Source organism: Caballeronia zhejiangensis (genome assembly GCF_022879815.1).
Classification (GTDB): Bacteria; Pseudomonadota; Gammaproteobacteria; order Burkholderiales; family Burkholderiaceae; genus Caballeronia; species Caballeronia zhejiangensis.
In genome coordinates this window covers 454321-511238 of record NZ_CP084287.1, presented here as the reverse complement: position 1 = coordinate 511238, position 56918 = coordinate 454321, and the positions used below count along the sequence as shown (strand labels likewise).

General features: G+C 63.3%; 52 protein-coding genes and 4 pseudogenes (1 of these 56 running past the window's edge). 28 read left to right on the top strand and 28 right to left on the bottom strand.

All coding sequences use genetic code 11. The features are described from left to right. Positions 1-81 carry the end of a hopanoid biosynthesis associated radical SAM protein HpnJ gene (gene hpnJ, locus LDZ23_RS32090; protein WP_244808439.1) on the top strand. 1341 nt of this gene lie to the left of the window's left edge, so only the last 81 of its 1422 coding nucleotides appear in the window; the start codon falls outside the window, past its left edge; it ends in the stop codon at positions 79-81. Positions 82-562: 481 nt separating this feature from the next. Here hpnJ and LDZ23_RS32085 read toward each other — a convergent pair whose 3' ends face one another. The 3 genes from LDZ23_RS32085 to LDZ23_RS32075 all read right to left on the bottom strand — a co-directional run bounded on the left by LDZ23_RS32085 (position 563) and on the right by LDZ23_RS32075 (position 2430). Beyond that, positions 563-787, bottom strand: coding sequence for a hypothetical protein (locus LDZ23_RS32085; RefSeq protein ID WP_244808438.1), 225 nt, complete (start codon positions 785-787; stop codon positions 563-565). Between the two features lie 643 nt (positions 788-1430). Beyond that, positions 1431-1595 carry a hypothetical protein gene (locus LDZ23_RS32080; protein ID WP_244808437.1) on the bottom strand — a complete coding sequence of 55 codons (165 nt, stop codon included), beginning with the start codon at positions 1593-1595 and terminating at the stop codon, positions 1431-1433. A 23-nt stretch (positions 1596-1618) separates the two neighbouring features. Beyond that, positions 1619-2430 (bottom strand): IS5 family transposase gene (locus LDZ23_RS32075; RefSeq protein WP_244808436.1). Its coding sequence is split into 2 segments (ribosomal slippage): positions 1619-2082 and positions 2082-2430, totalling 813 coding nucleotides; the frame shifts between segments, so codons are not numbered across the junction. Positions 2431-2554: 124 nt separating this feature from the next. Between LDZ23_RS32075 and LDZ23_RS32070 the strand changes: the two are divergent. Continuing rightward, positions 2555-3635, top strand: a pseudogene (locus LDZ23_RS32070) (IS110 family RNA-guided transposase). A gap of 569 nt (positions 3636-4204) precedes the next feature. Here the strand turns inward: LDZ23_RS32070 and LDZ23_RS32065 are convergent. Both LDZ23_RS32065 and LDZ23_RS32060 read right to left on the bottom strand, forming a co-directional pair. Next, positions 4205-5215 carry an IS110 family RNA-guided transposase gene (locus LDZ23_RS32065; protein WP_244808435.1) on the bottom strand — a complete coding sequence of 337 codons (1011 nt, stop codon included), beginning with the start codon at positions 5213-5215 and terminating at the stop codon, positions 4205-4207. 215 nt (positions 5216-5430) lie between these two features. Next, positions 5431-5610 (bottom strand): hypothetical protein, encoded by a 180-nt coding sequence (locus tag LDZ23_RS32060; protein ID WP_244808434.1) that lies wholly within the window; start codon positions 5608-5610, stop codon positions 5431-5433. Positions 5611-5733: 123 nt separating this feature from the next. Between LDZ23_RS32060 and LDZ23_RS32055 the strand changes: the two are divergent. The 7 genes and pseudogenes from LDZ23_RS32055 to LDZ23_RS32025 form a co-directional block, all read left to right on the top strand. Further along, positions 5734-6171: pseudogene (locus tag LDZ23_RS32055) on the top strand (MarR family winged helix-turn-helix transcriptional regulator); the annotation flags it as partial. A gap of 15 nt (positions 6172-6186) precedes the next feature. Beyond that, positions 6187-6819, top strand: coding sequence for a hypothetical protein (locus LDZ23_RS32050; RefSeq protein ID WP_244808433.1), 633 nt, complete (start codon positions 6187-6189; stop codon positions 6817-6819). Between the two features lie 47 nt (positions 6820-6866). Next, positions 6867-8402 (top strand): hypothetical protein, encoded by a 1536-nt coding sequence (locus LDZ23_RS32045; protein ID WP_244808432.1) that lies wholly within the window; start codon positions 6867-6869, stop codon positions 8400-8402. A 180-nt stretch (positions 8403-8582) separates the two neighbouring features. After that, the gene (locus tag LDZ23_RS32040; protein ID WP_244808431.1) at positions 8583-9473 is read left to right on the top strand and encodes a FecR domain-containing protein; all 891 of its coding nucleotides are present in this window, start codon (positions 8583-8585) and stop codon (positions 9471-9473) included. After that, the gene (locus LDZ23_RS32035; RefSeq protein WP_244808430.1) at positions 9470-10348 is read left to right on the top strand and encodes a Tll0287-like domain-containing protein; all 879 of its coding nucleotides are present in this window, start codon (positions 9470-9472) and stop codon (positions 10346-10348) included. The genes LDZ23_RS32040 and LDZ23_RS32035 overlap by 4 nt, the downstream gene beginning before the upstream one ends. 1 nt (position 10349) lies before the next feature. Then, on the top strand, positions 10350-11717 hold the full coding sequence (locus LDZ23_RS32030; RefSeq protein ID WP_244808429.1) for a serine/threonine-protein kinase: 1368 nt from the start codon (positions 10350-10352) through the stop codon (positions 11715-11717). Positions 11718-11757: 40 nt separating this feature from the next. After that, positions 11758-12570, top strand: coding sequence for a PP2C family protein-serine/threonine phosphatase (locus tag LDZ23_RS32025; RefSeq protein ID WP_244808428.1), 813 nt, complete (start codon positions 11758-11760; stop codon positions 12568-12570). Here LDZ23_RS32025 and tagF read toward each other — a convergent pair. From tagF to LDZ23_RS31945, 16 genes are all read right to left on the bottom strand, one after another. Continuing rightward, the gene (tagF, locus tag LDZ23_RS32020; protein WP_244808427.1) at positions 12567-13142 is read right to left on the bottom strand and encodes a type VI secretion system-associated protein TagF; all 576 of its coding nucleotides are present in this window, start codon (positions 13140-13142) and stop codon (positions 12567-12569) included. The genes LDZ23_RS32025 and tagF overlap by 4 nt on opposite strands. Beyond that, the gene (gene tssM, locus LDZ23_RS32015; RefSeq protein ID WP_244808426.1) at positions 13142-16552 is read right to left on the bottom strand and encodes a type VI secretion system membrane subunit TssM; all 3411 of its coding nucleotides are present in this window, start codon (positions 16550-16552) and stop codon (positions 13142-13144) included. Before tssM ends, tagF begins: the two co-directional genes overlap by 1 nt. A 34-nt stretch (positions 16553-16586) precedes the next feature. Next, positions 16587-17927: a type VI secretion system protein TssL, long form gene (gene tssL, locus LDZ23_RS32010; protein ID WP_244808425.1), complete on the bottom strand. Its 1341-nt coding sequence runs from the start codon at positions 17925-17927 to the stop codon at positions 16587-16589. Continuing rightward, positions 17924-19264, bottom strand: a complete 1341-nt coding sequence (gene tssK, locus LDZ23_RS32005; protein WP_244808424.1) for a type VI secretion system baseplate subunit TssK — start codon at positions 19262-19264, stop codon at positions 17924-17926. Before tssK ends, tssL begins: the two co-directional genes overlap by 4 nt. Before the next feature lie 18 nt (positions 19265-19282). Next, on the bottom strand, positions 19283-20608 hold the full coding sequence (gene tagH, locus LDZ23_RS32000; protein WP_244808423.1) for a type VI secretion system-associated FHA domain protein TagH: 1326 nt from the start codon (positions 20606-20608) through the stop codon (positions 19283-19285). Positions 20609-20628: 20 nt separating this feature from the next. Beyond that, a complete protein-coding gene (locus LDZ23_RS31995; protein ID WP_244808422.1) occupies positions 20629-22635 on the bottom strand; it encodes a type VI secretion system Vgr family protein in 2007 nt (668 codons plus the stop codon). 15 nt (positions 22636-22650) lie between these two features. Continuing rightward, positions 22651-23040, bottom strand: coding sequence for a DUF4280 domain-containing protein (locus LDZ23_RS31990; RefSeq protein ID WP_244808421.1), 390 nt, complete (start codon positions 23038-23040; stop codon positions 22651-22653). A 10-nt stretch (positions 23041-23050) separates the two neighbouring features. Next, the gene (tssH, locus tag LDZ23_RS31985) at positions 23051-25657 is read right to left on the bottom strand and encodes a type VI secretion system ATPase TssH (RefSeq protein WP_244808420.1); all 2607 of its coding nucleotides are present in this window, start codon (positions 25655-25657) and stop codon (positions 23051-23053) included. After that, positions 25650-26684 (bottom strand): type VI secretion system baseplate subunit TssG, encoded by a 1035-nt coding sequence (tssG, locus tag LDZ23_RS31980; protein WP_244808419.1) that lies wholly within the window; start codon positions 26682-26684, stop codon positions 25650-25652. Before tssG ends, tssH begins: the two co-directional genes overlap by 8 nt. Then, complete coding sequence (gene tssF / locus LDZ23_RS31975; RefSeq protein WP_244808418.1) at positions 26669-28564, bottom strand: type VI secretion system baseplate subunit TssF; 1896 nt, start codon at positions 28562-28564, stop codon at positions 26669-26671. Before tssF ends, tssG begins: the two co-directional genes overlap by 16 nt. Continuing rightward, positions 28561-29082, bottom strand: coding sequence for a type VI secretion system baseplate subunit TssE (gene tssE, locus LDZ23_RS31970; RefSeq protein WP_244808417.1), 522 nt, complete (start codon positions 29080-29082; stop codon positions 28561-28563). Before tssE ends, tssF begins: the two co-directional genes overlap by 4 nt. Before the next feature lie 32 nt (positions 29083-29114). Next, on the bottom strand, positions 29115-30617 hold the full coding sequence (gene tssC, locus LDZ23_RS31965; protein WP_244808416.1) for a type VI secretion system contractile sheath large subunit: 1503 nt from the start codon (positions 30615-30617) through the stop codon (positions 29115-29117). Positions 30618-30621: 4 nt separating this feature from the next. Further along, the gene (gene tssB / locus LDZ23_RS31960) at positions 30622-31149 is read right to left on the bottom strand and encodes a type VI secretion system contractile sheath small subunit (protein WP_244808415.1); all 528 of its coding nucleotides are present in this window, start codon (positions 31147-31149) and stop codon (positions 30622-30624) included. A gap of 33 nt (positions 31150-31182) precedes the next feature. Then, positions 31183-32238, bottom strand: a complete 1056-nt coding sequence (gene tssA / locus LDZ23_RS31955; protein WP_244808414.1) for a type VI secretion system protein TssA — start codon at positions 32236-32238, stop codon at positions 31183-31185. Positions 32239-32282: 44 nt separating this feature from the next. Next, positions 32283-32768: an Hcp family type VI secretion system effector gene (locus LDZ23_RS31950; RefSeq protein ID WP_061159551.1), complete on the bottom strand. Its 486-nt coding sequence runs from the start codon at positions 32766-32768 to the stop codon at positions 32283-32285. A gap of 152 nt (positions 32769-32920) precedes the next feature. Continuing rightward, positions 32921-33154, bottom strand: coding sequence for a hypothetical protein (locus tag LDZ23_RS31945; RefSeq protein ID WP_244808413.1), 234 nt, complete (start codon positions 33152-33154; stop codon positions 32921-32923). Between the two features lie 167 nt (positions 33155-33321). Between LDZ23_RS31945 and LDZ23_RS31940 the strand changes: the two genes are divergently transcribed. The 3 genes from LDZ23_RS31940 (at position 33322) to LDZ23_RS31930 (ending at position 35797) form a co-directional block, all read left to right on the top strand. Beyond that, positions 33322-33855, top strand: coding sequence for an RNA polymerase sigma factor (locus LDZ23_RS31940; protein WP_061159553.1), 534 nt, complete (start codon positions 33322-33324; stop codon positions 33853-33855). Continuing rightward, a complete protein-coding gene (locus LDZ23_RS31935) occupies positions 33852-34682 on the top strand; it encodes an anti-sigma factor family protein (protein ID WP_244808412.1) in 831 nt (276 codons plus the stop codon). Before LDZ23_RS31940 ends, LDZ23_RS31935 begins: the two co-directional genes overlap by 4 nt. A gap of 383 nt (positions 34683-35065) precedes the next feature. Continuing rightward, positions 35066-35797: an IS6 family transposase gene (locus LDZ23_RS31930; RefSeq protein ID WP_244808411.1), complete on the top strand. Its 732-nt coding sequence runs from the start codon at positions 35066-35068 to the stop codon at positions 35795-35797. Here LDZ23_RS31930 and LDZ23_RS31925 read toward each other — a convergent pair. Together LDZ23_RS31925 and LDZ23_RS31920 are read right to left on the bottom strand one after the other, a co-directional pair. Next, entirely contained in the window at positions 35784-36014 is a 231-nt protein-coding gene (locus LDZ23_RS31925) for a TPM domain-containing protein (protein WP_244808871.1), read from the bottom strand. The genes LDZ23_RS31930 and LDZ23_RS31925 overlap by 14 nt on opposite strands. Before the next feature lie 87 nt (positions 36015-36101). Continuing rightward, positions 36102-36755: pseudogene (locus LDZ23_RS31920) on the bottom strand (LemA family protein); the annotation flags it as partial. Between the two features lie 305 nt (positions 36756-37060). Here LDZ23_RS31920 and LDZ23_RS31915 point away from each other — a divergent pair. Genes LDZ23_RS31915 through LDZ23_RS31900 form a run of 4 tightly spaced genes read left to right on the top strand, consistent with a single transcriptional unit; the run spans position 37061 to position 40697 of the window. Next, complete coding sequence (locus tag LDZ23_RS31915) at positions 37061-37492, top strand: hypothetical protein (protein ID WP_244808410.1); 432 nt, start codon at positions 37061-37063, stop codon at positions 37490-37492. A gap of 19 nt (positions 37493-37511) precedes the next feature. Continuing rightward, on the top strand, positions 37512-37784 hold the full coding sequence (locus tag LDZ23_RS31910) for a DUF2933 domain-containing protein (protein ID WP_244808409.1): 273 nt from the start codon (positions 37512-37514) through the stop codon (positions 37782-37784). After that, positions 37768-38424, top strand: coding sequence for a methyltransferase family protein (locus tag LDZ23_RS31905; protein ID WP_244808408.1), 657 nt, complete (start codon positions 37768-37770; stop codon positions 38422-38424). The genes LDZ23_RS31910 and LDZ23_RS31905 overlap by 17 nt, the downstream gene beginning before the upstream one ends. Before the next feature lie 20 nt (positions 38425-38444). Next, on the top strand, positions 38445-40697 hold the full coding sequence (locus tag LDZ23_RS31900) for a copper-transporting P-type ATPase (RefSeq protein WP_342346284.1): 2253 nt from the start codon (positions 38445-38447) through the stop codon (positions 40695-40697). Positions 40698-40795: 98 nt separating this feature from the next. Here the strand turns inward: LDZ23_RS31900 and copM are convergent. The 3 genes and pseudogenes from copM to LDZ23_RS31885 form a co-directional block, all read right to left on the bottom strand. Then, positions 40796-41195 (bottom strand): annotated as a pseudogene (copM, locus tag LDZ23_RS31895) (CopM family metallochaperone). 22 nt (positions 41196-41217) lie between these two features. Then, positions 41218-42438, bottom strand: coding sequence for a permease (locus tag LDZ23_RS31890; protein ID WP_244808406.1), 1221 nt, complete (start codon positions 42436-42438; stop codon positions 41218-41220). Positions 42439-42744: 306 nt separating this feature from the next. After that, the gene (locus LDZ23_RS31885; RefSeq protein WP_244808405.1) at positions 42745-42990 is read right to left on the bottom strand and encodes a heavy-metal-associated domain-containing protein; all 246 of its coding nucleotides are present in this window, start codon (positions 42988-42990) and stop codon (positions 42745-42747) included. Between the two features lie 129 nt (positions 42991-43119). Between LDZ23_RS31885 and LDZ23_RS31880 the strand changes: the two genes are divergently transcribed. The 12 genes from LDZ23_RS31880 to LDZ23_RS31825 all read left to right on the top strand — a co-directional run bounded on the left by LDZ23_RS31880 (position 43120) and on the right by LDZ23_RS31825 (position 52912). Then, on the top strand, positions 43120-43533 hold the full coding sequence (locus tag LDZ23_RS31880) for a hypothetical protein (protein ID WP_244808404.1): 414 nt from the start codon (positions 43120-43122) through the stop codon (positions 43531-43533). A gap of 87 nt (positions 43534-43620) precedes the next feature. Beyond that, positions 43621-43914: a hypothetical protein gene (locus tag LDZ23_RS31875; protein ID WP_244808403.1), complete on the top strand. Its 294-nt coding sequence runs from the start codon at positions 43621-43623 to the stop codon at positions 43912-43914. Then, positions 43911-45428, top strand: a complete 1518-nt coding sequence (locus LDZ23_RS31870) for a TolC family protein (RefSeq protein ID WP_244808402.1) — start codon at positions 43911-43913, stop codon at positions 45426-45428. The genes LDZ23_RS31875 and LDZ23_RS31870 overlap by 4 nt, the downstream gene beginning before the upstream one ends. 2 nt (positions 45429-45430) lie before the next feature. Beyond that, entirely contained in the window at positions 45431-46726 is a 1296-nt protein-coding gene (locus LDZ23_RS31865; RefSeq protein ID WP_244808870.1) for a multicopper oxidase family protein, read from the top strand. A 64-nt stretch (positions 46727-46790) separates the two neighbouring features. After that, positions 46791-47138 (top strand): copper-binding protein, encoded by a 348-nt coding sequence (locus LDZ23_RS31860; RefSeq protein WP_244808401.1) that lies wholly within the window; start codon positions 46791-46793, stop codon positions 47136-47138. Positions 47139-47202: 64 nt separating this feature from the next. Then, on the top strand, positions 47203-47577 hold the full coding sequence (gene copC / locus LDZ23_RS31855; protein WP_244808400.1) for a copper homeostasis periplasmic binding protein CopC: 375 nt from the start codon (positions 47203-47205) through the stop codon (positions 47575-47577). Beyond that, complete coding sequence (locus LDZ23_RS31850) at positions 47577-48518, top strand: CopD family protein (protein ID WP_244808399.1); 942 nt, start codon at positions 47577-47579, stop codon at positions 48516-48518. Before copC ends, LDZ23_RS31850 begins: the two co-directional genes overlap by 1 nt. A gap of 696 nt (positions 48519-49214) precedes the next feature. Then, positions 49215-49634, top strand: a complete 420-nt coding sequence (locus LDZ23_RS31845) for a DUF1924 domain-containing protein (RefSeq protein ID WP_244808398.1) — start codon at positions 49215-49217, stop codon at positions 49632-49634. Positions 49635-49681: 47 nt separating this feature from the next. Continuing rightward, entirely contained in the window at positions 49682-50170 is a 489-nt protein-coding gene (locus LDZ23_RS31840) for a diheme cytochrome c (RefSeq protein ID WP_244808397.1), read from the top strand. Then, positions 50142-50861 carry a cytochrome b/b6 domain-containing protein gene (locus LDZ23_RS31835; RefSeq protein WP_244808396.1) on the top strand — a complete coding sequence of 240 codons (720 nt, stop codon included), beginning with the start codon at positions 50142-50144 and terminating at the stop codon, positions 50859-50861. Before LDZ23_RS31840 ends, LDZ23_RS31835 begins: the two co-directional genes overlap by 29 nt. A 30-nt stretch (positions 50862-50891) precedes the next feature. Continuing rightward, positions 50892-51566, top strand: a complete 675-nt coding sequence (locus LDZ23_RS31830) for a winged helix-turn-helix domain-containing protein (RefSeq protein ID WP_244808395.1) — start codon at positions 50892-50894, stop codon at positions 51564-51566. Beyond that, a complete protein-coding gene (locus LDZ23_RS31825) occupies positions 51563-52912 on the top strand; it encodes an ATP-binding protein (protein WP_244808394.1) in 1350 nt (449 codons plus the stop codon). Before LDZ23_RS31830 ends, LDZ23_RS31825 begins: the two co-directional genes overlap by 4 nt. A 293-nt stretch (positions 52913-53205) precedes the next feature. Here LDZ23_RS31825 and LDZ23_RS31820 read toward each other — a convergent pair whose 3' ends face one another. Continuing rightward, entirely contained in the window at positions 53206-55497 is a 2292-nt protein-coding gene (locus LDZ23_RS31820; RefSeq protein WP_244808393.1) for a heavy metal translocating P-type ATPase, read from the bottom strand. Positions 55498-56399: 902 nt separating this feature from the next. Continuing rightward, positions 56400-56672 (bottom strand): RNA chaperone Hfq, encoded by a 273-nt coding sequence (locus tag LDZ23_RS31815; protein WP_244808392.1) that lies wholly within the window; start codon positions 56670-56672, stop codon positions 56400-56402. Between the last annotated feature and the right edge of the window lie 246 nt (positions 56673-56918).

Genomic DNA, 56918 nt, shown 5'->3' with positions numbered 1-56918 from the left:
CTGGTGAGTTGGGAGATGACGAAACGACGCTTGCAGGAAGGCGTGGAGTTCTTCAGATTCCTGCGCGACCATAGGGCCTGAAGCGCCATTTGCACTGCAACGCGGGCCGACAGAGAAGACGACTATGAGCCAAGTGGTCGATGGAATGTTCAGCCGCTGCTGGACGGACCGACGCCGGCACTTCGAGCGTTGCGCTCGTCCACTTACGGCTTGTCGTTAATGCCAGTGGCGCCCTTGTGTTCGCGTCCGTTGCTCCGGCGCGCTTCGTTGATCGCGCGCAGTACGGCAAGGCCTGGCTGCGCGGGCGGCCAGACCGTCGCTACTGCAGCAGGACCCCGACGTCGGTCGGCTTACAGCTTGGGCGCAGTCAAAGGCGCTCTGCCCCCTGTCTAGGACTTAGGGGTCGCCAACAAAGTCCGCAGTTCCGATGTCCGGTCGGTCTACCCAAATTCATCCGTGGCGCTAATTCAAGCTCTCAAGCGTGTGCCCTGTTCACAAGGGACCCGCGACGGACGTCCCGCACCTTAAGAGGGACTGTTAGTTTCCGTATCCTTCGCGACGCTTATTTGCCGAGTTTGGATTCCGTTTGCTTCGCAGGCTGTAGATGTTCGCCCAAGCTCAACAGTTCGTCGCGACCGAGAGCCCTGACGTCACCGTCGCTGGCATCAATCGATTGATCGCTGAACTTCTTGATATCTGATCCATGAACGGATCGCTTCTCAGGCATGAGATTACCCTTCCGCTTCGCCAGTGCAAAAAGTGCAACGAACCTGTCGTCGATCTCCATATGTTTCTCTTACGCACGTTATCGCTGGCTCTGGCGCCGGCTGCTCCCTTGCCCGTCGATACTCGGAGTCCTGCCATGAATACGCCGATCCGCCGGCCCGCGCCCGGCAACCCTTTCCCCTCGTGACTCAATGGGTCACGGTCGTCTTCATGCTGTTGTCCGGGGTCTACCTGTTCGCCGCGGGCGTGTGGCTCGTGAGCCTCGGGGAATCGCCGTACTACGCAAATGCCGGCATTGCGATGCGGGTGATTGCGTGGCTAGTCTGGCGAGGCACCGCCCGTGCGCTCTTGTATACGCCGTGCTGCTTCTCAGTACGCTGGCCTGGGCGGTCGCCGAATCGGGCCTCGACTGTGACGCCGCTCGCCGTCGACGGAACGATTTTCTTTCGCACGCCGCGTCCCGCGACCGGGAAAGAACGGTAGCGACCTTGCGGGGGTCCTTGCCGCGAGTCGATAACGCAAAGATCCTTTCCTATGCGAAAGGCTCATCGCTTGCTTCGGTGATCTGAGCTCCGATGCTTTGGGCACCGCGGCCACGACATGATGCCGAAGTACCAGAGCGGATATCGTCTGGTCGGAAAAGATGCGCCGGAGCTCGGGTCGAGCTCCGGCGCGTTGCCCGTTACGGAGTCTCTTCGCGTCGCTTACTTCGTCGTGAAAACCGAGATGCCGCCGTTCGGAAATTGGCTCGAAGTGCTGGGCTGGAAGGGCACATAAACCTGGCCGAGAGTGCTGTCCACAGCGACGGAGTGCGCGCCCGCTCCAATCGCCACCTTGTAGAGCAACTGTCGCGTCGTGCCGTCGATCACGCCCATCTGCGGGCTAAGAGGCGTTAACAGAATGACTTTTGCAGGTGTCGCCAGCATATGATGCAGCAAGCGATTTTCATGAAGGCCTCGTGGATGAAAGCGAGCCGTTCGAAGCGGATGCGCAGTCTGCGGAAGTTGTGAAGCCACGAGATGGTCCGCTCCACAACCCAGCGTGTTTTGCCTAGTCCGCTACCGTGGGGCTGACCGCGCCGAGCGATTTCGGTTGCAATGCCGGCGGCATGCAGTGGACGTCGATATTTGTCGTGGTCGTAGCCTCTGTCGCCTTGAACGACCCGAGGCTTTGACAGTGGTCTGCCACGCTTGCCGCTGATAGGCGGGATGGCCTCGACCAGCGCTTGAAGTTGAGTGACGTCGTTACGGTTGGCGCCGGTCAGTATCACCGCGAGCGGGATGCCCTGCGCTTCGGTGATGAGGTGGCGCTTTGAACCGGGTCGCGCGCGGTCTGTGGGATTCGGTCCTGTTTTTGACCTGAGCCCACAGCGCGGATTGAAGAGGAATCGACGATGACGCGAGACCAGTCGATTCGGTCAGCTGCACGCAGCCGCCCAAGCAGCACCTCGTGCAGTTGCTCCCAGACGCCTGCCGCCTGCCAGTCCCGCAGGCGACGCCAGCAACTCATGCCGCTGCCGCAGCCCATCTCGCGAGGGAGTAGGTCCCAACGCAGGCCTGTCTGTAAGACGAAGAGAATGCCGGTGAGCACCGCACGATTGTCGAGCGGCTTGCGCCCCGGATAACGGGCCCGGCGTGGCTTCGGAGGGGGCAGCAACGGTTCGATGAGTGCCCAAAGGTCGTCGTCGAGTAGCGGCTTGGCCATGTCCTTTTCACCGTCGAAACAATGAAAAGGTTAATCTATGAATTAGTAAGGACCTCCGAGGCGGCGGGGCTATCGCGACGCTATGTCACGATAGTCTTCCCACCACCAGGCGAAGGAGAGCGACATGGACAGGATTGCCCGTATCGGTGTTGATCTAGCCAAGAACGTCATGCAATTGCACGGCGTCGATGCTGCAGAGCGCGTGGTGGTCAGGAAGGCGGTCTCCAGAGATAAGTTTCTGGAGTGGTTCGCGAATCGAGAACGTTGCGTCATAGCAATGGAAGCGTGCAGTTCGGCCCACTTCTGGGCACGCAGACTGCGTGAGATGGGCCACGATGTCTGCCTTATTCCACCTCAGTTCGCTGCCCCATATCGTAAAGGCGGCGCCCGTGTGAAGAACGACGCGCTTGACGCCGAGGCAATTCTGCGAGGCAGCGAGCCGCCCGCACATGCGTTATGTTCCGATCAAGACTGCTGCCCGGCAAGGCGTCCTGGTTCTTCACCGCGTGCGCCTAGGGTTAGTTGAAGAACGTACGGCTCTTGTCAATCGGCTGCGCGGTCTCCTGGCTGAATTCGGTGTCTTTCTGCCCCAAGGGATCAACAGGTTTAAAGCTGGCTTTGTCGAAGCTGTGGAGAACGGTTCAAATGAGCTTCCGGGGCTAACGCGCACGGCGCTGCTTCGCGGCTGGGCGAGATTCAGCGAGATCGAGGGTGAAATCAAATGGTATGACGCGCAGATCGCACAGCATGCCAGGGAAGATCACAACGCGAGACGCGTAGTGGAAATGTTTGGCGTCGGGCTGCTGACTGCGTCGGCAGCAACTGCGACCGTGGGCGACGCCCGCCAATTCCGAAACGGTCGGCAGTTTGCGGCGTGGCTCGGGCTCGTGCCGAAACAAAACAGCAGTGGCGGGAAGGACCGACTAGGGCGTGTGACCAAACAGGGCAACGAATATCTGCGCACCCTTTTGTTCCAGTGCGCGCGCGTGACAGTAACTGCTGCAAGGAGACGGAAGGACAGGTTGTCCAGGTGGATCGCCGCGCTATCGGAGCGTGTGGGGCATGGTAAGGCGTTGGTGGCCGTTGCGAACAAACATGCGCGGGTACTTTGGGCGATCCTGGCGAAGGGCGAGCGATTCAACCCGGACTATATCGACATGCGACGTGCCGAAAGCGACGCACTTCCGCGATCCGTAACTCATTAGGCGTAAGCTTTTTAGCAGCATCATCTGCAGACGCTCGAAAAGGATAAGCGACAGGTCAGACCGGCAGCGGGCGAACTCGCGGGGTGACAAGGCAATGTCTTTTGGCATGGGCCGCTCTATGAATGGAGTCCCGCTGCGCGGTTATTATCCGGGCCCGAGCCAGTAACGAGAGGCTCAACAAGGCCGTTTATAGGTATGCAGTCTGCCCAGCCGCTTCGAACCGATTGAGTTGTGTGAAGACGATGTTGCCGAGCGAGATTTGAAAGCAGCAACCCCTTGTTTTGAAGAGGAGGTCCTTATAGGTCACCCCCGTTTTTGCAACACTGAATTTAATGAATGGATGGCTTGCACAAATCTATCCGGCGTCGTTATGGGGACTACTCCCCGCGCCTCGATGAGAATCGCGCCTGGCGGTCCTGATAACAGGGGCAGCTTCATGAGCTCGTTAACCTTTCAGGATTTCCGTCAGGCCGGTTTGCCGTTCACGTCATCAATATTTCAGCAATCGCAAAACCAGATGGGTTGACTACCGTGAGTCAGTAAAACTGGTGACCGCTTACGCACCGTGCTCACGCACGCAGCTCGAATACAGCGTCGCGACTCGCGATCGCCCATGCGATTCGCGCGAACTTGTTGGCCAACGCGCAGGTCACCACGTTTGAGTGTCGCCGTGCAAGCATCGAGCGCACCCAATCGGCCACTGGGCCAGAATAACTGTGCAGATGCAACATGAAGGCGTGGGCACACTGGACGAGCAGGCGGCGAATGTTCCTGTCTCCGCGCTTGGAGATTCCGAGCAGGTTCGATCGGCCTCCCGTGCTGTACTGACGTGGCACCAACCCGACGGCGGCCGCAAAGTCCCGGCCGCATCGATATTGCTTGCCATCGCCGAGTTCGGAACTGAGCAGGCTAGCCGTAATTGGCCCGACTCCGGGAATCGTCAATAGTCGCTGACCGATGGAGTCATCTGCAAGCTGTCGGTTGAGTTCCTTTCCGATCTCGTCAATCTGCTCAACAAGGTATTTGAGATGTGCATGCAGGCGCTCAAGGATCGCAACGATACGTGGCGGCAAGGGATGCTCCGCGAGCAGGGCTGGCAAGCGCCTGACAACCGCATTGCCAACAGGGAGTGTCACGCCGAACTCGAGCAGGAACCCATGCATCTGGTTGGTGGTTCGCACCTTGTCCCTCACCAGTGCGTCGCGTACCCGATGCAACGCAGACAACGTCTGCTGCGATTCAGTCTTCGGCGTAACGAAGCGCATCGACGGTCGGGAGGCCGCTTCGCAGATTGCCTCTGCGTCGACGAAATCATTCTTGTTGCTCTTCACGAACGGACGTACGAACTGCGGTGAAATCAGCTTTACCTCGTGGCCGAGCGCTACGAGCTTGCGGGCCATGTAGTGAGCCCCTGCACATGCCTCCATGACGACGGTACATGGCTGGAAGGTGGCGAAGAATTCGAAGAGCTGCTTGCGGGATACCTTTCTGCGAAACACGGCTTTGCCTGCCTTGTCCTGACCATGAAGGTGAAATGCATGCTTGCCCAGATCAATTCCGACCAGCGTGACGTTTTGCATGGCTGTGATCTCCCAAGCAAATTCCCGGCAGCGTACACCCGCTGCGCGGGAGGGGGTGACCATCCCATTACAGGATTCATCGAGGGTTAACAGCCCCTTCGTTCATTTTGTTAAGGGTTCTAAATCCCGACGACGCCGCCGTGCCGCTCGATACATAGTGCCGCGCGGGGAGGAAATACCGGTTCGGTCGTTTTGCTTGTACGCGCGCGAGCGCGTCAGCTCAGGTAACCAGGCAGAGAATTTTTCCAGTCAGAGAAAATCCGGTTCAACCGCTGGCGAACGGCCTTCGATAGCGTCATGCGGCCATGCCGTGTCATCGAGCCAATCAGCGTTGGGATGAGCGCCTTCAAACGTTTGCCGCAGATCCGATCGCCCGCCTCCCGCAGGGTGATCATGTGTCTCTTAGGAAATGTTTGGCGCTGGAAACTCGCCTGTGCGTCAGCCACTTGGTCAAATGAAACGAGGCCGAATGCGGCCTGAATACAACTCGTTCGTTTGCGTCAGCAAAGCGCAGGCAGTTCCTGTTCGTGCAGGAGACAAGCGAGTTCAACATCACGCCGGTGCAATACAGTTTGCTCACGGCGCTGGAATCGCTCGGCGAGATGGATCAGAACTCGCTCGCCATCGAAGTGGGACTGGAGCGCTCCAGCGTCGCGGAAGTCATTCCGCGACTGAACGCGCGCGGGCTCGTTAGCCGCACGCAGGCAGAACATGACAAGCGGCTGCGGCTCGTCAAGCTGACGCCGGCGGGCAAACGCCTCGTCAGGAAGATGGCCGCCGCCGTTCAGCGCGCGCACGATCGCACGATCGAGCATCTGTCGCCGGTGGAGCGCGACGTCTTCATGCTCCAAATGATCCGTCTGGTGGAGGCGAACAACGCCGACAACCTCGTGCCCTTCCGGCTGCCCGACAGCCAGTTGCTCGCCGAGGACGAAAGCGAAGCGGACGCAACGTGAAGCGGAGTTATTCCGATGAAGACCGGATTGTTCTGGTTGCAGGTCGCGAGTGAACTCGGCTGCGTCGGCGCAGGGCTAACTTACGATCTGCGCATCGTTCTAACGGAGATTCGCCGCTCAACGGCGTGCCGCAATCTCGTGGATAACAATGAATTCGTCACCGTTTGCAAGATAACAGTCAGACGTCCGCGAATTGCAAAAGGGTGGTCGGCGAGTGTCGGAGCGAGATGCAGTAATCGAAGATATATCGCAAGCTCGGCAGACACGGCCGGGCCATGCCCCGATCGTCGGATCTCCAGACGGCCACCGATCTCACGGTCAATCCAGCACAAAAAACGTCCGGCCGGACACTTTAAGTCCCGCGTTTATTCCGTCCTCGCCCGCAAATATATTGCCGCCGCCACGCGGAACAAATCCTCCAGCCCCGCTGTTTTGCTATCGACGGCCGCGACATCCCGCAGCGGCCAGGATCGGCCCGGTTCGATCCGCAAACCGGCCACGGCAGGAGGCATCATGCACCGCGAAATCTTCGTGCTGGATCACAACTTCTTCAGTTTCGGCTGCATCTATCGGGTGGACGTGCGCAGTCGCAGCGGCCGCCTGATCGAAACCCGCTACGTAAAGCTGAACGATATCCCGTGGTGCTAGGCCGCCTCCCCGACAGTCAACGACCACTTGAAATAGGAGACCCATCCATGCGCTACGCTTACGCCCAGCTGCCCGACATCATTTCCCACGATGAATGGCTCAGAGGAACCTCGGCGCTGCTTCAGGTGCGCGGCGCGGCGCTGAAGGATCTGGATCAGCAGATCCTCATGTATCACCGCAACCGGACAGTTCATCAATTCCACGCGCTGGTGCAGGCGTTCGAGCGCTGGAGATTATCTGTCGGCCCCGACGACGCCTGGAAGACCGGCTCGCGCAATGGCTCGAAATGCTTCACGCTGCTCGATCAGCAACTGCACGGCAAGGGCGACACGGACGCCGCGGCAGGCGCGCAGGACTTCATGACGCCCGCGCTCATCAACGCGCGCCTCGGCGTGCTGTATCTCTTCGGCAACCTGGAACTGGAGGACGACACGTTTCAAGTGCTGCTGGAAGGCGCATTCGATATCACCAACGTCGGACTCGGATTCGCGCCGGATACCAATGTCGCGGCGGCGCGCGCATCGGAAATACTCGACAACAGCGTCGTGCAGAAGTCGGCATCGCTCGCGCTCGAACAGGTGCAGAAGAAGATCAGGAAGCACAAGGAACCGACGCTCGTGAAGTCGAATCAGCTCGCGACTTCCACGCTCACGTTACCCGCGTTGAGCAGCGCGGCGCAACGGCTGTACGAAGCCATTCGCGCGAAAGTCGAGGAAGGCGCGAGAAAGCTGTGGGACATGATTCGCGAGAAGGTCGCGGACATCCGCAACGATCCCGGTGGTTTCGCGCTCGACACGATGCCCGCGCTCTTGCGCAAACTCGTCGACTTTCTGTGCGGCAAGCTGCTTGCGACGCTCGCGCCATTCATCGGCGCGGGGCTGGATATCGCCAAGGGCATCGCCAATACCGTCGACAGCAGCATCACCAAGTATCGCGAGTGGGTGCAAGGCCGCGATGTGCAGGTGCTGGCCGGGCATCCCGGAACCATCGTGGAAGCCATCAGGCGCGCGATGAAGCTGAGCATCGGCTCGGGCGTGTACGACCTCGTCAAGGGCGGAGCGAGCCTCGGTCTGCAGTTCGCCAGCCAGGGCGCATCGACCATCGTCGATGCGGTCGTGTCCATCATGGAGACGCTCGCGAAGGTCATCTGGAAGATCGTGGAGATCAAGCGCATCAAGCGCTTCTGCGACCAGGCGAAGGGATACTGGGAAGCACGCATGCAACGCGACGCGCTGCATACCCGGCCGATCGCCTTCAACGCCTGGTTCAAGCGCTACGCGGTGCCGATTCCGGCGCTCTCGGTGCTCGCGCTCAACTCGGGCATCTGCGGCGACAAGATGCACTTCCTCGCGATGTTCAAGGACGACGAGAGCATCGTCACGCAGGCGGAATTCACGGCGGGCGGCAAATACGTGGATAGCCTCAAGGTCTGGGGATCGGACTATCTGAGCGATGCGGGCTTCGCCTTCGATTCCGACGATGCGATGATCAAAGGCCTGCTCACGCTCGCCACGAGCCACAAAGAAGAGCAGACGTGGGATCTGAAGGTGCGCAAGGCCGTGCTCGGCTTCCTGAACGGATAGCGCCTTCCTGCATCGACCAGCCGACGCCTTCGCTCATGCGAAGGCGTTTTTTTCGTGTTCCGTCAGCAACACCGCGCGGCGTCGATTTGTTCCATCGATAAACAGAAAATTTGCGTGGAATAGAACGCGCGGCAAGGCTGTTTTCGTCGCAATCACTTCACGCTTCGAGGCCTCGCCGCGATGAACGCCCGAACCCTGCTGCAAACCTTTCGCTTCGGCGTCGCGCTCGCTTGTCTGTGCTCGCTTCACGGCGCGCAAGCGGGCCAGGCCACGCTGTTGCCCGAAGGAACGGTCACGCTGATTCGCGCGACGTCTGTCTTCAACGTCGATGCGCCCATCGCGCTCGAGCCGGGCGATCTGCTCGCCACCGACGCGCACGGCAGCGCGCAGATCGAAGACAGCGACGGCACGATCGTCGCGCTCGGCGCGGACACGCGCCTCGCCATCGATATCGCGCCGCACGGCGATGCGCTCGCGCTGCTCTCGGGCTGGATCAAGATCGCGCGTCCGCGAATGAGCGCTGCCGAGCCTTTTCCGATCGACACGCCCACGCTCGACGTCAGCCTGCGCGACGGCGCCGCAGTGCTGCACGCGGCCCGCGAGATGACCGCGCTCTTTCTCGAAGCGGGCAGCGTGACGCTCGCCCTGCCCGAACATGCCGACGCCCATCAGCAACTCGACGGCGAGCATTACGCCGAACGCGAGACCGGCAAACCGCTCGTCGTGGGCACGCGCGCCGCGCCGTCGTTCATCGCCGCGATGCCGCTGCCGTTCCGCGATCCGCTCGCGATGGCTTCGACGCCCGCGAAGGCGAAGCTCGTCGCGCCCGCGCAGGGCCGCCCCGCGACGTACGCCGATATCGCCGACTGGCTCATCGCGCCGCTGCCCATCCGGCGCAGCTTCGTCGCACGCTTTAGGCCGCTCGCGCAGAGCGAGCCGTTCCGCGCGCAACTGCGGCTGAACCTGCGCAATCTTCCCGAATGGCGGCGCGTGCTGTGCCCGCCTCCCGCCATGCCGCACCGTCGCGCGGTCTCGCCTGTGCAGGACAAATCAACCGAGGTGGAGTCATGAGACTGTCGCTCGCCGTCAAGTTCAATCTGGTGTTTCTCGCGGTTTTCGTCGTCGGCTTCGTGTCGGCCGGGTTCGCCGCGCGCGAGTTGCTGCGTCGCGCGGCCATCGAAGAGACCGTGCAGAATGCGCGCGTTCTCATGGAAGCGGCGAGCGCGGCGCAGAACTACACCGCGACGCAAGTCACGCCGCTCCTCCAGACGCAGCTCAAATACAGCTTCGTGCCGCAATCGGTGCCGGTCTTCTCGGCGGTCGAAACGCTGATGACGCTGGAGAAGCGACTTGCCGGATACTCCTATCGCTCGACGATGCTGAACCCGACCAATCCGCGCGACCGGCCTTCGGACTGGGAAACGGATGTCATCCGTCATCTGCACGACAAGCCGGAACTGAAGGAAATCGTCGGACTGCGCGACACGCCGTCCGGGCAAAACCTGTATATCGCGCGCCCGAACCGCATCACCGACGCCGCCTGCATGGAGTGTCACAGCGTGCCGTCGCGCGCGCCGAAAACGCTCATCGACAAATACGGTCCCGACAACGGCTTCAACTGGGCGATGCACGATGTCATCGGCGCGGACTTCGTCTCGGTGCCGATGGCGCTGCCCGTCGCGCGCAGCGACGCGGTGCTGCGCACCTTCCTCGGCTCGCTGCTCGCCGTATTCGTGCTGCTGCTGATCGCACTGAATGTGATGGTGCATCTGCTCGTCACGCGGCGCATCCGCGCCCTTTCGCGCGCCGCCGACGAAGCCAGCCTCGGACAACTCGACGGCGCGGACTTCACCGAGCGCGGCCGCGACGAGATCGCTTCGCTCGCCGCGTCCTTCGCGCGCATGAAGACGAGCCTCGTGGAAGCGTTCAAGATGATCGAGGCATGAGGTGAAAGCCGCCGCGATGGAGCCGCCGCGCATTGCACAGCTCGGCAAGTACCGCATCGAGGCGGTGCTGGGCACGGGTGCGATGGGCGTCGTCTATCGCGCGTTCGATCCGCATATCGAGCGGCATGTCGCGCTGAAGACCGTCCGTCACGAGTTGTTCGAGACCGGCGAGCGCGCGAGTCTCATGACGCGCTTGCGCAGCGAGGCGCAGGCGGCCGGGCGGCTCACGCATCCGAACATCGTCGGCGTATACGACTATGGCGAAGCCGATGACACTGCCTATATCGCGATGGAACTGGTCGACGGACACGCGCTGAAGCCCCTGCTCGACGCGGGCCGTCCGCTCGAACTCGCGCGCGCGCTCGACTGGTTCGCGCAACTGCTCGCCGCACTCGGCTTCGCGCACGCGCACGGCGTCGTGCATCGCGACATCAAGCCCGCGAACCTGCTCGTCAGCGAACAAGGGCGGCTGAAGGTCGCGGACTTCGGCGTCGCGCATGTCGAATCGTCGACGCTGACGCTCGCCGGCGCGATGATCGGCACGCCTTGCTACATGTCGCCGGAGCAGTTCGCGGGCGATCCCGTCGATGGCCGCTCCGACCTGTTTTCCGCCGCGGTCGTGCTTTATCAAATGCTCACCGGATGCCGGCCGTTCGCGGGCGCTTCGCAGGCCGAAGTCATGCGGCAAGTGATGCACGAGACGCCGCGCCTGCCGTCCGCCTGCAATCCGGCGCTGCCCCGCGAAATCGACGACGTGCTGATGCGCGCGTTGTCCCGCCGTCCGGCCGCGCGCTATCAGAGTGCCGACGCGCTGCGGCAGGCGCTTGCCGATGCATCGGGCAGCAGTCCCGCAACCTCGGATGACCGCACGATTCTCGAAGCGCAAACGATGGCGCCGGAAACAGGCTCCATGCGCGGCGACTCGCTGCCGTCGCTCACGATGTGGCCCGCCGCCACGCTCGCGTCGGTCGAAGCGCGGCTCGCCGCGCAGATCGGACCGGTCGCGCGTCTGCTCGTGCGGCGCGCGGCGGCGCGCATTGCCGATGCGCCGGATTTGCCGGCGCTCGTCGCCCTGCTCGCGCCGCATGTTCCCTCCGACAAAGGCCGCGCGCAGTTCGTCGCCGCCTTCGCGGACGGGTCGAACGTGGGCACGACCCACGGAGCGGCATCGGCTTTGTCATCGCTCGATGCGGAAGACGTGCGCGCCGCCGCGCTCAAGCTCGCCGTTTATCTCGGCCCGATCGCGACGATCATCGCGAAACGCGAGTCCACGCGCGCGGCCAGCCTGCGCGCGCTGCACGAACGGCTCGCGGCGGCGATCGCCAACGAGCACGACCGCGCGCGATTCCAGCGCGACGCCGGGCTGTAACGCCGCTTCACTACGACACGCATCCGAAGGAGCACGACCGATGAATCCCGACACGCCGATCCGCCTTGCCGCGTGCACCGCGTTCGGCCTTACCGACGCCGGCCGCGTGCGTCGCGAGAACCAGGACCGCTTTCTGATCGATCCGACGCTGAACCTCGTCGCGGTCGCGGACGGCATGGGCGGCCATGCCTTCGGTGCGCGCGCCAGCGCGACCGCGCTCGACTGCATCGCGATGCGACTCGCCGCCGATTCGACGTCCCGCATTCACGCCGACGGCGCGCGCACCGACGATCCCGACGCCACCGTGCACGATGCTTCCGCCTGCGCGATGCGCGCCGCCGCCGACGCGCTCGATCGCGCCAACGCGACGCTTCACGCGAAGAACCTGCGCGAGCGGCTCGCGCATCGGGCGATGGGCACCACGTTGACGGGCATCTGGCAGCCGCGCGGCTCGGCGCGGCTGATTTCGCTTCACATCGGCGACAGCCGGCTGTATCGATATCGCGATGGCGCGCTCATGCAACTGTCGCGCGACCAGACGCTTTATCAGCAGGCGCTGGAGTCCGGCGCGATCGAGCATTTGCCGCCGCGCAACGTGCTGTTGCAGGCGCTCGGGCCGTTGCCGTCGATCGCGCCCGTCGTGCAAGCGCATGCGTGGCTGCCCGGCGACCGCTACTTGCTGTGCAGCGACGGATTGCACGGCGAAGTGCCGCACGGCGAGATCGAAGCGGTGCTCGGATCGATGACGCCGCAAGACATCGGCCACGCCTGCGGGCGACTCGTCGCGCTCGCGCTCGATGCAGGCGGCAAGGACAACATCACGGCGGTCATCGCCTGCTTCGACGGCGATTAAGCGGCACGGTCATCGAAAAGCGCCGCGACGAACGCGGCGTCGGGCAAACCGGCGCTCGTGCGCAGCGTTTGCGCGTGCCACCAGACGCTCGTTCCCCAAGTCCCCGCATGCGGCGGCATCGGAACGACGTTCGCGTCATCTTCGGGCGATAACGCCAGCAATCCGGCATCGAAATTCGCAAGACTCGCGTGCTTGTCGAGCGTCGCGAGCGCGAGCGCGCCGCACTGCGCGAACCACGCGCGCGCATGCGGACGCCGCATCGGCCATGCATGAGTTTCGACGGGCGCGGCGATCGTCAACGGAAAATACCGGCCCGCATTATCGACGCTCGGCATCAGCACGCCCGCCCAGCCGCTTTCACCGAGCACGCCGCCGCCCAGCACGAAACACCACAGCGGCGCGGTCAGATACGCATCGAGCCACGCAGGCCCGAGCGCCGCGCGGCCCGCGACGAGGCCCGCCTGCAACATCGCATCCCAGGGAACGACGAAGCTTTGCGGCAGACGCCGCGTCACGAAATCGCCGTTGCCGCGCAGCTTGCCGAAGCATCCGGCGACACCCGGCGACGTCATCACAGATGCTCCGGGCAGCGGAATTGTTCGAGCGGCGCGCGCCGGAAAGGATTGACGACGCTCGTCGCATCGAGTTCGACCACGGCCTTGCGCCCGGCGGATTCGAGCGTGAGCTTGTAGCCGTCCGGCTGCGCGGTGGCGTCGAGCCTGCCCGCGTCGATGAGATGCAGCAGCGCCCACGGACCGCTCGCGTCGAGCGGCGCGGCTTGCGCGGCGGAAGCCGGATCGAACTGCGCGCTGGCGCGGCCCGTGTTCTTGCCGCTCGGCCATTGCAGCAGCATCGACTGAAGGCCGTCCTGTTTGAGCGCGAGCTGCTGTCCGTCGATGTCGAGATTCAGTTGCGTCACCGCCGGATCGAACGACAGCGCCTTCACGCGAAAACGGATCGACATGTCGCGGCTGCCGTCGTGGAAGAACGCATCGCGAATCTGCGCGGCGCGCTGGAATTGCGCGAGCGCGTCGCGCGGCATGCCCGCGGGTGGCGTGCCGGCGCGCCATTGCCAGACGGGCCCGCTCGTATCGACCAGTGCGGCAAGGTTCTTTTGGAAGAAATCGTCGATGAGGCCGCCCGGCGCGAACAGCTTGCCGAAGTCATCGGCGGCGACGTCGCGGGTCGAGCCATGCACGAACGGATAGCGGCCATCGAGCGCGCGGCGGCACAGCGGACCGGCATTCGCGTTCCACTGCGCGTCGAGCCGGGCGCGCTCGCCGCCTTCGAGGAGCGCGGTGCCCGCCGTGGCGATCGATGCGGCGACCGGCGTAAGCGGCGCGGGACTCGTCTGAGTCGCGAGCCTCAGCTTGCCGAGCGCGTCGCCGGCGGGCGCGGGCTGGCCCATTCTGCGGGCGGCATCGGCGGCATCGAGATACACGGCGGCGTCCTTGAGCGGCGCAAACGCGCGATCGAGCGCCGTGGCATCGCCCGGCTTGCCCGCGAGCTGATGCAGCGGCTGGAAGCGTTCGTCGACGCGCGTCGCCGTGTTCGCGCCGAGCGTCGTCTCGCGCGCCGCCGCGACGATGAACTTCCTGAGCGGCGAATCGGGCGCGGAAAGCTCGTTCGCGATGCGCGCGCCATCGGCGAGCGCGGTGACGGGCGCAGCGGTCACATCGTCGAGCAGGCTGTCCCACGCGTGGATGTAGGCGTCGAAATAGCGCTCGTCGAGCGCGGCGCGCAATGAAGCGATGCCATCGGACGTCAGCGCCACATCGTCGCGGCCGAGCACCCACGCGTCCTTCGCGACATTGGCGAGCGCGGCGTCGCGCAAACGCGTGTATTGCGCGTAGCCCGCGCGCGTGTAGGCGCCCGCGACGCCGGTCGTGAGCGGCGCGCCGCTCGTGCGCCGCAGCAGCAGCGGCGCGTTGGGACCGGCCGCCGCGCTCACGGTGAACGCCGGAACGTTCGCCTGCGCCAACTCGCCGTCCACCCGCTTGCCGATGCGCTGCGACAGCGGCAACTCCGCGAGCCGCGCGCGCGCCGCCTTGATGAGCGCATCGTCGAGCGGCAGCGACGGATCGAACTGCGCCTTGTCGAAGAGCGCGGCGAGATGCGCATCGAGCGCGCTTCGCTGCGCCGGACTTGCGTTGGCGGCAAGCGCCGGAACCAGATGCGCGCGCAGCGCGGCGGCATCGAAATGGCGCGCGTCGCCGAGCATCAGATAGGCACGCAGCGCTTCATATCGATTTACCTCGGATGGCGAATCATTGACCGTGCCGCCATCGTGCAATTCCTGCGTCAGTTTGCCGACCGCGAGCGGCAGCAACGTCTGATCGAGCAGACGCCGATACGTCACGCGCGCTTCCTGACCGAGCTTGTCGCCTTGATACAGCCAGAGCCGCGTGAGCCACGGCACCGGCTTGCCGGCGTCCGCGTAACCGCCGGGCAGCGCGCGCGCCGCGTCGAGCAGAGGGAGCACCGCGAGCGGATCGGCCGTCGCGTTCGCCTCGCGCGCCAGTTGCGCCACATGCTGCGTCTCGCGCTCGAATTCCGCGACATAGGCGCGATTGCGCTGGTAGCTCACCGCCATGCATGCGAGCGCGAGCATCAGCATCACGCCGACCAGCGCGAGCGCGCCGCGCCGCAGCCACGCGCTGCAGCGCTCGAAGCGAGCGTTCGCGCCGACGAGCCCGGCCTCCGCGATCACCACGTCCTTCAGCATCCGGTTGATGAAATACGCGCGGCCCGACGCATCGCGGTTATACGCCGCGTCGCGACGCAAGCCGAGCGATTGCGCGATGCTGCTGATCGCGCGGTCGATCGGCCGTCCATGCTGCGTGCCGCTCGTGAAATACACGCCGCGCAGGAGCGGCGACGCCTCGAAGCGCGTGCCGCGAAACGCGCCGTCGAGAACACGTCCGAGCGCCGGTTGCAGCCCCGCGAACTGCTGCGCGAAGCCGTAGATGCGCGCGCGCCGGGCGACATCGGTCTCACGCTGCATGCGATGCAGCACGCGCGCCCGCAGCCGCGTGCCGAGCGCGTCGAAGTCGGCGGCGAATGCCGCGAGCGCCGCGCCCGCGCCCGGCGATTCGTCGAGCGCGAACGTGATGCCCCAGACCTGATTGCGCTCCGCTTCGCCGAGATCGTCGAAAAATTCGGTGAAGCCCGCGAGCAGATCGCACTTCGTCACGACGACGTACACCGGAAAGCGCACGCCGAGCCGCTCGCTCAGTTCCGTGAGACGGCTGCGGATCGTGCGGATGTGCGCATCGCGCGCGGCGTCGTCCTCGCGCACGAGATCCGCCGCCGACAGCGTGACGATGACGCCGTTCAGCGGCCGCCGCGGCCGATATTTGCGCAGCAGTTGCAGAAAGCCCGTCCACGCGGATTCGTCGGCTTGCGCGTCGCTGTCCTGCGTTGTGAAGCGGCCTGCCGTGTCGACGAGCACGGCGTCGTCGGTGAACCACCAGTCGCAGTGACGCGTGCCGCCAACGCCGCCGATCGCGTCCTCGCCCAGCTTGTCGCGCAGCGGAAAACGCAGGCCGGAATGCGCGAGCGCCGTGCTCTTGCCGGTGCCTGGCGCGCCGATGAACATGTACCACGGCAACTGATACACCCATTGGCGGCCGTTGACGCCCTTCATGCGCGCCTGCCGCAGGATCGCGAGCGCCTGTTCGAAGCGCTCGCGCAGCACCGTAAGCTCCGCGCTGCCGGCGGCGGCCGCCTGTCCCTGCCCCGCGACGCCGCTCATGAAGCGCAGATTGACGAGCCGCGCGGCGATCAGGCGCGCGCCCCAGACGAGTCCCCATATCGCGATGAGCGCGGCCATCGCGATCCAGCGGCTGCGCGGCGTTTCGAGCGGCGCGTGACCGTTGAACGCGAACAGCGGCCCTTCGAACCACACGACGACGAGCAGCGCGAGCACGCCCGCCAGCGTCAGCCATTTCGGCATCCTGAGCGTTTCTGCGATTTTTTTCATCGATATCTCCATGCTGATATGCTTTACGAACGACTCACGACGAGGCGCCCGGCGCGAGCAGCGTGATCTCGACGCGCCGGTTTTTCGCGCGGCCTGCGGTCGTATCGTTCGATGCGAGCGGCTCGGCATCGCCGCGTCCTTCGGCGGAAAAGCGCGCGGGCGTCCCGGTCAGCGACGCGAGCATCGCGCGCACCCTCTCCGCACGCGCCTGCGACAGATACCAGTTCGACGGAAAGCGCGCCGACACGAGCCGCTGATCGTCGGTGTGGCCCGTCACGACGACCTTGCCGGGCACGCTCTTGAGCGCATCCGCGATGCGTCCGATCAGCGCGTCGTAGGCCGGATCGAGCGTAGCGCTGGCGGAGGCGAACAGGTTGTCGCCGTTGATCGTGACGATCGAGCGGTCCGCCGCCTTGCGCACCGAAACCAGTCCCTGACGAATCTCCGGCGCGAGGAAGGTCGCAAGCGTCGCGGCGGCGGCGGGCATCGCGGCAGGCGCGATCACGCTCGCCGGCGCGGTGGGACGCTCGCTCACGCGGATGCGGTTGAGCGCGTCGAACACGGGATCGGACGTGCGGTTCAGGCTCATCGCGAGCGCGATGTGCGTCGCCACCACGACGACGCCCGCGAGCGCGGCGCACACCCACGGCGGCATGCGCTGCCCGAGCGGGCGGCGCGCGCGTTCGGCGGGCCGCCAGTGCACCGAGAGTTCGGTTTCGAACGCGCCGCGCTGATCGCGGATGATGCGTTCGAGCCGCTCGCGCACGGATTCGAGCTGACTGCGCCCGCCATCGATCAGGCGATAGCGTCCTTCAAAACCGAGCGACAGGATCACGTACAGCAGTTCCAGCACGTCGATGTTGCGCGCCGGGTCCTGCGCGAGACGTTGCAGGATCAGAAAGAAGCGCTCGCCGCCCGACGCTTCGTTGTGAAACGTCACGAGCAGGCTGCGGCTCGCCCACACGCCGCTGCCCCACGGCGTGCCCGAGATCGCCTCGTCGATGCACGTACACAGGCAATAGCGCGCCGCCGCGAGCGTTTCGGTGTCGGCGCCGCTCGCGCGGGCATCGTGCTCGAAGGCGCGCATCATGCGCACGAGTTCGCCGCGCAGCGCTTCCATGTCGGTCATCGCGGCCCGCTGACGCAGCGGCAACGCCAGTTCGATCAGCGGATTCGCCGCGCGCACGAGCGGATTCAAACCGCTCGCCGCGGCCGGCAGCACCGGCGCGCGCGGCGCGTCTTCGGTGCGCGCGCGCTCCGCGACACGTCCGCCCGGTTGCGGAATCAGGATGGTGTCGTCCGGGTCGAAGCCGGTTTGCGGAAAGGTCGATGCATTCACAATGCGTTCCTTCGTCGGATAAGGCCGGGGATTCATGGGCGGATCGCCCAGAACTCGAACTCGATGCCGGGAAAATCCCCCGCGACATGCAACGCCACGCCCGCCGACGTCGCGAACTGCCGCCACAGATCGCCGCCGCGTTCCAGCTCGAAATAGGTGAAGCCGGCATGGAATGGCAACTGGCGCGGCGCGACCGGCAGCGCACGCAGCGCGATGCCCGGCAATTGCAGATTGACGAGATCGCGGATGCGCTCGACCGGCCCGAGCTTGGCCTGCTGCGGAAAGCCGTTGAGCAGCGCGGCGGGCGCGAGATCGGCCTTGACCGCGAGCACGAAGCTCGCCGAGCGGAACAGTTCGCGGTCCGGCACGATCGCCACGCGCAGGCCGTACTTGCGCTCCTCGAGCGCGATCGGCACCGCATGCGGGTCCATCACGGCGGCGAGCGCGGCGCGCAGCGCGTTGACGAGCGGCGTGAACGTCTCGTCGAGCCGCTCATGGCGATACGCCGGGAACGCGCCCGGACGCTTGCCGGACTGGCTGAAGGTGGCGAGTTCGCCCGCCAGTTGCAGCGCGTGCTGATGCAGGTCGTGCGGATGCAGGCCCGTCGTCGATGCAATCCCCGCGAACAACGGCTCGGCCCGGTTGAGCACTTGCAGCAGCAGAAAATCGGCGATTTCGGCGGCGCCGGTCGCGGCGGGCTGGGCGAGGCGCGCGGCGAGCGCATCGGCGCGCTGATGCATGAGGCCCGTGAGTTCGTCGACGAATCCGCACAGCCGCCGCGACACGCGATAGTCGAGGCACGGCGGCGCGTAGGCGGCATCGAGCACGATGCTGTTGTCCGCGCGGCGCTCGACGATGCGCGCGATCCCGAGCGACGTATGCGCGTGCGCCACGTCATTCTCGAACGCGAGGCGCAATTGCAGCTTGCCGACCTGCACGAGCGCGGCGCCGGTCGCGCCCTCGTTGCTGTCGAGCACTTCCGTTTCCTCGATGCGATGGCGCGCGAAGCCGTGGTGAGCCGCGTGCGCCGCATACGACGCCTCCGGCGCGCCGTGACGCGCGACCGGCAGCGCGAGCACGACCGTCAGATCGCGCGCGTCTTCGGGCACGGCGAGCGGCAGCGGCAGTTCATCGTCGATGGGCAGGCGAAACGGACTGCCATCGGGCAGCACGCCCGCGCACGCGTTCAGCGCGATGCGGCCGAGCTTCAGTTGCTCGACATCGATCTCCAGTTCCGAGAAGCCATACGCGTAAGGCCGCAGCGCGGCGCAGCGCGCGTCGATCTGCGCGCGTACATAGCGGTCATGCTGCTGAAGATGCTGCGGCTGAAGCAGCATGCCTTCGGACCAGATCACCTTGTTGTTTCTGGACATCGTCGCCTCGCGCCGGTTTCAAAGAGGGATGGAAGGAGCGAGCGGCTTCGTATCGGCGAAACTGTTCGCCTGCCGCTCGTATGCGTCGTTGAACGCGTTGCCGCACAGCGCCTGGAGATCGTCGGCGCTCGCGCGCGTCAGTTCGGCGTGCAGCACGACGAGTCGCTCCCACCGGCGCGCCTTGCGGCGCGCGGGCAGCCAGTCGAGCCAGCCGCGCCGCGCGTCGGCCGCCGCGATCGTCTGCGGATCGAAGCGGCCGAGCAGATGCTGCATCGCCGCGCGCGTGCCCGCGAGAACCGCGAGTTCGTGACGGCGGATATCGTCGAAAGCGCCTTCGAGCGCGGTCTGCGCGGGCAGATAGCCGGCGCTCGCGCCGCGCAGCATTTGCGCGAGCGCGCCGTCGCCGTCCGGGAAAAACTTGAGCGGGTTGTTGTCGCGCTGGACCAGCATCGTCGTGTCGAGGCTGATTTCGCGTTTCAGCACCGAGCGCGACAGCAGCACGTCCACCACGCCGCGCACCGCCGTGCGCAGCATCGCGCCCGCGAGACGCGCGACCTCGGCGGCGTCGCGGCTGCCGAACGCGGCGGCATCGACGCGCATGCCGTTGAGCAGCGCCGCGTAGGCCGATTCGGCGATGGCGTCGCTCGCGGCGGCGGCCGTCGTGCAAGGCGCGAGCGCGACGTCGCCGAGCGGATCGTAGTCGTGCGGAATGCCGCCCGCGGGCGCATGCGACGCATCACGGACCGGCGGCACGTAGGCGACCTGCTCGGGCGGAACGTGATCGCTCTGCGATCCGGCGAACGCCGCGTGGCCGTCGAGCCGATGCGGCGCTTCATGGGCGCAGAAGGCCACGGCGAGCGGATCGAAGCGCGGACCGGGCAGCGGCGAATCCGCCAGCACCTCCGCGAAGGCGAGCGGATCGTGCGCGAATGCTGCCGTCGCGGTTTCGCCGCTCTCCGCATTCAGCGGATCGAAGCCGCGACGGTCGTGCACGCCGAGCGGCGCATCGAAGGCTTCGGCGGGCGCGCGCGCCATCGCCCGCACGCCGAGCCGGTAGCCGCCGATCTCCAGCACATCGCCATCGGCGAGCGGCGCGCTGTGGCCGCCCGCGAGCGGCCGGCCATTGACCCGGCTCGGATTGCTGCCGAGATCGGCGAGCCGCCAGCCGTCCTCCGTCCAGTCGATTTGCGCATGCACGCGCGACACGGTCTTCGCCGCATCCGGCAGCACCAGCACGTTGCCGGGGCCGCGTCCGACGGTGCCGCCCGCCGCGCCGAAGCGGCACGCGAGCGGCGCATCGGGCGCGCTGCCCTGATAGCTCTCCACCGTGAGCGTGAGATACATCGCGTCTCCTTCGTGTCCGTTCATCGGGAACCGTCATCGGCCTGGCGGGGCGCGGCGGGCGCGTCGGGCGATGCACTCGCCGCGCCCGCGCCGCCACCTCCGCCGCCGCAGTTGATCTGCACGACCACGCCGTCGATCGACACCGGCCCGGCCGCATCGATCGCGATACCGGACGGCCCGAGCACGATGGTGTTGCCGCCCGCCTTGAGCGTGAGCGTCACGCCTGCCTCGATGGTGACGTTGGCCCCGCCCTTCACATCGACGTTAACACCCGCCCCCACCGAAATATTCGCCCCGCTTTTGTGTTGTGTATCGCCGCCGACATCGACGGAAAACTTGCCGCCGATGCGCGTGCGCTGGTCGCCCTGCACGGCGTCGCTACGATTGCCGCCGCAGCGCGCGAAGTCGTCCTGCTCGACGATTACATGGCGCTCGTTGCCGACGCGCGTGAGCGCGTCATGCTTGACCCAGGTTTCCAGATCGCGCTCGGCGTGAAAGAACAGTTGCTCGGCATGCTTCGTATCGTCGAAACGCATTTCGTTGAAACCGTTGCCGCCTTTCGTCGAATTGCTCCTGAGCGTCGTGCGCGCCATCTTCGCGGGCAGTTCGTAGGGCGTCGTCTGCGCGGCGTTGTAGACGCTGCCGATCACGAGCGGCTGATCCGGATCGCCTTCGATGAAATGCACGAGCACCTCCTGTCCGATGCGCGGCAGGAAGAACACCCCGTAGCCCTTGCCGGCCCACGGCTGCGCGACGCGCACCCAGCAGCGTTGCAACGATTCGCGCGCCGCTTCCGGTTCGAGCTGCTCCCAATGGAACTGCACCTTGATGCGGCCGTATTTGTCGGTATGGATCTCCGCGCCTTTCGGCCCGACGACCACCGCCGTTTGCGGCCCGGCGACGCACGCACGCGGCGTGCTGCGCGCGGCGCGAAATCCGGCGTCGCGCGGCAACGCCTTGAAAGCGCAATCGAAAACCGGCGGACGGTTGCGCGCATCGAAAGTCGAAAGATAGTAATCCGAATTGACTTCATACTCAGCCGATACGACGAGATATTCGCCGTTGTGCTGCGCGAGCGGATGGTCGCTCAACTGCACGGTCCCGCCGGGCCAGATGGCGCGCGCGGTCGTGCGCGCGCTCACGAAGACATTGGCCGCCTGATGCGCCTCGACGTGCGCGCGCGCAAGACGCTCGGCGTCTTCGTGGCGCTTGTAGCCGGGCGCGTGCTCCTGCATCGCGTAGACGGCTTCATCGAAACGCTTCGCGCGATGCGCGCGCGCGACGAGACCCTGTTGCGCCGATTGCGACGGCTTCTCGAAGTCGTAGTCGTTGATCTCGACGATACCCGTCGCCACTTCGCCGCCCGCCGACCATGCGTACAGCCATTCGTGCTCATGCGGCGCGCCGGTCTGCGCGCGAAACGGCAGCGCATTGCAATGCGGCGTCGGGCCATGCACCTGCGACGAATCCGTGAGGATCAGCCGATGCTTGGCGCCCCGATGCTCGATGTAGTAGTAAATGCCTTCGCGCTCGGCGATCCGGCTCACGAAATCGAAATCCGTCTCGCGATACTGCGCGCAGTGTTCACGACTCGGATACGCCGCCGAGCACTTGTTCTCGAAGTCGATGTGATAGTCCGCAAGCACGCTGCCGATGATCGCGGGCACGGTCATCTGGTGAAAGAACCGGCAGTGCGACGCGCGCGTGAGCAGCCACATACGCGGGCGCACTGTCGCGCGATACATCGCCGGGAGATTGGGCTGCGTGCTCGCGGGCCGCGCCAACTCGAACGCGGTGACGATGCCGTTGTACTCGCGCGTGCCGCCGGAAGGAATCGCAAGCGACAGCGAGAAGTCGCTGCCGAGCATCCTCGCGATGTCGAGATTCGAGCGGTCCGCGAGCAGTTCGAGATCCCATTGCGCGAGACGTCCCAGCTCCTCGCGTCCGCGCATGCGATACAGCACGAGCGCGTTCTTGCCGAGCGCGCAGGTCGTCTGCGCGATGCGATCGGTGTCGGTGAGCATCATCGGCGGCCTCGTCGTTCAGCGAATTTGCGTTGCGCATGTCGCCGGATCGGCGATCGTCACCACGCCGCCCCAGTTGCACACGCACTTCGACACGCTGTCGAGCGACGGCTGGTTGCCGAGCAGCACCGTGACCGCACCGGGCACCCACGGCGTCAGCGTCGCGGGCACGCAGGGCATGGGCGTCGGCGTGCCGAGGGCGGCGGCGGTGGCCGCGGCGACTTGCGGATTCGCCTGCGAGGTGCACATGCCGAACGGCATGATGTTCACGAGCGGCTCGTGGTCCATGATGTTCGCGGCAATCGCCCCTTCGCAGCGCACGCGGTTGACGGGCAGCACGACGAGCGCGGACGGCGTCATGCCGAACGAGCATTGCAGCATCGCGCCCATGACGACTTGTTGCGGCATGGCTTTCTCCTCAATCGAACGAATAGGTGAAGTCGCCGTCGGATACGCCGACTTCGACTTTTGCGACGCTGCGGCCATCGACGAGACGGCTAAGGAATTCCGCGCTCACGCGCGGCAGCACGGTGTTGGTCAGAATTGCGTCGATCATGCGGCCCCCGCTCGCGCGTTCCGTGCAGCGTCGCGCGATCTGGCCGACGACCGCGTCGTCGTATACGAAGCTCACGCGATGACGCTCGCCGATACGCCGCCCGATGCGCGCGAGTTGCAGGCGGATCACCGCATCGAGCATCGCTTCGTCAAGCGGGTAGTACGGAATCACGGCGACGCGCCCGAGCAGCGCGGGCGCGAACGCTTCGAGCAGCGGCTCCCGCAGCGCCCGCGCGATGTCTTCCGGCGACGGCACCGGAGACGACGCCTCATGCCCGGCGCCGCACATCCGCGTGATGAGTTCGGTGCCGACGTTCGTCGTGAGCAAGATCAGCGTATTGCTGAAGTCGATCTCGCGGCCTTCGCCGTCTTCCATGCGGCCTTTGTCGAAAACCTGGAAGAAGAGCTTGTGCACGTCCGGATGCGCCTTCTCGAATTCGTCGAGCAGCACGACGCTATAAGGACGACGACGCACCGCCTCGGTGAGCACGCCGCCTTCGCCATAACCGACGTATCCCGGCGGCGCGCCCTTAAGAAGCGACACGGTGTGCGCTTCCTGGTACTCGCTCATGTTCACGGTGACGACGTTGTCCTCGCCGCCGTACAGCGCCTCGGCGAGCGCGAGCGCGGTTTCCGTCTTGCCGACGCCCGAGGTGCCCGCCAGCATGAACACGCCGACCGGCTTGCAGGGATCGTCCAGGCCGGCGCGCGCGGTCTGTACGCGGCGCGCGATCATGTGCATCGCGTGAGCCTGTCCGACGATGCGGCGATTCAGCGTCGCGGCCAGATCGAGCACGCTGGCGGCTTCGTCGCGCACCATGCGGCCGACAGGAATGCCGGTCCAGTCCTGGACCACCGACGCAACCGCGTGTGCATCCACGCCCGGCAAAATCAGCGGCGCTTCGCCCTGACGTTGCGCGAGTTCGTCGGTCAGGGCCTTGAGGTCCGCAAGCGCGACGGACTCGCCGCCCTCTTCGACAACCCGGCGCGCCTCGAGAATGCGCTGGACCAGCGCGCGCTCCGCTTCCCAGCGCGCGGTCAGATCGGCAAGGCGGATGCGCTCGGCGTCGAGCCGCGCGGCGACATCGGCGGCGCGTTCTTCGGTGTCGATGCCGAGCGCCGCTTCGCGCGCCACGATCTCGCTTTCCGTCGTCCACGTCTCGATGCGACGCTTCGCATCGTCGATGGCGGGCGGCAGCGCCTGCTGACTCACCGCGACGCGCGCGCAGGCGGTATCGAGCAGGCTCACGGCCTTGTCGGGCAACTGGCGCGCGCGAATGAAACGATGCGACAGCTTCACCGCCGCCTCCAGCGCCTCGTCGAGCACCTGCACGCCGTGATGCCGCTCCATCTTGCGCACGAGGCCGCGCATCATCGCGATCGCGTTGGGTTCGGAAGGCTCGGGCACCTTGACCGCCTGAAAGCGCCGCGTGAGCGCCGGGTCCTTCTCGATGTGCTTCTTGTATTCGACCCACGTCGTCGCCGCGATGGTGCGCAGCGTGCCGCGTGCAAGCGCGGGCTTGAGCAGGTTGGCGGCATCGCCGGTGCCGGCCGCGCCGCCCGCGCCGACGAGCGTATGCGCCTCGTCGATGAAAAGAATCACCGGCTTGTCCGACGCCTGCACCGCTTCGATCACCTGCTTCAGCCGGTTCTCGAATTCGCCCTTCACGCTCGCGCCCGCCTGGAGCAGCCCGATGTCGAGCGTTCGCACGACCGCGTCGCGCAACGCGGGCGGCACGTCGCCGGCGACGACGCGCTGCGCGAAGCCTTCCACCACCGCCGTCTTGCCGACGCCCGCCTCGCCCGTGAGGATCGGGTTGTTCTGCCTGCGCCGCATGAGAATGTCGATGACCTGGCGAATCTCCATGTCGCGCCCGACGATTGCGTCGAGCTTGCCTTCGCGCGCCTCGGCGGTCAGATCGACGGTGTAGCGGGCGAGCGCGTCGTTCCGTGCGAGCGGCGCGGCGGGTTCCGCGGCGGGCGCAGACTGCGCTTCCGGCGAGCCGTCGAGCAGCGCGTCGAAGCGGGCGGACAGCGCGTCGAAGCTGATCTTCTCGAACTGGCGCGAAAGCGCGTAAAGCGCGTTGCGCAGATTCGGCGTGCGCAACATGCCGATCACGAGATGGCCGGTGCGTACCTTCCCGGCGTTGAACATGAGCGAGCCGAAGACCCAGCCGCGCTCGACGGCTTCGTCGACTTGCGCGGAGATATCGGAGACGGACGTCGCGCCGCGCGGCAGCCGGTCGAGGGCGGCGGTCAGATCGCGTTCGAGCGCGGCCTCGTCCAGCTCGAAGTGCCGCACGAGGCGACGCACATCCGAATCCGCCGCGAGCAGGATCTGATGCATCCAGTGCGCCAGTTCGACATACGGATTGCCGCGCAGCTTGCAAAAGGCGGCGCCGTTTTCGATCGCGCGATAGGCAAGCGGATCGAGCTTGCCGAACAAGGCCATGCGGCTGATTTCAGTCATGAAGAGTCTCCTTGCGATGGCTCGTTTTCGCGTGCCCGGCGATCACGACCCGATGGTTGTCATGGACCGGCGCGCCGCTCGTGAGCCAGGTGTTCCGGCCCAGACGCGCGCCGCTTTTCGCATTCCCTTGCAGACGCAGCGGCGGCACGTCCTCGCGCTTCAGATGCAGCGCCACGTCCCAGTCGAGCGGATCGCGCACGTAGTTGCGGACCCAGTCGGCGAGCTTCGTGAGGCTGGTGCCGCCCGGCAGGAAACGCATGAAGTCGACATAGCCGAGCGGCCCGATCGCGATGCGAAACTTGTGCTGGCAATCCCAGACCCGCGTGCCGACGACCGTCGATACGCCGAGCCGCGCGCCGCCGAGGCGTGTGTGCGCGTCGTCCGGCAGCGCGATCCAGTGGCCGCGCCACGGTTCGATCGACGCGTTCACGCCGAAGAAGCGCGCGAGAATCAGCCGCAGCCCGTCGGCATGGCGCGTCGGCGCGGCGAGCACGCCCGCGAAATGGCGCTTGGCGGAGTCGGGCACGGCGTCGCGATCGGCGAGCGCGGGCGCGCCCAGACCGAACAGGCTGCCGACGTAAGCCGCGAAGCGATCGTCGCGCGGACGGTCGGCGCTCACGACCGGCTGAGCATCCGCCCATGCGCGGTAGAACAGCGACAGCATCCGGTGATGGAACACATCGAGAAAACGTGCGAGCGTCGGATCGTTCGCGTTACGCACGCGCTCGCGCACGTAGGCGGTCAGATGCGTCGGCAGCGGGCCGTTCGGTCCGAGCAGGCCGAGGAAATTGACCGCCAGCCGCCCCGGCTTGCCGTGCTCGCCCGGCATGTAATCGCCGAGCGTCGTCGCGTGAAAGATCAGCTCCGGGTCTTGCGAGAGCCGCACGGCGTCGTCGCGCGCGGACAGCGACCGGCCGAGGCGCGGACGCTCGCCATGCGCCCGCTCGATCAGCCGCAGCGCCTGGAAGAAGTCGAAGCGGCGGGCGTCGCGCGCGAGCACGCCGTCGATGGTCAGAGCGTCGCGCATCGTCCGGTCCTCGCTAGCCAGTGCATCACCGGACCGCGCGTGAGCGTCGCGACCTGGGTCTCGGTGAACGAGTTGATCGACACGTACTGCGCGAAAAACTGCGCGAGCACCGCGCCGAGCAGGAACGCGCTCCCGCCTTCGAATGCGGCGTCATCGAAGTGCAGGGTGATCGCGAGGCCGCGCCCGTAGACGATCGGCCCCGGCGACGGCAGCCGCCGCACGACCGGCGCGCACGACACCGAGCGCAAGCCTTCGACCTGCCGGTGCGCGGCGGCATCGTCGGCGGGACAGTAGAGCGCGAGCAGTTCGCGCAGCGCGCGGGCGCCTTCCTGCTCGTCCGTATCGACGAGCGACGCGTAATTGAGCGAAAGATGATCGAGCAGCCGCCACGCCGACGGCCCTTCCGCGAACGAAGGCAGCGGCCGGCTCGGGCCCGCGACGCAGCGCACGGCGGTGACGGGCGCTTCCGTCTCGAGCGTGAAATCGGTCGATCCCGCGCCGACCGGCATCGAAAGCGGCAGATCGCGGTTCGTGCACCACGCGCTGATGCCGAGCTGACGCACGTCGCCGCTTTCGGGCGCGCTCGACGCATCGACCAGCGCGATGAAGGCTTCGCTGCCGAGGTAGCTGCTGCGCGCGCCGTTCTGCAACTGCCGCACCGACGCGCGCCGCGACTCGCGCCGCAGTTGATAGAACGCGCCGCCCTCGCCCGGCATGTCGAGATCCTTCGCGCAGTGGAGCGGCCGATACTGCTTCCGCGCATCGGCGCCCGCGCCGTAACCGGTGACTTCGTCGATCTGATGGATCTCGTAGTCCATCGGACGCGTGCGGTCGACGACAACGTGATATTCGAACTCCGTCTCCGAGAGCGCGACGCGGTCGGTACGGCGGCGAAACAGGTTGATGGCGGGCGTGCAGTCGAGCGCGAAGTTCGACGCATCGACGGCGCGTTCGAGCGACGCGTCCGCCTGATCGAGCAGGATCACGATCTCCGCTTCCCGCCCGCGGCAGTGACGCAGCGCGTCGCGCAATCCGGTCACTTCGACGAACATGAAGCGCGGCGCGAAGGCGAAATACTCCTGCAGCAGCCGATAACCATCGAACGATTGCCGGCCGACCGGCAGAAGTGCCTCGTCATCGGCGAAACCGAGCGGCCGCAGCGCGGTTTTCGGCAACACGGCGACGGTGGCCGCCGCGCCTGCGTCGTTGCCCGGCTGGATCACCGCGACGCCGACGCAATGCGCGAGCAGCCGTTCGTGCAGCTTCGCCGGCAAGCCATCCGGGCCGCGCAGATAGAGCGCGAGTCGGTCGAGCGAAAGGCGCTCGAAGCCGAGCGCGCCGGTCGCGCGCAACCGCAGGCGCAATCCCGCCTTCACGCTTGCGGGCAGCGCAGGCGACGACGCGTTCAGCGAGCCCGCATGCGTGAAGAACTTCGCCTGCGCGATCTCCACAGGCCACAACGTGACCGCATGCGCGGTGCGAAATTCGCAGCGCGTCGACGCGGATTTGTCGAGCATGCCGCGCAGCGCGGTATGACGCGGCACGACGATGCCATCGGCGCTCGCCGCGAGTTGCGGATTCGCGTGATCGGCTTGAAGCTGCACGACCGTCATCGACGGCGTCGGCGCGAGATAGTGCGGATACGCCAGCTCCAGCAGATGCTGCGTGAAACGCGGGAACTCGGCGTCGAGCTTCATCTGCACGCGCGCGGCGAGAAAGCTGAAGCCTTCCAGCAGCCGCTCGACATACGGGTCCGCGCATTCGACGCCATCGAGCGCGAGCCGTCCCGCGATCTTCGGAAACGCGGCTGCGAATTCACCGCCCATCTCGCGGACGTGCTGCAGCTCCTGGCTGTAGTACCTAAGGAACGCGGGATTCATGCCGGTTGCTCCACGGCCCGAGCGTCGCAGACGCGCACATCGCCCGCTTCGAGATCGAGTTCCGTGCGCAGGAACAGGCGCTCGGGATACGGCTGCGACCACATGTCCGCCTCGATCTCGAAGCAGATCACGTGGCCGCCTCGCGTGCGCTTCGCGTCGTCGATCGCCGTCACGCGCACCGATTCGCGTGCGAGTCGCGGCTCGAACGCCCACAGCGCGTCGCGAATCATGCGCTCCAGCGCCCCTGATGCGAGCGCGGCGACGTCACGGCCCGCGAGATCCGGCAGGCCGAAATTGAGCACCGACGTCGCGACATGCGGCAGGTTCGCCACGTCCGCACCATTGCCGAGACAGCTCGCGTTGAGCAGCCAGCCGATGTCGCGTTGCACGCTCTCGCGCAGCGCACGCGCCGACATCACGCGACGCTCGCGGGATTCATGGCGCGCGTGCGGTTCGAAATCGGTCAGACGGTCCAGCAGCGAAGGCTGCAGGCGGTCGCGGGCGGAAGGTTCGGACATGGCGGTTCCTTTGTGCACGGAATGATCGAGGATCACGCGGCTTTCGCCGTCGGCAGCTTCGACACGAGCCGCAGCGACACCGTCAGACCTTCGAGCTGGTAGTGCGGGCGCAGGAAGAACTTCGACGTGTAGTAGCCCGGATTGCCCGCCACTTCCTCCACGATGACCTGCGCATCGGCGAGCGGCTTGCGCGCCTTGGTGTCGTCGGAAGAGTGCGTGGGATCGCCATCGACGTATTGAAGAATCCAGTTCTGCAGCCAGCGCTCCATGTCGTCGCGTTCCTTGAACGAGCCGAGCTTGTCGCGCACGATGCACTTCAGGTAATGCGCAAAGCGGCAGCACGCGAACAGATACGGCAGGCGCGCGGCGAGATTCGCGTTGGCGGTGGCGTCGGGGTCTTCGTACTCGGCCGGCTTGTGCAGCGATTGCGCGCCGATGAATGCCGCGAAGTCCGAGTTCTTCTTGTGCACGAGCGGCATGAAGCCGTTCTTCGCGAGTTCGGCCTCGCGCCGGTCGCTGATCGCGATCTCGGTCGGACACTTCATGTCGACGCCGCCGTCATCCGTCGGGAACGCATGCACCGGCAATCCTTCGACCGCCCCGCCCGACTCGACGCCGCGAATGCGCGAGCACCAGCCGAACGTATTGAACGAGCGCGTGATGTTCGCGGCCATCGCATACGATGCGTTCGCCCACGCGTACTTGCTGCTGTTCGCGCCAGCGGTGTCTTCCTCGAAGTCGAACGCCTCGACCGGATCGCACTTCGCGCCGTACGGTGCGCGCGCGAGAAAACGCGGCATCGCAAGGCCGATATAGCGCGAGTCCTCCGAATCGCGCAGCGAGCGCCACGCGGCGTGCTCGGGCGTCTGGAAGATCTTGGTCAGATCGCGCGGATTGGCGAGTTCCTGCCACGATTCCATCAAGAGCGCCGCCGGGTCCGCGCCCGCGATGAACGGCGCATGCGCCGCCGCCGCGATCTTCGCGATCTGCGTGAGCAGGTCCACATCCGGGCCGCTGTGATCGAAGTAGTAATCCGCGACCAGCGCGCCGTAAGGCTCGCCGCCGAACTGGCCGTACTCTTCCTCGTAGAGCTTCTTGAAAAGCGGGCTCTGATCCCACGCGACGCCGCGATACTTCTTCAGCGTCTTGTGCAGTTCCGGTTTCGAGATGTTCAGCACGCGGATCTTGAGCGACTCGTCGGTTTCCGTGTTGTTCACGAGGTAATGCAGGCCGCGCCATGCGCTCTCGACTTTCTGGAACGGCTCGCTGTGCAGGATCAGGTTGATCTGCCCGGTGAGCGTCCGATCGATCTGCGCGATGAGCGCTTCGATAGTCGCGAGGACATCGCCGGAAATCACGCCGGTGTCGCGCAAGGCCTGCTCGGCTAGCGTGCGCACCGCGTTCTCCACAGCGTCGCGGGCACGCTCGGACTTCGGCTTGAATTCCTTTTGCAAGAGCGTGGAGAAGTCGTCGAGTTCGGGCGCCGCGTCGATGATGGTAGGGCTGCGCTGTTGCTGGATGCTGAGATCGTTCATCGCGTCATGCTCCGGTCACGGGTTTGTCGGCGTCGTCGTTTGCGCGCGGCTGGGCGGCGAGCGCCTTCATCAACGCGGGCTCTTCCAGCAGCCGGGCGATCAGCGCTTCGGCACCGGTCTTGCCGTCCATGTAAGTCAGCAGGTTCGCCAGTTGCGTGCGCGCTTCGAGCAGTTGCCGCAGCGGCTCGACCTTGCGGGCGATCGCGGCGGGCGTGAAGTCGTCCATGCTCTCGAAGGTCAGATCGACCGCGACATTGCCGTCGCCCGTCAGCGTGTTGGGCACCTGCACCGCGACGCGCGGCTTCATCGACTTGAGGCGTTCGTCGAAGTTGTCGACGTCGATCTCCAGAAACTTGCGCTCGGTGGCGGGCGCGAGCGGCTCGGCGGGCTGGCCCGACAAATCCGCGAGCACGCCCATCACGAAGGGCAAGTTGACCTTCTTTTCCGAGCCATAAACCTCGACGTCGTATTCGATCTGCACGCGCGGCGCACGATTGCGCGCGATGAATTTCTGACTGCTTTCTTTTGCCACGATGTCCACTCCTGTGCTTGTGTCCGGGACCGGTCAGACGACGCCGCCCAGATGCCTGAATTGATGTGCGCCATCCGGCGCGACGTCCTCGATGATTTCGATGAAGCTCTTGCCGACCAACCTGCGCGCGCGTTGCAGCAACACCGGCAACGGGCTCGACGGCTCGCATTCGGCGTAGTACGCGCAGATCGCGTCGAGCGCGTCGCCCACGTCGCGTGCGCTCGCGATGCGCCGGGGCGTGGTGGGTCCGGCCACGGCGGCGTGCTGCGCCGCCGGACCGGAGCCCGCGCCCTCTTCACTGCTGCTGGTCTCCATCACACTTCCCCTTCTCCCCGTATCCGGGTCCAGCACGTCGACCCGTGCCGCGACGAACTCCCCGATGCGTCCGAGCGGCCGGGCGAGCGGCCCGAAATCGAGCGCGCGCGACGGCCCCACCCGAGCCGTCAGCGTGCTCTCGATGTTCGCGAGCGACGCCCGCGCCGATGAGAGCGCCGCGCCCATCGCCCGCGCTTCGTCGATACCGGCTTGCGCGAACGCTCCATCGATGGCGGCGAGCGTCGGCATCTCGTCGCCTTCGGCAAGCGGCGCTTCGCCCGACATCACATCGAGCTCGCGCAGCGCGAAACCACGCTGGCCGCGCGGCGCGACGAAGGGCACGTCGCGCAGATCGCCGGCGAGTCCCGCATCGTCGACGAGCGCCGACAGCGCGTTGACCCGCGCGGTCGGATCGTCGCCATCGCTGGGATCGAGCTGCGGATGCACGCCGCCCCAGTGCCGATCGAGCAGCCCTTCGATCAGCGCAAGGCCGCGCGCCAGTCCGATGAAACCCTCGCGAACCGTGCTCGAACGCGTGTAGTGCACCGCGACGCGCAGATCGCGCGTGCGTTCGAGCAGGGTCATCGAGAGTGCGTGGGCGAGCGTCCAGTCGGGCGGCGTGGCGGCGATCACGGTGCCGCCGTACTGGGCGTCGGGCTTGCCGGCGAGCGCCTCTTCCAGCGACCGGAAATCGGCGCTGTACTCTTCGTCCTCGCCGCACGGAAGATCCGGCGTGAGGTCGGCGAGCCAGCCTGCGATATCTGCGCGATTCATGGTGAGGTCCGTATGAGGCGTGGGTTAGTCTGTCAAGCGACGGCTCATTCCGACTTGTTCTTCGGGATGTTCCACTTGCCCGTCACCACGCCGCCCTTCTTCGCGCCGGTGTTGTCCTGCGGCTGATACTCCATGTTGAATTGCGCGAAGTTGAGCGTGACGCTCTCGGCAACCTGATCCCCGCCGCCCGAGCCCACCGAATGGCTGCTGATGAGCACTTCCTTGAGCGTGATCTTCAGATACTCGACCGGATCGGTGCCGCCCGCCTTGCGCAGCGTGAGCACGGCCTCAGGCATGTGCACGCCCTGGCAGCACGACTGCACGATCGTCGGCGAGCTTTTATCGACATACTTGCTGATCGTGAGGTCCTGCACCGCCGCGGTTCCGGTGCCGCCGCCCGTGCCGGTGTGCGTGGTGCCCGTCTGCGCGCACCCCCACGACCAGCTCAACACTTCGATCTCTTCGGTGTGACCCACCGCCAGAGATTCACCCTTGATATCGCCCAGCTTGAGAAACATATCCACAGCCATGTCAGTCTCCAGAGAAAAATGCGCCTTGCGGCACAGGCAAAATTCGCGTCGCCATTGGATCGCGAAGCTTGGTTCGCGAGCTTGATTCAGCCCGCATTGATTCGGATGCCTAATCTAAATCGATGCTTCCGCGCGTTCGAAACGCCACTTATTCAGGCGAGCGCACGGCGGATCGCCACCGCCACGGCTATCACGGCGCCGCGCTCGCACAGCGCCGCCCAGCTTTCGAGCGTGTCGCGGCTGACCGCCGGCGCTTCGCAAAGCTGCGCAAATCGTTCGAGCGTTGCCGTCGAACCGGCTATGCTATGAAAACGTTCGCGTCCGATGCACGCGTCCAGCATGACCGCCATGCCTGCCTGCCGGGCCCGGTCGAGGAGGGTCTCCATGATCTGTCTCCTATTCGGTGGTTCGAGTGCGCGCCGTTGCGCGATCCGTGACCCGAAAACAGCCGCCCCCGTCCGCTTATTCCGAAAAAAAATCGAAAAATTTACGGAATAGATCGGCGTCTGGAGTGTTGTCAATCATGAGCGCGCCCATCACAGGAGCTGCCCCGATGAACGACGACGATCTGCCGACCGTCTTGCCGACGCTGTTGCCGCGGCTATGGCGGTTCGCTTTGAGGCTGACGCAGAATCAGCACGACGCCGAGGATCTGGTGCAGCGCGCCTGCGTGCGGGCGCTGGAGCGGCGCAGTCAGTTGCAGCCGGGGACATCGACGTTGAGCTGGCTTTTTTCGATCGTGCATTCGACCTGGATGAACGAACTGCGCGCCCGTTCGATTCGCAGCCGCGGCAGCATGGACTGGCAGGACGAGGAAATCGAATCGTTCGCCGATCCGTCGGCGCGCAATCCGGAACTGGATATGCTGCATCGCCAGGTGATCGACGCGGTCGAGGCGCTGCCCGAAGCGCAGCGCGTCGTGATGGTGCTGGTGGCGATCGAGGGCCTGAGCTATCGCGAGGCGGCCGAGGTGCTCGACGTGCCGATCGGCACGGTCATGAGCCGGCTGTCGCGCGCGCGGCTGACGATCGGTCAAAAATTCAGCGTGCAGGCGCCGGCGGCAGTTAGGAAAGGGGAATCCTTATGATGAATGTCGATGATTCGCTGCTGATGTCGTACGTCGACGGCGAGCTTTCGCCGGAACAGCGCGCGGAAATCGAAGCGGCGATCGCCCACTCCGACGAACTGGCGGCGCGCGCAGCGGCGCTGCAGGCGTCGGTGCTGCCGTATCGCGCCGCGTACGACCGGCAAACGGTGCCGCCCGTGCCGGAAAGCCTCACGCGCCGCATCGAGGAACTGGTGAGCGTCAGCACAACGCAGGAGCGCAAGGCGTCGCGCGGCTCACGCCGTTTTCCGATGCAATGGGCGGCCGCGGCCTTCGTCGCGGGCGCGATCTGCTCGGGCGTGCTCACCGGCTATCTCGGCGGCTTCAATCCGTTGAAGCGCGGCGCCGATCCGTGGGTGCAGAGCGTGGCGGACTATCAGGTGCTCTACGGACGCGACACGGTCGCCAATCTGCGGGAAGACAAGGCCAGCACGGAGCAGGTTCTGGCCGATATCCATCAGCGTGACGGCATGCCGATCGCGGTTCCGGATCTGCGTCAGGTCGGGCTCAAGTTCAAGCGCGTGCAGCGCCTGAATTACCATGACCGCCCGCTCATTCAGATGGTGTATCTGCCGGAGCGCGGCGATCCGGTGGCCCTGTGCGTGATCGAAGAAAACGAGAGCGACGCGCCGGTGCGTACCGGTCAGGTCGGCGAAATGAAGACGGTCACGTGGCGCACGAACCGGCTCGCTTACGTGCTGCTTGCCAAGTCGCCGTCGCTCGATCTACAGGCCGTCGGCAACGGCATCGCCAACGGGAAGATTGCGCCGCTGTACAGCGACCGCGCGGACGGCTCGCGCGACAGTTAGGGGAATCGTCTATACGTACGTGCCGCAGGGCCCCGGTCGAACCCGGCCGTGCGCCCTTCACGACGGCATTGGCAACGAACGCGTTCAGTGTTCGCTCTTGGCCGACTCCTTGCTGCGCTGCGCCGACTTTGCCCCTTCTTCTTGCTCGTTCATCCTGCTAGCTGCCGTTGCTCTAACGATTGCGGATGATATTCCTCTTCGTCGGGTCTTGTCGCCCAGGCCTCGACGAGCGCATCGCATTTTCGCAGTCCGGCCTGAGGGCAACGGCTTTGAGGGTATGGGCGACACCGTGCTAGTCCATTGCGTCATTGAAAAAGCACCCTATTTGGTATTCAATGAAACGGTTTTGCCAGGTTGAACAGACGACCGGATAGAATGCCAGCATGAAGAAGAGCAAATCACCGTTTCACGGTTTTCGTTTCCCGGCGTCGATCATCAGTTGCGCGGTGCGTTGGTACATGCGCTTCCACCTCAGCTTGCGCGACATCGAGGAGTTGTTGCTAGAGCGCGGGGTAAGCGTCACGTATGAGACGATCCGCCAGTGGTGCGAACGGTTTGGGTCTTGCTTTGCCCGTCGTGCGAAAGCCGCGCGCGGCAAGACGGGTTCAACCTGGCATCTGGATGAGATGTTCGTGAGCCTGCGTGGCGAGCCATACGTGCTCTGGCGTGCGGTCGACGAGCATGGCACGGAACTGGACGTGCTGCTGCAAAAGCGCCGCGACAAGGCTGCGGCGAAGCGTTTCTTCCAGCGCGTGCTGCGCGGCCACTCGGCCCCAAGCAAGATCGTAACCGATCAGCTCCGCAGCTACCCGTCAGCCAAAGCGGAGATACCGGGGTTGGCGCACGTCAAGCATGTATTCGTGAAAGCGGCCGCGCGCCTGAACAACCGGGCAGAGAACAGTCATCAACCCACGCGCGGTCGCGAGCGTCACATGCGCGGCTTTCGCGACCCGATCCTGACTCAGGCGTTTCTCTCGTGCTTCGGTCCGATCCGACAGCACTTCGCATTGCCTCGACATCGGATGAATGCGGGTCGTCACCGAGCGGAATTGAAGCAGCGCTTGGCAGCCTGGCATCAATGGACGATCTCAGAATCGAAGGTCAGTGGTATTTGATTAGTAAAGCTACCCTTTTCGAACCGTATGGACGTTTCTGAGTCAACTTGACAAAACCCTGCTCAATTGTCTCGGGCTGCGTCGTGGGGACGATGAGTACGGAGATTTGAGTTCCCTTGCTGGCCTCGAAGTCTTTCAAGGTTCGCTCAAGCGACGACCGCTGCTCACCCGTCAGCGTCCCCGTTTCATCGATAACCCGCGCCGTCAGCGGCGGCACCGATACGTCGGCATACGCACCCAGCCCGGCAAAACTCAGTGCTGCAATGACGAGTACGAGAAGCGCAGCAAAGGCCTTCAATTGTTGACTTCCGCTGGAAGACGAAGGCGCTGCACCAAAATCGACACGCGGCGGCTTTGCGATTTCTGCTTCGTTCGCCACAGAGAAATTCGGCTTTTCCTGATAACCAAAAGCTTTGGCCGTCAGGTTGTTGGGAAACGACCGTACAGTTGAGTTGTACTGCTGAACCGACTTGATGTATCGGTTGCGTGCCACGGCGATTCGATTCTCAGTTCCTTCGAGCTGCGCCTGCAAGTCTCGGAAGTTCGCGTCCGATTTCAGTTGCGGGTAGTTCTCCGACACCACCAGCAGGCGAGACAGGGACGAGGTGAGTTGACCCTGCGCCGACTCAAATCGTGCGAATGCTTGTGGGTCAGACAGCATTTCTGGGGTCGCTTGAATCGAGCCAACCTTTGAGCGAGCTTCCGTCACTCTAACCAGGACTTCCTTTTCCTGGTTTGCGTATCCCTTCACCGTGTTGACCAGATTGGGTACCAAGTCTGCACGACGTTAATACTGGTTTAGAACCTCAGACCAGCTCGCTTTCACCTGCTCGTCTTCAGTTTGGATGGCGTTATAGCCACATCCCGACAGCCCCAGAATTAGCGTCGCGAGAACGGCTGTCAAGAACACCTGCGCGAGGCGTTGCTTACCGTCGAAGAATCGCTGGCTGTCAGGCATAGGGGTTCCCTTTTCGTTCGACGATTTCCCTGCATGTCGCGCGCAGGGATGCAGCGCATTTTGCACAGCTCCATCGTACGGAGGCGCGCAAATAGTTGATTGACCCAAATCAACTTGGTAGAAGTGCGCCTCCCGTCCGCATGTACTGAGAAATACAACTCGAGCGCGGTTATCACGGACAGAGAGTGTCTTCGGCGTTTTCATTTTTGGTTGAGCCAAATCAATAGACATTGCGTCTCCGGCGGTAAATTGGAGACCGCTGTTTGAAGTCGTCCGGTCCGAAATTGTCTCCATGGAGAGCATCGATGAATCGTCTGAAAAAGCCCGCGCTTGTCACAGCGATGACCTTCGCCATGCACCTCGCAAGTGCGGCTGGCTCTCCAGCGACGACCGACGCCGCAGATCACAAAGCGCATCACCCTGCGGCGGGAAGCACATCGTCCGCGAAGAGTAAAAAGCTCGCGAGTGTTGAGCAGCAGATGAAACAAATGCAGGCGATGCACGAGAAGATGATGGCCGCGACGACGCCCGAGGAGCGCGCCGCACTGATGGGCGAGCAGATGAAGTCAATGCAGAACGGCATGCACATGATGGACATGATGAAGCAAGATTCCAGCGGGACGCCGATGTCGGGCCAGGCGCACGAAATGATGGAAAAGCGGCTCGACATGATGCAGATGATGATGCAGGCGATGATGGACCGCCAGTCTGCGCAGAATCCCCCGACGGGCAAGTAGTCTCACTTCGCGATTGGAGATGACGATGAATGATGTACAGCGCAGCTCGCGCCCCTTCTGGAAATCACGCTCCGCTTTTGGCCTATTGGCCTTCGCGGCTATCGCCTTGTTCCTTCTCTTTTCTGAGCACCGGGCGCACTTCCTTGGCGTGCTGCCATACCTCCTACTGCTTTCGTGCCCGCTGATGCATCTTTTCATGCACCACGGTCATGGTCACGCTCACGGAAATGGCGGTTCCGTGAGGAATGCAAACACACCCGAAGCAGGGGACAGCCATGAGCAGCATCGGTAACGGCTACGGACTGTGGAGTCTCGTAGTCATCAACTCGCTGGTGTTCATCATCTTCGCGTTCAGTTTCTTCAAGCCAGCAACGAGACGCGATTGGCGCACATTCGGCGGCTTCTCCGCGTTCGTTGTCGCACTATTCGCGGAGATGTATGGGTTCCCGCTCACCATCTATCTGCTCTCAGGATGGCTGCAGACGCACTATCCGCGAACAAACCTGTTCTCGCACGACTCGGGACACATCTGGTGGATGATGACCGGCCGGCATGGCGACCCGCATTTTGGGGTTCCTCACATATTGAGCATCGTCTTGATATTTGGCGGGTTTTATCTGCTGTCGACAGCGTGGCACGTCCTTTACCAAGCACAACGCGTCGGACAACTTGCCGCTACGGGACCCTACGCGAAAATTCGGCACCCGCAGTACGTTGCCTTTGTGGTCATCATGTTCGGGTTTCTGCTTCAGTGGCCGACGCTTGTCACGCTTGTGATGTTTCCTGTCCTGGTGTTCATGTACGTGCGGCTCGCGATTCAGGAGGAAAAGGATTCGGAAGCTCGCTTCGGGCAAGCCTGGCGAGAGTATGCAGCTCACACGCCGCGCTTTATCCCGCGACTGTCAAGCGACGAGACAGTCAAAGCTCATTGAGCTGACGGTGGACTCACACTATGCCCGCATCACACGCGCACGTTCACGGGAACACGCAACGGACTAACGGGAACGCCGGCCATCAGCACGTCGTCGTCGACGAGCAGTCCCCGCCTCCAGAGACCGGCGTCATCTACACGTGCCCGATGCATCCGCAAATCCGCGCGGCTGCGCCCGGCGCGTGCCCCATCTGCGGGATGGCCCTTGAGCCGATAACGCCGACCGGCACGCAAGAGCGAAACGTTGAACTCGAGTCGATGACCCGCCGTTTCTGGGTCGGGCTTGTTCTGTCGGTTCCGCTTCTCTTTATGACGATGGGCAGAATGTTTCTGCCCTTCGACATCGACTCAGCAATGAACGGCTTGTTTACTCGCGTCCCACACTGGATGACCGCATCGTGGTCCCAATGCGTCCAGGCGTTGCTGGCAACACCGGTTGTGCTGTGGGGCGGATGGCCCTTCTTCGAGCGAGGATGGAAGTCGTTCACCACGTGGCAGCTGAACATGTTCAGCCTCATCGCGCTGGGCGTTGCTGCGGCTTACGTGTTCAGCGTTTTCGCGCTGTTTTTCCCGGATGCGTTGCCGCAAGCGTTTCGAAGTGGACAGGAGCTACCGCTTTATTTCGAGGCTGCTGCTGTCATCGTAACGCTGGTTCTGCTCGGACAGGTGCTCGAACTTCGCGCACGCTCACGCACGTCGAGCGCCATACGTGACCTGCTGCAACTCGCTCCGCACACGGCGGTACGTATCCGAGCCGACGGTGCCGAGGAGACTATTCCCCTCGAAGCGGTTGCCGTCGGCGACATCTTGCGCGTCAAGCCCGGTTCGAAAATTCCAGTCGATGGTGTCGTGACGGACGGTCGTTCGAGCGTCGACGAATCGATGATTACGGGCGAATCAATTCCTGCGGAAAAGGTCGCGGGAAGCAAGGTGACCGGGGCGACGGTAAATCAGACGGGCAGCTTCCTTATGCGCACGGAGAAGGTCGGCTCCGAAACATTGCTCGCGCGAATTGTGCAGATGGTCGCAGACGCAGGCCGTTCGCGGGCGCCTATTCAGAAGCTCGCTGACCAGGTGGCGGGCTGGTTCGTGCTCGCGGTTATCGGAATAGCGGCCGCCGCATTCCTTGTCTGGGCCGTCGCCGGGCCTTCACCAACTCTGGCAAACGCGCTCGTCGTCGCCATCAGCGTGCTCATCATTGCCTGTCCCTGCGCCCTCGGCCTTGCCACGCCCGTGTCCATCATTGTTGGTGTTGGTCGTGGCGCGCAGAAGGGGGTGCTCATCAAGGACGCAGAGGCCCTCGAACTGATGGAGAAGGTCGACACGGTCGTTGTCGATAAGACTGGCACGCTGACCGAGGGCAAACCACGCGTTCAGAAGGCAGTCGCCCTGAAAGCGACGCAAGTGTCGATGATAGTCGGTTACGCAGCGAGCTTAGAGGGGGCCAGCGAGCACCCCCTCGCCCAGGCAATCACTGCCTACGCGAAGGAAATCGGCGCAGAGGCGTCCGAGGTCAAAGCATTCGACTCTGTGCCCGGAAAAGGTGTGACGGGAAAAATCGGCGGATACGGGGCGTCATTAGGTAACGCTCGAATGATGGCTGACTTGGGCATTGATTGCCGGCCGGTGGAGCACGAAACCGACCTATTGCGTGAAGCCGGGCAGACCGTCATGTATCTCGCGATAGACGGCGAGTTATCGGGATATATCGGCGTCGCCGACCCCGTCAAAGGCACGACACCGGAAGCCGTGCGGCAGTTGAAGGATTCCGGCGTCCGGATTGTGATGCTCACTGGCGACAACGAGGTCACGGCTCGCGCGGTCGCGAAGTCGCTGGCGCTCGACGGCGTGAAGGCTGGCGTCTTGCCTGAAGACAAATACAAACATGTTCAGGAGCTGCAACAGTCGGGGCACATCGTGGCCATGGCAGGCGACGGCGTGAACGATGCGCCCGCGCTCGCTCAGGCGAATGTGGGCATTGCGATGGGAACTGGCACTGATGTTGCGATGAACAGTGCGCGCGTCGTACTCGTCAAAGGCGACCTCCTGGGCATCGCTCGAGCTCGCTCGTTGAGCATGGCGACGATGAAGAATATCCGCGAGAATCTGTTCTTCGCGTTTGCCTACAACGCGGTAGGCATCCCGGTCGCGGCGGGCGTGCTTTATCCGTGGCTCGGCATTCTCCTCAGTCCAATCATCGCGAGCGCCGCTATGGCCCTGAGCTCGGTCTCTGTAATTGGAAACGCTCTGCGGCTGCGCGGGACACGGATATAAGCCAATCGACGCATGCACTTTACGCTGAGCATATGCGATTTCATCCGTGGCGCCATCTCAGCAGTCGCCTGCATCGTTCTTAATGCAGGTTGCCCGAACTACTTTTGACTGTTCTTTGCCTGCCATCGCTGCATCAGTGCGATTTCTTCCTTCTGAGCCTTCACTATACTGCGCGCCAGTTTTTTTCATCTCTGGGTCCTTTCCGTACTTCAGCTCTACCTCGGCCATGTCAATAGCCCCTTGATGATGGGGAATCATGTGGGCAACGAAGTCTTTATCGGCGTTACCGGTGTAAGCCGGTGCCTGCATCTGTTGCATCATCTTCTGGTCGGCTTGTTTGAACGCGTCGGTGGAACTTGATGACTTAGCGTCAGCGGAACTTGTCATGCTCATTGCCGGCATAGACGCCCCTTGCTGGGCGATTGCCGGACCGACTGTGAGTCCGAGCGCGAGCGCTGCGCATCGCACCGCCGTCCGAACTGAAGCTCGCGTTTGCATATTTTTCTCCCGCGTTAAAAATTCAATGTTGCTGATGGGAGCCGTGGCCGGGTGACTCCGCACAATGCCGGTGGGAGCTTGCTTCATGCCCATCACCGGTGTGGTCATGTTCGCCGCGTTCCATCATCCGCATCATTTCCGGGCCACCGGTCTTAAAAAAAACAACCGTCAATATTGCGAAGATAACGCCGAAAAAGATGTTCAGTATCGTCGTGTAGTTGAATGAAATCGCGGCGTCGACCACGGCAGTATGATGCTCGCGCGGAACCCAGCCCGCTAGCTGAAACACCATCTCCACAATAAGCGCAGCCACGACCATTGCAACATAAAAGGTCACGGCCATGAACGCGGTCATTCTCCCACCGTAGTATTTCCTATAGATGTTCAGGATGGGAAGGATGATGAGGTCGCCGAATATGAACGAGGCAACGCCTCCGAAGCTGATTCCTCCCTTCCATAAAACGGCGGCCAACGGTACGTTTCCGACCGAGCAGGTGAATGAGGCAACCGCAATGAGCGGGCCAATGAAAGCGCCCCAAATCATGGCGACGGTTGGATGATTCACCATGAAGAACTTTTGCCAAAAGCTGTCCGGCACCCACGCGGCTATGGCTCCGGCAACGAGTAGTCCAACGCCGATGTCCCGCCAAAGCATGGCCCAGTTCATCACATAGCTATGGCTGATAGTCTTCCAGCCATCCTTTGACGTGAGCCGCTGCTTCCACGTCCCGTTCTGTTCATCCATCGACATGGCGGCATGCCCTTCCATACTGCCTGCGATACCTTTGTTTGCTTGGTCGATGGCCTGCTTTTTCAGTGAGTCACGCAGAAAGAACCTAAAGAGCAGAACGAGCACACCAATCATGATGGCGCCACCGACGAACTCAGCGGCGGCAAATTGCCAGGCTATTAGCACCCACATCAGCATGCCTAAGTCGAGAACCAGGTTGGTCGCGGCGAACTGAAATGCCATCGTTGCTGTGAAGTCGGCCCCCTTCCGAATCATAGAGCGCGCCATGGCGACGGCGGCGTATGAGCAGGATGAGGACGCCGCGCCGAAGAGACTCGCCCGCGTCAGCGAACGCAAGGAATGGTCTGGTAGCAGCTTGGACATTTCCGCCTTCGAAACCGTCACTTCAATCACGGCAGAAAACAAGAAGCCCAGGCTAAGTCCCCAAAATATCTGCCATAACATGGTGAAAGACACCCACAGGGCGTGACAAAGTGCGCTGAGAATGTTCATCCCGGACTCCGTTTATGACGGTGGGGCTCGACTGCGAAGAAGGGGCCGGCGAGGTGACGTTCAGCAAACCGGTGCCCACGGTCGCCCGTGTGTCCTTCGTCTAACATGCTGACGATAGCGTCCGCGCAATTAGTCGCGCGCGAAGTTCCCTCAGCAGTCGAGCGAAAATGGCGTGCATCCTTGTCGGTATGACTGGTTCTACAGGCGCCAATCGATAGCAGCGACATAGCCAGCACCCGTCATGCCCACCCATTTTTCGCCCGCAGCGAGCCTCTGCACTGGGACCGCGCCGCCCGTGTTCGCGGCTTATGGAGCAATGACGATTGGATGGAAGCGGGCTTGCGCAATGGCAGAGGCGATGTCGTCCTGATTCGACGACGACTCAACCTGCACCGTCTTTGCTGCGACATCGATTTGTACTTTTGCCGCAGGGTCGAGTTTTGCCACCGCTTTGGTGATTACGCTTGCACATCCGCCGCACGACATGTCCGGTACTCTGAATTCATTTTCGCCTCCATCATCTGCGATTCTCCGTAGCATGAACTTTCCCATGCTGGGAAGGTCAAGAGGATTAAGCGGGGCCAGCAGACGCGAAAGTCGAACCGTTGAGTCGAGTTCGCACACCGCAGCAGGTCGGGTTACACACTGACACCTTCGCGCGGTTACACGGCTCGGCACCCCATGCTAGACTTCGCACCCATGTCTTATTGGCGCAAACTCATTCTCGTCCTGCTGCTTATGCTGAGCCTTCCGGTTCAGTCGTTTGCGGCCGTCTCGATGATTTGTGCGCCGTCGGAGGCGGCCGATGACGAAGCATCGACCCCCCATCACTTCCATCAATCTGGTGCAGCGGACGGGCATACGGCTGTGGCCGACAGCAATGACCACGATGGTCATCAACACAACGGCGGCCACCATGTTCATGCCTGTCTGACTTGCGCGTCCTGCTGTGTCGGTGCAGCGCTACCCGTAGTGCCTACGGTTTCCGCTATGAGTGACCTGATTCATTTCTCCGTCCCACTGCCTCCCGATGCCGGTGTCGTGTTGTTCCTGACCGACGGCATCGAACGTCCTCCCCGCTCCATTCTCGTCTAATCCGCTCACTCGCGGCCATTCGCTGCGACCAGCAAGTGCTTCTGGCGTCTTTCACGGGCGCCGGATGATTAACGACGAGAAAAATTCATGCGAACAATATCTGCGGCGCTCTTGGGCGCAAGCGCAGTGTTGCCGTTGCTCGCTCACGCCACAGTAGTCGTGCCCGACCCGACTGATGCCGGAGCATCGGTTCCGTCCGCTGCCGCGCACTCTGCGTTCGACGGATACAAATCCTGGCAGGACGGCGACGCACCGAGCTGGCAACAGTTGAACCGTGCTGTTGCGCCCAGTCGTGGCACGACAACCATCAAGCGCGGCCAGCAACCAGTTGCGACACCAGCAGGAAAGAACGGTCACGAACACGGGAGCGAGTCGAAATGATTCGGAACTTCGCCCCCAACCGCGTGGCATCCCTAGTCATTGCTACGGTACTTTTGGCCGGCTGCACGACGTTTTCAAAGGACGGTGGATTCAACACCGTGTCGACGACCGCGTCCGAGCGCCTTGGCAAGGATGCGGTCTACATAAAGACCGACGAAGACCGCGACGCCGCATTCAAGCGCACCCAGGAACTGCTGTCGAAGCCGCTCGGCATGGACGATGCCGTCCAGGTCGCGCTGCTGAACAACCGGGGACTCCAGGCTTCATACGGGGAACTCGGCATTTCCGAGGCCGACCTCGTGCAGGCGGGTCGCCTGCCCAATCCGGGCTTTACGTTCAGCCGCACGCACTGGAGCGACGGCTTTGGAATCAGCCGGACGTTCTCGATGGGCGTATTGGGAATTCTCACGCTTCCCGTGGCGACGCGCATCGAGAGCCGCCGCTTCGAACAGACGAAGCTCGAGACGGCCAACGCGATGCTCGCCGTAGCCGCTGACGCTCGCCGAGCCTATGTGAACGCGGTCGCTGCGGAGCAGGCAGCCCTTTACGCTGCCCAGGTCAAGGACTCGGCCGAGGCCGGCGCGGAGCTCGCCTTGCGCATGCGTCAGGCCGGCAATTTCAGCAAGCTCGATTACGCGCGTGAGCAGGCCTTCTACGCGGAGTCGGTCGCGCAGGTCGCAAAAGCCCGGCAGCAGTCAGTCTTGGCCCGGGAAAAGCTCACACGCACGATGGGGCTGTGGGGCTCGGGGACTCAGTACAAGTTGCCGGACCGACTACCCGACCTGCCGAAGGACAGGCCCCAATTGAGCGAGCTCGAGGGCTTTGCGATGCAGAATCGCCTGGACATTCAGGCGGCGAAACTGCGGACACAAAGTGTTGCAACCTCCCTGGGACTCAGCAAGGCGACACGCTTCGTCAATGCGCTCGATGTTGGCTATCTCAACAACTTCGAGACGGACAAGGGGCGCGAGCAGGGGTACGAAATCAGTGTCGAGATTCCCATCTTCGATTGGGGTAGCGCGAAGGTCGCACGCGCCGAAGCCATCTATATGCAGTCGGCGAACCGGCTCGCCCAGACGGCGATTGAGGCACGTTCCGAGGTACGCGAGTCGTACGCCGGTTATGTGACGAGCTACGACGTTGCGAAGCATTATCGTGATGAGGTCGTCCCTCTGCGCAAGACCATCTCGGATGAAATGCTGCTGCGTTACAACGGCATGCTCACGAGCGTGTTCGAGCTGCTTGCTGATTCACGCGACCAAGTCGCGGCCGTCAATGGATACATCGACGCCCTGAAAGACTATTGGGCTGCGGAGACGGACCTGCAGCAGTCGCTCGGTGGACGACTCCCACCTCTCGCCTCGCCACCGGCTGCAAGCCCATCCCAAGGCGAAGCGACTACATCTCCAACTGCGTCGCAAACACCTCGGGGCCCTCAGGCAGCAGGGCAGGATGCGCCGTCGCCCGCTCCCGCGACCCAACCGGCGTTGCCGACGAATTCAGAAGGTAAATGAACATGGTTTCACGTCGAAGTTTTATCGGCGGCTCGGGCGCTGCGCTCCTCGGAGCGGCATTGGTTAGCAAGGCTGGCGCGGCGTCGCTTCCCGAGGCGCCAACAATGGAAAAAACCGCCACACAGCCACCGCTGGTCCCACCCAATGGTCGCCCATATACGCCCGTTGCGACGTTGAACGGCTGGTCACTGCCGTGGCGGATGAAGAACGGGTGGAAGGAATTCCACCTGATTGCGGAGCCTGTGGTCCGCGAGATGGCGCCCGGAATGAAGGCGAATCTTTGGGGTTACAACGGCCAAGCACCCGGTCCGACCATCGAAGCGGTGGAAGGCGACAAGGTCCGCATCTTTGTCACCAACAAACTCCCGGAACACACCACGGTCCATTGGCACGGGATGCTGGTGCCTTCAGGGATGGACGGTGTCGGGGGCTTGACTCAACCACACATCCCGCCGGGCAAGACGTTTGTCTACGAGTTCCAGCTCGAGAAGCACGGCACCTTCATGTATCACCCGCATGCCGACGAGATGGTGCAGATGGCTATGGGGATGATGGGCACGTTCATCGTCCATCCGAAGAACCGCAGCGTCATGCCGGTCGACCGCGACTTCGTCTTCCTGATGTCCGCTTACGACATCGACCCGGGCAGCTTCACGCCCCGCGTCAACGAAATGACGGACTTCAACATGTGGACCTGGAATTCGCGGGTCTTTCCGGGCATCGACTCGCTACCGGTGCGCGCCGGCGACCGTGTTCGCATTCGCTTTGGCAACCTGACGATGACTAATCACCCGATTCATTTGCATGGGTACAGCTTCGAGGTCGCAGGAACCGACGGCGGTTGGATTCCGCCCTCCGCGCGCTGGCCGGAAGTCACCGCCGACGTCGCGGTCGGTCAGATGCGCGCCATCGAGTTCACGGCAAACCGGCCCGGCGACTGGGCGTTTCACTGCCACAAGTCGCATCACACGATGAATGCGATGGGACATCAGGTGCCTAACCTGATTGGCGTGCCGCAGAAAGACCTCGCGAAGCGCATCAACAAACTCGTGCCTGACTACATGGCGATGGGTAGTTCGGGAGGCTCGATGGGCGACATGGAAATGCCGCTGCCGGACAACACGCTTCCGATGATGACGGGCACGGGGCCGTTCGGCGCGCTGGAGATGGGTGGCATGTTCACCGTCGTCAAGGTGCGTGAAGGACTCGGTCGCAATGACTATCGCGACCCGGGCTGGTTCAAGCACCCGAAGGGAACCGTGGCTTACGAGTACACCGGTGAGTTGCCGGGTACCTGACTTGGCGAAAGGCCAGAGACGACTTCGGCCGATATTTGTAATTTCAACGTTGGGAGAGAACGTGATGAAGAACGCGATTGTTTCGATTGTGATGGGATGTGCCGTGGCAATTTCCGGGACCGCCCACGCGGCCGGCGACACGGCCGGCACAAATATGGCAAGCGGCGCGCAAGCCGGCGGGGACGCAAAGAACAGCATGTCGCATGGCGAAGTGAAGAAAGTGGACACCGCCGCCGGCAAGCTGACCATCAAACACGGGCCGCTCGAAAATCTCGACATGGAAGCGATGACGATGGTGTTCAAGGTAAGTGACCCGGCCATGTTGTCGCAAGTGAAGGTCGGCGACAAGATTGATTTCGTCGCAGAAGAAGTCAACGGCGCTCTCACTGTGACGAAGCTGCAGAAGCAGTGAACCTGAATGGGGCGCCGACGATATAGCTGTCGAACGCGCGAATCAATCCCGGGAGATAACAATCGTGAATACCCACACGTACACGCTTTTTGTTCGGGCAGCGACAATCACTGCTCTTGTGCTATCGCCCGCACTCGCATTTGCCCACGGCAAGCTTGAAAGCGCGACACCGACGGCCGGCAGCACAATCGATGGCTCGCCAGAGTCGCTTCGCCTGACGTTCAACGAGGACCTCGAGTCCACGTTCAGCACGATAAAAGTCGTCGATGCATCCGGGTCCCCTGCGACCAATGAGAAAGCAAAGGTCGACTCATCGAATCCGCGAGTGATGACGATTGCAGTTCCGAAGCTGGCTCCTGGCTCTTACACCGTGCAGTGGGCCGTTATGACGCATGATGCCCACAAGACAAAGGGCACTTACACGTTTGCGGTGAAGTGATGAACGACGGTTTCCTCGGCGTTTTGCGGCTGGCGTTTGTGGCGCTTCAAAACATCAGCTTCGCGATTGTCGTAGGCGCGTTGCTGAGTGATGCATGGTTGTCTCGCCGCACATCGCGATGGCAGACCCGGCTCAGTTGGCACCTGCTCCTCACCTTGCGCATCGCGTCGTTTGCTGTGCTTTTCTCCAGCGCTAGCGCATTCTGGATTCATTGCGCGCTGATGAGCGACTCAACACTCGCGGAAGCGGGTCCCGCTGTCCGCTCAATGCTCGTAGAGACCGGCTTTGGTCACGCATGGCTCGCAGGCGCGGGTTCCATGCTTGTCGTGACCATTCTGTCGCTTGCGCAGTCGGGACGTCCGATACGCTTTAAGCGGGTCCTTTGGCTCGCGCTCGCAAGTGTTGCTTTGTCGCGTAGCCATGCGGGCCATCCCGTCGATGCTGGCGCACTCAGCGTGCCCGTGTGGGTCGACTGGTTCCATTTGCTTTCCATCAGCGTCTGGGTCGGGCTCGTCCTCGTGACAACCTTTGTCGTTCTGCCACGCATGTTCAGTGCTCCAGTTGCGGAGCGTGCGAACAGTTCAGCGTTCGTCCGGTCGCTGTCTGACGCGGCCACGCTCGCGCTGGTCGTCCTGTTCATCACCGGTGCTTACAACGGATGGCGCGGGGTGAACACGTCTGAGAGCTTAGTGACGTCGACGTACGGGCAAGTACTGTTGCTCAAGCTCGCCCTCGTGCTCATTGCCGCCGCGCTTGGCGCACATAACCGGTTCGTTGAGATGCCGCGAATGCTTGCGTCGTTTAAGGAAGCAGGTGCAGATGCCACTGGTCGACCGCTGAAACGTTTTGCGGCTGTTCTGCGAGTCGAATCCGTCGTGCTCGCTGGCGTGGTTGGCGCCGCTGCAGTTCTTGGGTCCAGTCCTCTCCCGGGAACGTCCTAAGAGCATACCTCCTCGGACATGCGAAGAGAATGTCCGTTTAGGTGCGTGAGGGAGCCGCTCGAGTGACCGCACGCTGAAGACGGCGGATGGCTGTAATTGGCCGAGCCCTGACGGGTGGCTCACGCACGGACTTCGGCCAAAGCCGACGCTCGCCGTTCGTCCGCGGCGCGGCTGCAGCTCGCCGCATTGCTGTCATTCGCGACGCGGCGCGGTAAAAACGTCGGCATTTCGCCCGTCGAACGAGTCTTCACCACCCATAGCCCACGCCGCGTTGTCACGGATCCAAAGGCAGGTATCAAAGTGGAGCGGTCATCCAAGCGACTTCTCCGTGTGACAGTAGCCCGGCTTTCGGGCTCTGGAGCCGACCCCAATGTCAGTGGCCCCAGCGCAAATCCGTGGTGATGAGAAGCGAGCGCGCCCGGTGAATCGCCGATTGCCGCTGCCATGAGCTGCCAGTACGTCCTCCAAGCGACGTCAAATTCGACGACGTATCGACGGGCAACTTTACGGTCCAGCGGCGCGAGCTTCGCACCGCGACGCCTACTCCTCCTCTACTGCCCGAAGTAGCCGGTTACCGGACAGGGCGTAGAACATCCGCCGTGACAACGGACCGGCAGGGGCATCATCGAGGAAACGGCGCTTAAGACTCCGGTAAGGAAGGCCGCACAACATGGTCAATATCCACTCGAGGATCTCATGAGCAGATCGCTTCTTTCGTTGCGGCGTTTGCGCGCAGCTCTCTTGCTGATTTCGACCGCTACTGCAATGGCCACAGCCAACGCTGCTGCCCCTTCTGAACTTCTTAGTTCCTACCAGGCGCAGTCGGACGGTGCAGCGCCACTCCCTTCGCGGGGGCAGCTCTTCTTTAATTCTTCGCATGGTCATGAGTGGACTTGCGCCACGTGCCACGGCGCAATTCCCACACGGACGGGCAAGCATGCGGCCACGGGCAAGGCAATCACTCCCCTCGCTCCTGCGTTCAACCCGGAGCGATTCACCGACGCAGCGAAAACCGAGAAATGGTTTCGTCGCAATTGCAACGACGTGGTCGGACGGGAGTGCACCTCATCCGAAAAGGCAGATCTGCTGGCGTGGCTGCTGACGCTGAGGCCGTAAGCGACTTCTCTCCTCGAACGAACCTCTTCCTGACAGGACCGTTTCCGATGCCATTCAATCTCGTGCCCCGTTCTGTAGGAGTTTGGGTTGGCGCTCTGCTCGCGTCACTGGCGGCTTCCAGCGTGACGGCCGATGTTGATGAGACGCGTAACCAGGTCAACCCCCTGCCGAAGTATCGGCAGGAATGCGCGTCGTGCCATATCGCCTACCCGCCGGGTATGTTGTCCGCAGGATCGTGGCAACGCATTCTGAGCAATATGTCCCACCATTTCGGCACCGATGCCTCGCTTGACGCTGACTCCGTCAAACAAATCTCGACGTGGCTTGCTGCGAATTCATCGGGAGACGCAGGCGCGCCCGCGTCACCGCCCGAAGAACGCATTACCCGGTCGACGTGGTTTCGACAGGAACACGCAGAGGTATCCGCGGCTGTATGGAAACGTCCAGCAGTCAGGAGCGCATCGAACTGCGCCGCGTGCCATACCCATGCAGACCAAGGAAATTTCAATGAACACTTCATCCAGATTCCGCGATAACAACGCCGCGGCGGACGCAGAGGACAGCCGTATTCTGGTCTGGGATGCGCCCGTACGCCTGTTTCACTGGCTGTTCGCAGCCTGCTTTGCCGGTGCATGGCTGACGGCGGAAAGCGAGCATTGGCGGCTCGTCCACGTCACGCTAGGTTATACGGCGGGCGGTCTCGTGATCTTTCGGCTAGGGTGGGGACTGATCGGAACGAAGTACGCCCGTTTCTCGAGCTTCGTTCGCGGACCCGCCCGCGCGTGGCAGTATGTCCTTGATCTCTTGCGTGGCCGCCCACAACGTCATGTCGGCCACAACCCGGCAGGCGCCGTCGTCATCGTCGCCATGCTAGCTTTGGCATGCGTATTGACCATCACCGGTTGGGCGACCTATAACGATGCGGGCGGAACGTGGCTGGGTGAAGTGCACGAAGGCGTGGCCAATCTGATGCTAGCGCTGGTTGGGGTACACATCGCGGGTGTCGTCGTGAGTAGCTGGCTCCATCGGGAAAACCTCATCGGCGCGATGGTCAGCGGGCACAAATCCGGGCAACCCGACGAAGGCGTTCGACATGCATGGCGAAGTGTTGCCGCGCTGATGCTGATAGCCGTGCTCGCGTTCTGGTGGTGGCAATGGCACGGTGCACCCATGTTGCCTTTGTTCGGACATGATGTCGCTGCCGGGCAGCAAAGGTTGTCCGAATGACAGCGGTGACTGACAAAACGATTTCGTAAAATGCGGATACTGCTTATCGAAGACGATCCCTTGCTAGGCGATGGCGTTCGTGCCGGCCTGCGACAGGTAGGATTCCAGGTCGACTGGGTACGTGACGGCGCCGCTGCCGAGACGGAGTTGCGTAACGATGTGTACGCGGCGGCCGTCCTTGATCTCGGGCTGCCGCGCAAGGATGGGATTGAAGTACTATCGTCGGTGCGTCGCGCTGGCGTGACCTTGCCGGTACTCGTGCTGACTGCACGCGACACCGTTCCTGACCGTGTCCGTGGACTGGACATCGGCGCCGACGATTACGTCGTCAAGCCCATTGACTTGCAGGAACTTGCGGCTCGGCTACGGGCACTGGTACGTCGCGCGCACGGAGTGTCGCAGGAAGCCCTGCGCGTTCAAAACGTCGCCCTCGAACCCGCGACGCGATGCGTCTACAAGAATGAGGAGCCGGTAACGCTTTCCTCGCGCGAATTCGATCTGTTGCAGACCCTCATGCTGAACGCGGGCCGTGTGCTGTCCCGTGAGCAACTCGAGCAAGCCATTTACGGTTGGGGACAGGAGGTGGAAAGCAACGCAGTGGAAGTGCACATTCATCGCCTTCGTACCAAGCTCGGCAGCGACCTGATCAAGACAGTTCGTGGCGTCGGCTACGTTTTGATGCTCGAGGACTCCGCCACGCGATGATTCTGCCGCGTTCACTACAAGGCCGTCTGCTGGTCCTGGTGATCGGCGTCGTGGTCGGCGTCTGGCTGATTACCGCGCTGTTCATCTGGCGCGACGCACGTAAGGAACTTGATGAACTGCTCGACAGTCATCTCGCTCAGGCCGCAGCGCTACTAGTCATCCAGCAAACTCAGTCGATCGACGACGATGACACCATCGAATCGCGCGTGCCCCACCCCTATGCGCCTAAGGTTGTTTTTCAGATATTTCATGACGGGCAAGCGGTGGTCCGGTCTGCCAACGCACCGACCGAGCCCATGATCCCTGGGGATCGTCACATTGATAAAGGTTTCGCGACTGTGCAGATTAATGGGGAAGCTTGGCGCGTGTTTTCAATGCGCGTGCTGCGAGAAGACACCCGCGTGTACGTCGGTGAGCGTGTCGATTCCCGCACCGCGATACTGCTCGCCGTATTGCGCGGCACGCTCTGGCCGATGGCCCTTGCCCTGCCGCTTTTCGGAATTGCAACTGGGTGGGCGGTGCGGCAAGGCGTAGCACCCCTCAAACGACTGGGTCGTACGATCGCCCTGCGTGGCCCCGATGATCTTGCGCCTGTCGTAATGCCGCAAACGCCCGCCGAAATCTCCCCAGTACTCGATGCGCTCAATCAGTTGTTCGTCCGCATTCAGACTGTATGGGAGGCTGAGCGCCGTTTTACCGCGGATGCAGCCCACGAGTTGCGCACGCCGATCGCGGCGATTCGAACGCAGGCCCAGGTCGCGCTGGCCGAAACGGATGACACGCTTCGCCAACACGCGTTGCACGCTACTCTAGAAGGGTGTGACCGTGCGACACGTCTCGTGGACCAGTTGTTGGTTCTATCGCGACTCGAGTCTGGAGCGACACTCGAGCTGACGACCGTCGATCTCAGCGCGCTCGCGCAACGGGTGGTCGCGGAACTAGCGCCGAGGTCCCTCGGCAAGCGGCAGTCATTAGAATTCGACGGTGCGAAGGATTGCCATGTCTCAGGCGACGAAACGTTGCTCGCCGCTCTGGTGCGCAATCTCGTGGACAATGCCATCCGCTACAGCCCGCCTGGCGCATCGGTGCGAATCAAGACTGACACGAACCAAGACCGAGCCGTGCTGTCAGTCGAAGACAGCGGCCCGGGGCTCGCAGATGCGGATCGGTCGAGACTGGGGGACCGCTTCTTCCGCGTGTCGGGCACGGCCGAAAGCGGCAGCGGCCTGGGCTGGTCGATCGTGCAGCGAATCGTGGACCTTCACGCAGCGGCGGTCAACGTGCGTCGATCCCGCGATCTCGGGGGGCTCGAAGTCGAGGTCAAGTGGGACGCGGTCGGCATCTGATCCGAAACGCCATAGCGCCTGCACGCCGATTACACCTACTTCGAGCGATCACCGTCGATCCTAACCCGGACCGACGCAGGAGTTCGCCTTCATCAAGCAACCGAGCCGCTACGTCTCGATGACGCAGCGCGGCTCCTCAACGCTCAACTGTTCGTCACAGGCACGCTTCGAAAGCGTGAGATAGCGCGGAGCATACCCGGCAGCGTTGCCGTAGCCGGTCGTGCGTACTACGCCCCGCTTCCGTGCTACTTCAGGCGAACGCGGCTTGATACGATTGGTTGGGCGATTTTTCTTCAAAGTCCTTCCTCTAACGAGTGAAACAATTCATCTTCTTGCGCGCAATGCAGGCGCACGATTGCATCGAGTCCATACAGTAGACGCTGGAACTCGCTCATTCCAGCGGCATCGGGTCCCTGGGGTGGCACGTTCTCCGTCATTTGCCGGAGCAACCGGGTAATTCGAAAAATCTCGCGGTGCGTGGCGCTCATTGCCGCCAACGGGTCCTCTCCGCCGACAAGACGTGCCACGCCCGGATACACCTCCAGGTCGTCGCGCCGCTCATGCGGCACAAGCTGACCTTCGAGCATCTCGTTCAAAATCGCGAGCGCCCCCGCAACCGATGTAACTGGCATACGCGGCAGCTTGTCCGCGAGTTCCCTAATTCGGTCCATCACCGGACCGAGCTCGAGGTGCTCGGTTTTGAGGTGATCCGCATCACTATGGGAAAGGGAGCCGACAGTTTCCGTCGATCGTATTCGCAAGACTCGCAGCGCGTTTGCAATGACGGCGATATCGATGATCTCCTGGAGTATCGCGCCCAGCAGAGGCGGCAAAAATCCGAAGGCGGCGACAGCCATTGCTGCAAACGAAAGCGCCATCCCCGCCATCACGCTCTGCAAAGCGATTCGCCTCGTCTGGCGCGCCACTCGCACCCCCTCGACAAGCCTGTCCAGCCGATCGACCAGCAAGACGACGTCGGCTGCTTCTGACGATGCCGCGGCTCCCCGTGCACCCATCGCAACGCCGACATCGGCGGCCGCGAGCGCGGGGGCGTCGTTGATGCCATCGCCGATCATGATGACCGTCCCTCCCCGACGCGCTGCCCGAATCGCCTCGAGCTTGTCTGACGGTGTCTGCTCTGGCATCACTTCGGTCACGCCGAGCATGGCGCCCACGGTCTCGGCAACGTCGCGACGGTCCCCCGTGAGCATGACGAAGCGTCCGATGCCTTCCCGTCGCAACAGCCGCAGTGCGCGGGGGGTCTCCAGGCGGATCTGATCGGCCATCTGGAGGGCGCCCATCATGGCGCCGTCCACGCCGACAAATACTGCGGAAGCGCCCTCGTACGCCACGCGCTGAAGGAACGCTGCGCTCCACGGGGCTGGCGTTGCCAGCGACGACACAAAAGCAAACGAACCGATGGCGACTGTATGTCCTTCCACTTCGCCCTGCACGCCGGCGCCGGGCTGCTCAACGACCTGGCGGGGTGCCGCAAGAACAAGATTACGCTCGCGCGCGGCCGTGGCTACCGATTCCGAGATGACGTGGGCAGAGGCCTGACTGAGAGACGCAGCGAACCGCAACACAGTCTCCGGTGAAGCGCCCGGGGCGGTTTCTATCGAGACGAGGCGTGCGTATCCGCCTGTCAGCGTTCCTGTCTTGTCGAAGAACAGTACGCTAGCGCGCGCCAGCCTCTCCAGTGCCCCACCGCCTTTGATCAGCACCCCACGTCTGGCGCAACGCGACATGCCGGAGACGACGGCCACGGGGACCGCAAGAATCAGCGGGCAAGGCGTGGCGACGACAAGTACTGCAAGAGCCCGAACCGCGTCGCCGGTCGTGAACCAGCTTCCTCCCGCAAGCACCAATGCGGCCAGCACGAACAGCAGCGCATAACGGTCGGCAAGCCGCGTTGCTGGACTCCGTTCATGTTGAGCGGACTCCACCATGCGGACGATCCCTGCAAACGTGCTTTCTCTGGCGCTCGCAGCAGCGATCATCTCGAACGCCGCTCCCACGTTGACGACGCCGCTACTCACCGATTCGCCGGGGGATCGCTGCCGAACGACGGATTCTCCGGTGAGAGTGGATTCGTCGAGTTGCGCGTGGCTTGAAAGGGAGCCATCTACAGGAACAAACTCGCCGCTACGAACGAGCAGACGATCGCCGGGACTTACGGTGTCCAGTTCGACGTGGCGCCACTCTCCGGCTTCGAATCGATTGGCGTGACGCGGGGCGCGACTCAGCAGCGCGGTCATTTCCCGACGCGCCCGCTGCTCTGCATATTGTTCGAGCGCCCGTCCGCTCGCGACCATTAAGCCAATCACTGCGGCCGTCAGAAACTCGCTCAGTCCCAGAGCGAACCCAATGGCCAGCAGGGCAAGCACATCGACGCCCGCTTCTCGCCGCCGAAGCGCCTTGACGACGGATCCCACTAAGGCAAGTAGGATGGGCAAGGTTCCAGCCGTCCAGAAAGCGTGCGCAACTGCTCCATTGCCGAAGATGACGAACGCGAGGCCTGCAATCAGGCTTCCCGCCGAGATAAGCAAGAGTGCGAAATCGGCTGTGCGAAACAGGCGTGACATGACGGGTCGATGGAAATGAGTCGAGATCCGACGAGGGACGTGTCTCTCCGGCTCAGTATGAGTCGCGAGCAGAGTCACAGTGTATGGACCCATCCCTTACATTTGCTTGATCAGTGTCAACTATTGCTCTCCGACGGGATCGGACACATGCCGCGCCCCGATTGATCCGTGTCAATCCTGGCTCCCCGCCGCCCGGGCAAGCTAGAAAAAACGTCAATCGGGCGGGGGGTGCCATGTCAAACCTGGCAACACTGTTGGTTGTGCTTGCGTCGCAGGGATGCGCTCGCCTCCTCAGCCGTTTGTGGCTGCACGCGAAAGAACTGGGACCGGTCGGTCACCCGGGTTTGCACGCGTTTGAGAGTCGTCGATCAATAGCGATATGGACCTAATGCGCGAGCTAATGTTCAAGCTAGAAACGTTGCGCGTCCAACGGGTATAGCGCTTAATGCAAGAGATGCTGCTATCAGATCGAGGGGGTAACGCTTAAAAAAGGTCCTTTGTCACCTGCGCTTGACCAAAAAAAGCAGGATGCGGTACGCCGGCACGACGTGTTGGACAAGACCAAGAAGATTGGGCTGCCGCGGCGGCTTTACGGTTGAACTTTTGTGGCAACCGCGAAAGCGTACCTCAAAGGCAAACCCGAATCGATCATTAGCGGCTAATCCCCGAGACCGGTCCCCGCCGAGCGTCGGGCCGCACCGCCATTGCAAGCCCGACCGCCTGACTATGGTCAGCGACAGCAACACCGAATGCTCCCTTTGCGAAAGCGCAATTTGACCGTCCAACGCCGGGATAGGGACGCACGACGACGTCAGCCATATTTACGCCCCCCGTTCGTCTGCATGCTTGGATTCGATTTGTCGTCGCGGGGCAAGGAAAATGGCAACGTGAACCGCCAGCGGTTAGTTTATCTTCTTGCCGCCGAAGCCACGTCGGGAATGCAGTCTCGATCCGCGTTCGGGCGATCGCCCACTTTGGACAGAATACGATTCGCACACGGCCGACACGGCGATTTTCATCACCGTCTGCATGCCGTTGGGCGACTGCAGCGCAAGACTGTACTTGTCGAAGGCCAGCAACTGGCCAGTCAGCTTGATCCCGTTCATCAAGAAGACCCAAACCACTTCTTGCTTGTGCACCAAGCCGCTTAAGAGATCTACCTGGATGTCTGTCATTTCGACCGCCATCATGATGCTCTACCCGTCTTTCGTTTTAGTTTAGAAGATCAGCCAGGTTGCTCTTTTCACCTCGCTCGAGAGACCGCGCTTTACACGTCGCCATCAGCGTAATAGAGTGCGGCCGCGGCAAGCATCCGTTGCCGCTCGGCGCGGACGTCGATGGAAGTCATCCGCAACGACGCGTGACCCAGTATGGCTCGAACCACGTCGGTCGGCTTCTGTCGCGCGATGGCCCGTGTGCCG

Excerpts from the sequence above, each read along its gene's own strand:
- LDZ23_RS32085 (WP_244808438.1), bottom strand. The coding sequence starts at position 787 with ATGGAGATCGACGACAGGTTCGTTGCACTTTTTGCACTGGCGAAGCGG.
- LDZ23_RS32065 (WP_244808435.1), bottom strand. The coding sequence starts at position 5,215 with ATGCAAAACGTCACGCTGGTCGGAATTGATCTGGGCAAGCATGCATTT.
- LDZ23_RS32060 (WP_244808434.1), bottom strand. The coding sequence starts at position 5,610 with ATGATCACCCTGCGGGAGGCGGGCGATCGGATCTGCGGCAAACGTTTG.
- LDZ23_RS32050 (WP_244808433.1), top strand. The coding sequence starts at position 6,187 with ATGAAGACCGGATTGTTCTGGTTGCAGGTCGCGAGTGAACTCGGCTGC.
- LDZ23_RS32045 (WP_244808432.1), top strand. The coding sequence starts at position 6,867 with ATGCGCTACGCTTACGCCCAGCTGCCCGACATCATTTCCCACGATGAA.
- LDZ23_RS32040 (WP_244808431.1), top strand. The coding sequence starts at position 8,583 with ATGAACGCCCGAACCCTGCTGCAAACCTTTCGCTTCGGCGTCGCGCTC.
- LDZ23_RS32035 (WP_244808430.1), top strand. The coding sequence starts at position 9,470 with ATGAGACTGTCGCTCGCCGTCAAGTTCAATCTGGTGTTTCTCGCGGTT.
- LDZ23_RS32025 (WP_244808428.1), top strand. The coding sequence starts at position 11,758 with ATGAATCCCGACACGCCGATCCGCCTTGCCGCGTGCACCGCGTTCGGC.
- tagF (WP_244808427.1), bottom strand. The coding sequence starts at position 13,142 with ATGACGTCGCCGGGTGTCGCCGGATGCTTCGGCAAGCTGCGCGGCAAC.
- tssM (WP_244808426.1), bottom strand. The coding sequence starts at position 16,552 with ATGAAAAAAATCGCAGAAACGCTCAGGATGCCGAAATGGCTGACGCTG.
- tssL (WP_244808425.1), bottom strand. The coding sequence starts at position 17,927 with ATGAATCCCCGGCCTTATCCGACGAAGGAACGCATTGTGAATGCATCG.
- tssK (WP_244808424.1), bottom strand. The coding sequence starts at position 19,264 with ATGTCCAGAAACAACAAGGTGATCTGGTCCGAAGGCATGCTGCTTCAG.
- tagH (WP_244808423.1), bottom strand. The coding sequence starts at position 20,608 with ATGTATCTCACGCTCACGGTGGAGAGCTATCAGGGCAGCGCGCCCGAT.
- LDZ23_RS31995 (WP_244808422.1), bottom strand. The coding sequence starts at position 22,635 with ATGATGCTCACCGACACCGATCGCATCGCGCAGACGACCTGCGCGCTC.
- LDZ23_RS31990 (WP_244808421.1), bottom strand. The coding sequence starts at position 23,040 with ATGCCGCAACAAGTCGTCATGGGCGCGATGCTGCAATGCTCGTTCGGC.
- tssH (WP_244808420.1), bottom strand. The coding sequence starts at position 25,657 with ATGACTGAAATCAGCCGCATGGCCTTGTTCGGCAAGCTCGATCCGCTT.
- tssG (WP_244808419.1), bottom strand. The coding sequence starts at position 26,684 with ATGCGCGACGCTCTGACCATCGACGGCGTGCTCGCGCGCGACGCCCGC.
- tssF (WP_244808418.1), bottom strand. The coding sequence starts at position 28,564 with ATGAATCCCGCGTTCCTTAGGTACTACAGCCAGGAGCTGCAGCACGTC.
- tssE (WP_244808417.1), bottom strand. The coding sequence starts at position 29,082 with ATGTCCGAACCTTCCGCCCGCGACCGCCTGCAGCCTTCGCTGCTGGAC.
- tssC (WP_244808416.1), bottom strand. The coding sequence starts at position 30,617 with ATGAACGATCTCAGCATCCAGCAACAGCGCAGCCCTACCATCATCGAC.
- tssA (WP_244808414.1), bottom strand. The coding sequence starts at position 32,238 with ATGAATCGCGCAGATATCGCAGGCTGGCTCGCCGACCTCACGCCGGAT.
- LDZ23_RS31950 (WP_061159551.1), bottom strand. The coding sequence starts at position 32,768 with ATGGCTGTGGATATGTTTCTCAAGCTGGGCGATATCAAGGGTGAATCT.
- LDZ23_RS31945 (WP_244808413.1), bottom strand. The coding sequence starts at position 33,154 with ATGGAGACCCTCCTCGACCGGGCCCGGCAGGCAGGCATGGCGGTCATG.
- LDZ23_RS31940 (WP_061159553.1), top strand. The coding sequence starts at position 33,322 with ATGAACGACGACGATCTGCCGACCGTCTTGCCGACGCTGTTGCCGCGG.
- LDZ23_RS31935 (WP_244808412.1), top strand. The coding sequence starts at position 33,852 with ATGATGAATGTCGATGATTCGCTGCTGATGTCGTACGTCGACGGCGAG.
- LDZ23_RS31930 (WP_244808411.1), top strand. The coding sequence starts at position 35,066 with ATGAAGAAGAGCAAATCACCGTTTCACGGTTTTCGTTTCCCGGCGTCG.
- LDZ23_RS31915 (WP_244808410.1), top strand. The coding sequence starts at position 37,061 with ATGAATCGTCTGAAAAAGCCCGCGCTTGTCACAGCGATGACCTTCGCC.
- LDZ23_RS31910 (WP_244808409.1), top strand. The coding sequence starts at position 37,512 with ATGACGATGAATGATGTACAGCGCAGCTCGCGCCCCTTCTGGAAATCA.
- LDZ23_RS31905 (WP_244808408.1), top strand. The coding sequence starts at position 37,768 with ATGAGCAGCATCGGTAACGGCTACGGACTGTGGAGTCTCGTAGTCATC.
- LDZ23_RS31900 (WP_342346284.1), top strand. The coding sequence starts at position 38,445 with ATGCCCGCATCACACGCGCACGTTCACGGGAACACGCAACGGACTAAC.
- LDZ23_RS31890 (WP_244808406.1), bottom strand. The coding sequence starts at position 42,438 with ATGAACATTCTCAGCGCACTTTGTCACGCCCTGTGGGTGTCTTTCACC.
- LDZ23_RS31885 (WP_244808405.1), bottom strand. The coding sequence starts at position 42,990 with ATGGGAAAGTTCATGCTACGGAGAATCGCAGATGATGGAGGCGAAAAT.
- LDZ23_RS31880 (WP_244808404.1), top strand. The coding sequence starts at position 43,120 with ATGCTAGACTTCGCACCCATGTCTTATTGGCGCAAACTCATTCTCGTC.
- LDZ23_RS31875 (WP_244808403.1), top strand. The coding sequence starts at position 43,621 with ATGCGAACAATATCTGCGGCGCTCTTGGGCGCAAGCGCAGTGTTGCCG.
- LDZ23_RS31870 (WP_244808402.1), top strand. The coding sequence starts at position 43,911 with ATGATTCGGAACTTCGCCCCCAACCGCGTGGCATCCCTAGTCATTGCT.
- LDZ23_RS31865 (WP_244808870.1), top strand. The coding sequence starts at position 45,431 with ATGGTTTCACGTCGAAGTTTTATCGGCGGCTCGGGCGCTGCGCTCCTC.
- LDZ23_RS31860 (WP_244808401.1), top strand. The coding sequence starts at position 46,791 with ATGAAGAACGCGATTGTTTCGATTGTGATGGGATGTGCCGTGGCAATT.
- LDZ23_RS31850 (WP_244808399.1), top strand. The coding sequence starts at position 47,577 with ATGAACGACGGTTTCCTCGGCGTTTTGCGGCTGGCGTTTGTGGCGCTT.
- LDZ23_RS31845 (WP_244808398.1), top strand. The coding sequence starts at position 49,215 with ATGAGCAGATCGCTTCTTTCGTTGCGGCGTTTGCGCGCAGCTCTCTTG.
- LDZ23_RS31840 (WP_244808397.1), top strand. The coding sequence starts at position 49,682 with ATGCCATTCAATCTCGTGCCCCGTTCTGTAGGAGTTTGGGTTGGCGCT.
- LDZ23_RS31835 (WP_244808396.1), top strand. The coding sequence starts at position 50,142 with ATGAACACTTCATCCAGATTCCGCGATAACAACGCCGCGGCGGACGCA.
- LDZ23_RS31830 (WP_244808395.1), top strand. The coding sequence starts at position 50,892 with ATGCGGATACTGCTTATCGAAGACGATCCCTTGCTAGGCGATGGCGTT.
- LDZ23_RS31825 (WP_244808394.1), top strand. The coding sequence starts at position 51,563 with ATGATTCTGCCGCGTTCACTACAAGGCCGTCTGCTGGTCCTGGTGATC.
- LDZ23_RS31820 (WP_244808393.1), bottom strand. The coding sequence starts at position 55,497 with ATGTCACGCCTGTTTCGCACAGCCGATTTCGCACTCTTGCTTATCTCG.
- LDZ23_RS31815 (WP_244808392.1), bottom strand. The coding sequence starts at position 56,672 with ATGACAGACATCCAGGTAGATCTCTTAAGCGGCTTGGTGCACAAGCAA.